Origin of the sequence: Pseudomonas sp. B21-015 (genome assembly GCF_024749285.1) — a bacterium.
Classification (GTDB): domain Bacteria; phylum Pseudomonadota; class Gammaproteobacteria; order Pseudomonadales; family Pseudomonadaceae; genus Aquipseudomonas.
On record NZ_CP087196.1, the window covers coordinates 6068396 to 6126066 of the forward strand.

Consider the following 57671-nt stretch of genomic DNA (forward strand, 5'->3'; position numbering starts at 1 on the left):
AAGCCAATGGGCCGAGGTTACCCAGGCCCAGAATCGCGGTGCCATCGGAAATGACTGCAACCAGGTTGCCTTTGCCGGTGTATTTGTAGGCCAGTTCAGGATCGCGGGCGATTTCGCGTACTGGTTCGGCTACGCCGGGGCTGTAGGCCAGCGACAGGTCGCGGGCGGTAGCGGTGGCCTTGGTGAGCTCGACACTCAGCTTCCCTGGACGGGGATGGGCGTGATATTCGAGAGCGGCAGTTTTCAGATCAGACATATGGGCATTCCGCTTTTTACTGTTGGACAGACGGACCGCCGAGGATACTCGCCTCGCAAAGTCCTCACAAGACTGACCAGTCACCCCTGTCAAGCGCCCGGCCCTACGACTTTGGGCCAAGAGCCACGAAACACAAGGGATAGACTGTTCACAATCAACAGAAAAAATGTCTACAATTTTTTCTTACGGCATCGCCTGCAACATCGCCGGATCGGTCAGCGGCAGAAGCCAGCGCGCCTGCCCCGGCTTCAGGCCGCCACGGCGGGAACGATCCACCACCCAGCCACGAGCCTCGATCTGCCTGCCTTTGAGCTGTTCAAGCGACGCGCCATCGAATTGCTCCAGCATATTGGGTGCAACCCGCAATACAACCGATTCCTGCAACTCGATCCAAACCCCGCCGCGATTGCGCTGAACCTTGCTCACACGGCCACTGAGCACGGCGAAGCCGGACGCGCTGATCTGCTCCGCTTTCAGTACAGGTGATTGTCGCCATAGCCCGAGGCCGGCCTGACGAGCACTGCGTTCCGCCGCTTGCTGACAACCGGCCAAATCGACGTTCGGTGCCACCGCCACCTGAAAACCGAGGCCTTCAGCGAGCATCTGCGCTTCAAGGTTGGCGCCATCGACGCTGTAGACATGGGCCAGGGTACGGCCGTAATGGTCCTTGCTTTCTTTACCCGGCAGCAAACCGACCCGCCCGTCGCTGGCGGCCACCAGGGCTTCCAGGCGTTTGCGCGCAGCCACGGCAAACGGCTCGTCGGAACGGCCCTGCTTGCCCAGCTCTGGCGTGTTCAAACCGATCATGCGCACACTGCGGCCATCGCGCAGGCGCAAGGTGTCGCCATCCACCACCCGCTGCACCACAACCGGCGTCAGCCCGCTCGGCACCGGGCAGAAAGCCTGGGCACCGGAAAGCCAAATCGCAGACACAAAAAAGGCGCCCGCAAGGGACGCCTTTTTCATCAGTCTGGAGAAGCCGAAACGACTTTCCAAAATGATCGGCCTTAGGCCTTTTTCGGGCCAAAAGCACCGAAACGATCGGCGAACTTCTGAACACGGCCGCCGGTATCCAGAGTCTTCTGCTTACCGGTGTAGAACGGGTGGCATTCGTTGCAAACGTCGATCGACAGAGGCTTGGCGAAAGTCGAACGGGTTTCGAACTTGTTGCCGCAGCTGCAAGTTACGGCAACTGCTGGGTATTCTGGATGGATATCGGCTTTCATGGTGTTTTCCTCAGGCTAGCGTGCCGCCACCCAACACTATTGTTGAATACCGCACGTAATTAGGCCGCGGATTCTACCAGACCTTTGCAAACACGCAAGCTGTCACTGAGTCCGACCGTCTGCTAGGCTCCCGACCCAAGTCGCCGTCCCACAGGGTATGCGCCAGCCTTTCATTCATTGCCCGCCCAAAGAGATCCCCCCGCGTGCCCGACGCCATTCTGCGCCTCGCCCTGCCTTCGCCCCTGCGCCGCCTGTTCGACTACCGCGCTCCGGCCGGAGTCCTGCGCGCCCAGCTACACCCGGGCATGCGTTTGCGGGTGCCGTTCGGGCGGCGGGAGATGATCGGCATTCTGGTGGAGGTCACCGATCACAGCGAAGTCCCGGCGGAAAAGCTCAAACCGGCCCTGGCCCTGCTCGATGCCGTGCCGCCGCTGCCGCCCGCGCTGTTCAAGCTGTGCCTGTGGACTTCCCAGTATTACCAGCACAGCCTCGGCGACACGTTGAGCTGGGCGCTGCCGGTGTTGCTGCGTCAGGGCGAACTCGCCGAAGCACGCCAGGAGCGTTTCTGGTCCGCCGCGCCCGGCGCCAGCCTCGATGATCCGCGCATCGCCCGCGCACCGCGACAGCGTGAAGCCCTGGCGACCCTGGCCCAGCACCCACACGGCGTCGCCCATCAGTTGCTGAGCAAACTGATGCTGAGCAAAGACAGCCTCGACCTGTTGCTGGCCAAAGATCTGGTTCAGGTAGACATCCGCAAACACGCCCCCGGCGCTCGCCACGAGCATTGGCTGGCGCAACCGGAATTGCCGCTCAACCCCGAGCAGCGCGCCGCTTATGAAGCGATTCGCGCCGGGTTCGACAGTTATCACGCGTTTTTGCTGGCCGGCGTCACCGGCAGCGGCAAGACCGAAGTCTATTTGCAGCTGATCCGCGAAACCCTCGAGGCCGGCAAGCAAGCCCTGGTGCTGATCCCGGAGATCAACCTCGGCCCGCAAACCCTGGCGCGCTTCGAACAACGCTTCAATGCGCGCATCGCGCTGATCCACTCGGCGGTCAACGACCGCGAGCGCCTGGACGCCTGGCTGGCGGCACGGGATGGCGAGGCCGACATTATTATTGGCACCCGTTCGGCGCTGTTCACGCCGATGAAGAACCCCGGCCTGATCATCATCGATGAAGAGCACGATGGTTCCTATAAGCAGCAGGAAGGCCTGCGCTACCACGCCCGCGACCTGGCACTGGTTCGCGCCCGGCAGGAAAACATCCCGATTGTCCTCGGTTCCGCCACGCCTTCGCTGGAAAGCCTGCAAAATGCCTACACCGGTCGTTACGGCCTCTTACGCCTGAATGAGCGGGCCGGTGGCGCCAAACAGCCACGCTTCCTGCGTCTGGACGTGAAAAGTCGCCCACTGGACAGCGGCATTTCCGGGCCGATGCAGCAAGCCATCGGTCAGACCCTCGCCGCCGGCCAGCAGGTTCTGGTGTTCCTCAACCGCCGAGGATTCGCCCCGACGCTGCTCTGCCACGACTGTGGCTGGATGTCCGAATGCCAGCGCTGCGACGCGCGCATGACCGTGCACCAGCGCTCGGGCGAACTGCGCTGCCACCATTGTGGCTATGTCGAACGAGTGCCTCGGCATTGCCCGAAGTGCGGCAAGGTCGATTTGCGACCGGTGGGCGCCGGTACCGAGCGCGCCGAGGAACGCCTGGGGATTCTGTTCCCGGATGTCCCGGTGCTGCGGGTCGACCGCGACAGCACCTCGCGCAAAGACGCGATGAATCAGTTGTTCGCGACCATCCAGAAAGGCCAGCCGTGCATTCTGGTCGGCACACAGATGCTTGCCAAAGGGCACCACTTTCCTCGAGTGACCCTGGTGTCGATTCTCGATGCCGACGGCGGCCTGTTCTCCGGCGACTTCCGCGCCAGCGAGCGCATGGCGCAGTTGATCGTTCAGGTCGCCGGGCGCGCGGGGCGGGCCGAAGAGCCGGGCAAAGTGATCATCCAGACGCACCTGGCGGACCACCCGCTGCTGGTGCAGTTGACCGAACAGGGCTATTTCGCCTTTGCCGAACAGGCGTTGAGTGAACGCCGCTCCGCCGGGCTGCCGCCGTTTGCGCATCTTGCGTTGCTGCGGGCCGAAGCACACAAACCGGGGCAGGCCGAAGGCTTCCTCGATGAGGCGTGTAGCGAGGCCGAGCGCCTGTTAGCGGAGCAAAACCTGACCGGTATCGAATTGCTGGGGCCGGTGCCGGCGCCGATGGAACGCCGGGCCGGGCGTTATCGCGCGCAGTTGTTGCTGCAAGCCACGGCCCGGGCGCCGTTGCATCGATTGCTGAGCAGTTGGTTGCTGGCTTTGGAGCAGATGCCGAGCGGGCGGGCGGTGCGCTGGTCTCTGGATGTCGACCCGGTCGATTTGTATTGATTTCAAAATCGCCATCGCGAGCAGGCTCGCTCCCACGATGGGTCTGTGGTGTTCATTGGTTTTGTGATCAACGCCTATCCCCTGTGGGAGCGAGCCTGCTCGCGATGGGTGCCGAATAGTCACCACATATCCATAACCTGCCCGCTATAGTTGGCAAGCTCGTCTTCGCAACGGATAATGCCCAGTTTTTCCACCAGCGCATTGAAGCGCCGCCGCGCTTGCGGTCGAAAGAGAAGACCATGAAAGACACCATTCGCCAGCTGATCCAACAAGCCATCACCCAACTCGTCAACGAAGGTGTGTTGCCTGAAGGCCTGTCGCCGGCGATCCAGGTGGAAAACTCCCGTGACAAGACTCACGGCGACTTCGCCAGCAACATTGCGATGATGCTGGCCAAGCCGGCCGGCATGAAACCCCGCGACCTGGCCGAGAAAATCATCGCGGCGCTGCCGGCTGACGAGAACGTCACCAAAACCGAAATCGCCGGCCCTGGCTTCCTGAACTTCTTCCAGAACACCCAAGCCCTGGCGACCCGTCTGGACGCGGCCCTGGCCGACGACCACATCGGCGTGCGCAAGGCCGGTCCGGCGCAGCGCACCGTCGTCGACCTGTCGGCGCCGAACCTGGCCAAAGAGATGCACGTCGGCCACTTGCGCTCGACCATCATCGGCGACGGCGTGGCCAGGGTTCTGGAATTCCTCGGTGACGCTGTGATCCGTCAGAACCACGTCGGCGACTGGGGCACCCAGTTCGGCATGCTGATGGCTTATCTGCAGGAAAACCCGATCACCAGCGACGAGCTGTCGGATCTGGAAAACTTCTACCGCGCCGCCAAACAGCGTTTCGACGAATCCGCAGAGTTCGCTGATCGCGCCCGCGGTCTGGTGGTCAAGCTGCAAGCCGGCGATCCAGACTGCCTGGCGCTGTGGACCAAGTTCAAAGACATCTCGCTGTCGCACTGCCAGAAAATCTACGAACTGCTGAACGTCAAACTGACCATGGCCGACGTGATGGGCGAAAGCGCCTACAACGACGACCTGATCAACGTGGTCAACGACCTCAAGGCCGCTGGCCTGCTGGTCGAGAGCAACGGCGCCCAGTGCGTGTTCCTCGATGAATTCAAGAACGCCGACGGCGACCCGCTGCCGGTGATCATCGTCAAGGCCGATGGCGGTTACCTCTACGCCACCACCGACCTGGCGGCCGTGCGCTACCGCAGCGGCGTGCTCAAGGCTGATCGCGCACTGTATTTCGTCGACCAGCGCCAGGCCCTGCACTTCCAGCAAGTGTTCCAGGTCGCGCGCCTGGCCGGCTTCGTGACGCACCCGATGGAAATGGAACACATGGGCTTCGGCACCATGAACGGCGCCGATGGTCGTCCGTTCAAGACACGTGACGGCGGCACCGTGAAGCTGATCGACCTGCTGATCGAAGCCCAGGAGCGCGCCTACACGCTGGTGAAGGAGAAGAACCCGGAGCTGGCCGAAGACGAGTTGCGCAATATCGCCAAGGTCGTGGGCATTGGCGCGGTGAAATACGCCGACCTGTCCAAGCACCGCACCAGCGACTACAGCTTCAACTTCGACCTGATGCTGAACTTCGAAGGCAATACCGCGCCATACCTGCTGTACGCCTACACCCGTGTGGCTGGCGTGTTCCGCAAACTCGGCAAGGACTTCAGCGAAGTCGAAGGGCAGATCGTCCTCGAAGCGCCGCACGAGCATGAGCTGGCAGCGAAACTGGCGCAGTTCGGCGAAATTCTGAATAACGTGTCCGACAAAGGCACGCCGCACATCCTCTGCACTTACCTGTACGATGTGGCCGGCCTGTTCTCCAGCTTCTACGAGAACTGCCCGATACTCGGCGCCGACACCCCGGCGCAAATGCAGAGTCGTCTGCGCCTCGCCGCGCTGACCGGCCGCACTCTCAAGCAGGGCCTGGAACTCTTGGGTCTGGAAACTCTGGAGCGTATGTAAGTTGGCTGCCAAGAAAAAACCTGCACCCAAGCGTGGCGCCAGCCGTTACCAAGCTCCTGCAAAGCAACCGATCCCGGGTTGGCTGTGGATGGCCATCGGCCTGACGGTCGGTGCGTTCATTGTGTTCCTGATGAAGCTGGAGCCGGGCAAGGGCAGCGATACCGTCAAGCGTGAGAAGATCGAGCAGCAGAAAGCCACCAAGATCGCCGAGGCCAACAAGACCCCGCCGAGCCCGACGCAACCGGTGAAGCCGAAGTACGACTTCTACACCTTGCTGCCGGAATCGGAAGTGATCGTGCCGCCGGACGCGGTGCCGGAGAAAACCCTGCCGACGCCACAAGTGCCGGCCATTCCGACCACGCCGGTGACGCCTGCGGAAGCGGCGAAGATCGACACTGCCCGGGCTCAAGCGGCATTGGCCGGTATCACCCCGCCGCCAGCGCCACCGGTGGCAAAAGCTGCGCCGGTGACCAAGTTCTTCCTGCAGGCCGGTTCGTTCCGCAAGGAAGCCGATGCCGACAAGGTTCGTGCGCAGATCATCCTGCTGGGGCAAGCCGTGGCGGTTGAATCCGGCACCGTGAAGGACGAGACCTGGTACCGGGTGCTGGTCGGTCCGTTCAGCAACCGCGAACAGCTGACCACCGCCCAGAAACAACTGGCTGGCAGCGGCTTCAGCAACCTGTTGTTACAACAACGCCAGAGCCGCTGACCTTCCACTGATCGTTCCCACGCTCTGCGTGGGAATGCCTCTGGGGACGCTCCGCGTCCAGTGACGCGGAGCGTCACGGGCTGCATTCCCACGCAGAGCGTGGGAACGATCGATCAGACAACATCCCATCCCCGCCCTACACCGCTCGTCCCCCGCCGCGCCCTACAGTTGAAAAACGCTCCACCACCCCCATATGGGTTGGCATAAGGCATTTTCGCCCCGCTGCGTGGAGACTCTCCCTTGACCACCATCGTTTCAGTTCGCCGCCACGGCAAAGTCGTCATGGGCGGCGACGGCCAGGTTTCGCTCGGCAATACCGTGATGAAAGGCAACGCGAAAAAAGTTCGCCGCCTGTACCACGGCCAGGTTATCGCTGGTTTTGCCGGAGCCACCGCTGACGCCTTCACCCTCTTCGAGCGTTTCGAAGGCCAACTCGAGAAACATCAGGGCCATCTGGTGCGCGCCGCCGTCGAACTCGCCAAAGAGTGGCGCACCGACCGCTCCCTCAGCCGCCTCGAAGCCATGCTCGCGGTCGCCAACAAAGACGCCTCCCTGATCATCACCGGCAACGGCGACGTGGTCGAGCCCGAAGAAGGCCTGATCGCCATGGGTTCCGGCGGCGGCTACGCCCAGGCCGCAGCCAGCGCGCTGCTGAAAAAAACCGACCTGTCGGCCCGGGAAATCGTCGAAACCGCTTTGGGCATCGCTGGCGACATCTGCGTGTTCACCAACCACAACATCACCATCGAGGAGCAGGATCTCGCTGATTAAGCCTGTTTCGGCCTAGCGCCACGGCTCACTTTTGCTTGAGGACCGCCAATTACTATGCCCATGACCCCCCGTGAAATCGTCCACGAACTCAATCGCCATATCATCGGCCAGGACGATGCCAAACGCGCCGTCGCCATTGCCTTGCGCAACCGCTGGCGCCGGATGCAACTGCCCGAAGAGCTGCGCGTCGAAGTCACCCCCAAGAACATCCTGATGATCGGCCCGACCGGTGTCGGTAAAACCGAGATTGCCCGTCGCCTGGCCAAACTCGCCAACGCGCCGTTCATCAAAGTCGAAGCGACCAAATTCACCGAAGTGGGCTACGTCGGCCGCGACGTCGAATCGATCATTCGTGATCTGGCCGACGCCGCGATCAAGCTGCTGCGCGAACAGGAAATGACCAAGGTGCGCCACCGCGCCGAAGACGCCGCCGAAGAGCGCATCCTCGACGCTTTGCTGCCACCGGCACGCATGGGCTTCAGCAACGAGGATGCCGCACCGTCCCAGGATTCCAATACCCGTCAGCTGTTCCGCAAACGCCTGCGTGAAGGCCAGCTGGATGACAAGGAGATCGAAATCGAAGTGGCCGAAGTGACCGGCGTCGATATCTCCGCGCCACCGGGCATGGAAGAAATGACCAACCAGTTGCAGAGCCTGTTCGCCAACATGGGCAAGGGCAAGCGCAAAAACCGCAAGCTCAAGGTCAAGGAAGCGCTGAAACTGGTTCGCGACGAAGAAGCCGGTCGCCTGGTCAACGAAGAAGAATTGAAGGCCAAGGCCCTGGAAGCCGTCGAACAGCACGGCATCGTGTTCATCGATGAAATCGACAAGGTCGCCAAGCGTGGCAACTCCGGCGGCGTCGATGTTTCCCGTGAAGGCGTGCAGCGCGACTTGCTGCCGCTGATCGAAGGCTGCACCGTCAACACCAAGCTGGGCATGGTCAAGACCGACCACATCCTGTTCATCGCCTCCGGTGCGTTCCATCTGAGCAAGCCGAGCGATCTGGTGCCCGAGCTGCAAGGTCGCCTGCCGATTCGAGTCGAACTCAAGGCCCTGAGTCCGGAAGATTTCGAGCGCATCCTCAGCGAGCCGCATGCATCGCTCACCGAGCAGTATTGTGCATTGCTGAAAACCGAAGGCCTGCTCATCGAATTCCTGCCGGACGGCATCAAGCGTCTCGCCGAGATCGCCTGGCAGGTCAACGAGAAGACCGAAAACATCGGCGCCCGTCGCCTGCACACCCTGCTCGAGCGTCTGCTCGAAGAGGTGTCGTTCAGCGCCGGCGATCTGGCCAGCACCCACGAGGACAAGCCGATCCTGATCGACGCCGACTACGTCAACAGCCACCTGGGCGAATTGGCGCAGAACGAAGACCTGTCCCGTTATATCCTGTAGGTCTCAATCTGTGTGAGCGGGCTTCTGTGGCGAGGGAGCTTGCTCCCGCTGGGTCGCGAAGCCGCCCCAAAAGTCAGTGAATGCGGTCTACCAGACAGACCACATTCACCGAATTTACGGCTGCTGCGCAGCCGAGCGGGAGCAAGCTCCCTCGCCACAGGTCACCCGTCGACACAGGGCCTTCATACAGACGGAAGATCGGCCCCATGACGACCCAACTCCCCACCGACATCAAACTGCACAAAGCCTCGAAAACCCTGACGCTCAAATACGCGTCCGGCGAGGAATATCACCTGCCCGCCGAGTTCCTTCGCGTGCACTCTCCTTCCGCCGAGGTCCAGGGCCATGGCAAACCTATCCTGCAATTTGGCAAGATCGGCGTAGGCCTGAGCAAAGTTGAACCGGCGGGTCAGTACGCACTGAAATTGACCTTCGACGACGGCCACGACAGCGGCCTGTTCACTTGGGAATATCTGTACCAGCTGGCCGTGCGCCAAGAAGATCTCTGGAGTGATTATCTTGCGGAACTCAAAGCGGCTGGAAAGACCCGTGACCCGAATGAATCCATCGTCAAGCTGATGCTCTAGGTCAGGCCTCGGGGTATTTAGAGGGCATTTTCTAATTCCATCTGTTTGAATGCTTGGCTGCCGGGCCAACGATTGGCCCGCTTGCGAAAAAAATTAAACTCGGGTAACCAATGGAGCTGGCAAGTTCCGTGCATTTGTAGCTATGCGCAATTAACGGTCACCCGAGCAGTAGTACCTGGCGTTTGCTGTGTGACTACACAGCTGGGCTCAGGTACTCGCCTCAGGACAATGGAGCGTCGTAGATGAGTAACAAGCAAAACGATGACCTGAAATTCCAGGCTTCAGAAAATACCTTGGGACTGAATCCTGTTGTTGGGCTGCGTAGAAAGGATCTACTGGGTTCCGCTCGAATGGTGCTGACCCAGGCCATCAGGCAACCCATCCACAGTGCCAGACACGTCGCCCATTTCGGCATCGAACTCAAGAACGTGCTGCTCGGAAAATCCGAGCTCCGACCGCAAAGCGATGACCGTCGCTTCCTCGACCCGGCCTGGAGTCAGAACCCGCTCTACAAACGTTATTTGCAAACTTATCTGGCATGGCGCAAGGAACTTCACGCCTGGATCGATGACAGCAACCTCTCGCCCAAGGACGTCGCTCGCGGGCATTTCGTGGTCAATCTGATGACCGAAGCCATGGCCCCGACCAACACGGCGGCCAACCCGGCGGCAGTCAAACGCTTCTTCGAAACCGGTGGGAAAAGCCTGCTCGATGGCCTCTCCCACCTGGCCAAGGACCTGGTACACAACGGCGGCATGCCAAGCCAGGTCAACATGGGCGCATTCGAAGTCGGCAAGAGCCTGGGCGTGACCGAAGGCGCGGTGGTCTTTCGCAACGACGTGCTGGAGCTGATCCAGTACCGGCCGATCACCGAGCAAGTGCATGAGCGCCCACTGCTGGTGGTGCCGCCGCAGATCAACAAGTTCTATGTTTTCGACCTGAGCCCGGACAAGAGCCTGGCGCGTTTCTGCCTGCGCAACAACGTGCAGACGTTCATCGTCAGCTGGCGCAACCCGACCAAGGAGCAACGCGAGTGGGGTCTGTCGACCTACATCGAAGCGCTCAAGGAAGCAGTCGACGTGGTCACTGCGATCACCGGCAGTAAAGATGTGAACATGCTCGGTGCATGCTCCGGCGGCATCACCTGCACCGCCCTGCTGGGTCACTACGCAGCGATCGGCGAGAAGAAGGTCAACGCCCTGACGCTGCTGGTCAGCGTGCTCGACACCACCCTCGACAGCGACGTGGCCCTGTTCGTCGACGAGCAAACCCTCGAAGCCGCCAAGCGCCATTCCTACCAGGCCGGTGTGCTGGAAGGTCGCGACATGGCGAGAGTCTTCGCCTGGATGCGCCCCAACGACCTGATCTGGAACTACTGGGTCAACAACTACCTGTTGGGCAACGAGCCACCGGTTTTCGACATTCTGTTCTGGAACAACGACACCACCCGGTTGCCGGCGGCGTTCCACGGCGACCTGATCGAGATGTTCAAAAACAACCCATTGATCCGCCCCGATGCACTGGAAGTGTGCGGCACACCGATCGACCTCAAGCAGGTGACTGCCGACATCTTTTCCCTGGCCGGCACCAACGATCACATCACCCCGTGGAAGTCCTGCTACAAATCCGCGCAGCTGTTCGGTGGCAAGGTAGAGTTCGTGCTGTCCAGCAGCGGGCATATCCAGAGCATCCTGAACCCGCCGGGCAATCCGAAAGCGCGCTACATGACCAGCACCGAGATGCCGGTCAAGGCCGAGGACTGGATGGAAAACTCCACCAAGCACACCGACTCCTGGTGGTTGCATTGGCAGGCGTGGCAGGCCGAGCGTTCGGGCAAACTGAAGAAATCCCCCGCCAGCCTTGGCAACAAGGCCTATCCCGCAGGTGAGGCGTCGCCGGGCACTTACGTGCATGAACGTTGAGCTTCCAATAACTCGCAGTCCGCGGCACTGGGAGGTGCCGCGATCTCAATCAATCACCCTTGAGGCCAGCCTCGAATATTCTGCGACGGCCCGGGACGGCTGGATCAGCGTTTAAAACCTACAGGGCTTCGTGCATGCCGCAACCGTTCATATTTCGTACCGTCAACCTGGATGGCCAGACCCTCCGCACCGCGGTACGCCCCGGCAAGCCTCACTTGACGCCCTTGCTGATTTTCAACGGCATCGGTGCCAACCTGGAGCTGATATTTCCGTTCGTCCAGGCGCTGGATCCGGACCTGGAAGTCATCGCCTTCGACGTACCCGGTGTCGGCGGCTCATCGACTCCCAACCGCCCGTATCGATTCTCGGGTCTGGCGAAACTCACGGCGCGAATGCTCGACTATCTCGATTACGGGCAGGTCAATGTCATCGGCGTGTCGTGGGGTGGCGCTCTGGCGCAGCAATTTGCCCATGACTATCCCGAGCGCTGCAAGAAGCTGGTGCTGGCGGCCACGGCTGCCGGCGCCGTGATGGTTCCGGGCAAGCCGAAAGTGCTGTGGATGATGGCCAGCCCACGGCGCTACGTCCAGCCATCCCATGTGATCCGCATCGCACCGATGATCTATGGCGGCTCGTTCCGTCGCGATCCGACCCTGGCTGCCAGTCATGCCGCCAGGGTCCGTTCGGCAGGCAAACTCGGCTACTACTGGCAGCTGTTCGCCGGCCTCGGTTGGACCAGCATTCACTGGCTGCACAAGATCCACCAACCCACTCTGGTGCTGGCCGGCGACGACGACCCACTGATCCCGCTGATCAATATGCGCATGCTGGCCTGGCGAATTCCCAACGCCCAACTGCACATCATCGACGACGGGCATCTGTTTCTGATTACCCGGGCCGAAGCGGTGGCACCGATCATCATGAAATTTCTCGAGGAGGAACGTCAGCGCGCAGTGATGCATCCGCACCCTGCGCCATCGGGTGGTTAACCGACTCCGGCTTTTATTTATGAAAAGGGGTCGGCAGGAGGCCAGGCCGCGCAACATCCCGCAACAGCGTCTATGGTGTTTTGTTCGGCGTGTCTGTTTTTGGCCTGATGACGAAGGAGTGTTGACTCATGCGCGACAAACCAGCGAAGGGCTCTTTGCCCACTCCCGCTGCATTCATCAACGCACAGAGTGCGGTTACCGGTCTGCGCGGCCGGGACTTGCTTTCGACCATGCGCAGCCTCGCCACCCACGGCCTGCGCAACCCGGTGTATACGGCCCGGCATGCCTTGAAGCTGGGCGGCCAACTGGGCCGCGTGCTGCTGGGTGAAACCCTGCACCCGATCAACCCGCAGGACAATCGCTTTGCCGATCCGGCGTGGAGCCTCAATCCTTTTTATCGCCGCAGCTTGCAGGCTTATCTGAGCTGGCAGAAAGAGGTCAAGAACTGGATCGACGAAAGCAACCTGAGCCCGGACGATCGCGCCCGCGCCCACTTTGCCTTTACCTTGATCAACGACGCCGTGGCACCGTCCAACACCTTGCTCAATCCGCTGGCGATCAAGGAGATATTCAACTCTGGCGGCCACAGTCTGGTGCGGGGTGTCGGCCATCTTCTCGACGACCTCCTGCACAACCACGGCCTGCCCAGGCAAGTCACCAAACAAGCATTCGAGGTGGGCAAAACGGTCGCCACCACCACCGGTTCCGTGGTGTTTCGCAATGAGCTGCTGGAGCTGATCCAGTACAAGCCAATGAGCGAAAAACAGTATGCCAAGCCGTTGCTGATCGTGCCGCCACAGATCAACAAGTTCTACATTTTCGACTTGAGCCCCAACAACAGCTTCGTCCAGTTCGCCCTTAAGAACGGCTTGCAGACGTTCATTATCAGCTGGCGCAATCCCGATGTGCGTCATCGCGAATGGGGGCTGTCGTCTTACGTCGAAGCCGCCGAAGAAGCGATGAATGTGTGCCGGGCGATCACCGGCGCTCGCGAGGTCAACCTGATGGGGGCCTGCGCCGGCGGGCTGACCATCGCCGCGCTGCAAGGGCATTTGCAGGCCAAGCGGCAGCTGCGGCGGGTGTCCAGCGCGACCTACCTGGTCAGCCTGCTCGACAGTCAGATAGACAGCCCCGCAACTCTTTTCGCCGACGAGCAGACACTGGAAGCGGCCAAGCGCCGCTCGTACCAGAAGGGCGTGCTGGAAGGTCGTGACATGGCCAGGGTTTTTGCCTGGATGCGCCCCAACGATTTGATCTGGAATTACTTCGTCAATAACTACCTGCTGGGCAAGGAGCCGGCGGCGTTCGACATCCTCTACTGGAACAACGACAACACGCGCCTGCCGGCAGCGTTTCATGGTGATCTGCTGGACTTTTTCAAGCACAACCCGCTGAGTCATCCGGGCGGGCTGGAAGTGTGCGGCACACCGATTGACCTGCAGAAAGTCACCGTCGACAGTTTCAGCGTGGCCGGCATCAACGATCACATCACCCCCTGGGATGCGGTGTATCGCTCGACATTGCTGCTGGGTGGCGAACGGCGCTTCGTGCTGTCCAACAGCGGTCATGTGCAGAGCATTCTCAACCCGCCCCACAATCCGAAAGCCAACTACGTCGAGAACCCGAAAATGAGCAGCGACCCGCGAGCCTGGTATTACGATGCCAAGCGCGCCGACGGCAGTTGGTGGACGCAATGGCTGGGCTGGATTCAGGAACGCTCTGGCGCACAACGCGAAACCCTGATGACCCTCGGCAACCAGAACTACCCACCGATGGAGGCAGCACCCGGTACTTACGTGCGCGTGCGCTGACGTTCAACAAACCACGGCCGGAAATGGCCGTGGACTGACTCGACCATTAAGAAGACTGGATGAAAACCCGCGACCGGATTCTCGAATGTGCCCTGCAGTTGTTCAATCAGAAGGGTGAACCGAACGTGTCCACCATGGAAGTTGCCAACGAAATGGGCATCAGCCCGGGCAACCTCTACTACCACTTCCACGGCAAGGAACCGTTGATTCTCGGGCTATTCGAGCGCTTCCAGGCCGAACTGACGCCCTTGCTCGATCCACCGTCCGATGTGGAATTGGCACCCGATGATTACTGGCTGTTCCTGCACCTGATCATCGAACGCCTGGCCCACTACCGGTTTCTGTTCCAGGACCTGTCGAACCTTGCCGGCCGCCTGCCGAAACTGGCCAAGGGGATCCGCAACCTGCTCAATGCATTGAAGCGCACTCTGGCTTCATTGCTGGCACAGTTGAAGGCTCAGGGTCAGCTGGTCAGTGACACCCAGGCGCTGGGACAACTGGTGGAGCAAATCACCATGACGTTGCTGTTCTCGCTGGACTATCAGCGGATTCTCGACCGTGAAGGTGAAGTGCGACTGGTGGTGTATCAGATCATGATGCTGGTGGCGCCGCACTTGCTGCCACCGGTGAAAGTCGCGACCGAGCGGTTGGCGTTGCAGTACCTGGAGGAGCACGACTAACCCTGTGGGAGCGGGCTTGCTCGCTCCCACATTGGATCAGTGGTGTTCTTTAGAATGTGTGTGCAAACAAAAACGCCCGACCTTTACAGGCCGGGCGCTTTTTTGAGTCCTGAAAATCAGGACTGACTGGTTGGCGCCGGAGCCGGCGCGGCAGTCGGGGTTACAGCAAGGGTCGGCGCAGTGCCGGAGTTTGCCGTACTGACCGGGGTTGCCGGCTTGGCGGCAGCCGCTGCCGGTTTCGGTGCAGCCACTTTCGGGGCTGCCGGCTTTTTCACTGCAGGCTTCTTCGCAGCAGCGGGTTTAGCCGCTGCGGTTTTAGCTGCAGGTTTGGCCGCCGGTTTAGCAGCAGGTTTAGCGGCCGCTTTGGCTGCAGGTTTCGCCGCGGCAGTTTTGGTCGCCGGTTTAGCGGCAGCCTTGGCCAATGGTTTGGCAGCGCTTTTGGCTGCAGGTTTGGCCGCCGCGGTTTTCGCCGCAACAGGCGCAACCTTGGCACCGGTGAGTTTTTCGATTTGCTTGGTCAACGTATCGACCTTGCTGTGCAGTGCTTTGACTTCATTGCGGCTCGGTACACCCAGGCGCGAAATGGCACTGTTCAGGCGCTTGTCAAAAGCCCCTTCCAGCTCATCCCACTTGCCCAGTGCGCGATCTTTCACGCCGCTGATGCGCGACTTGGCCGACGAAGCGGAGTCCTTGGCGGCATCGACTTTCTTGCCGACAGCACTCTTGGTGAGCTTCTCGGCCTTCTCGCCGTCCTTAACCAATGCATCGAAGAGCTTGCTACCGTCAGTGTCGATCTTCGAGTACACGCCTAAACCAGCCAGCCAGATCTTGCGGGAGTAGTCTTCGACCTTCCCGATCCACGAGCTGCCTTCTTTTTCAGTATTCTTTTTGCCAGCCATCCCGTTCTCCTTAAGATTTACGCGCGACACGTTCGAGCAATGCTGTCAGCTCATCGAGCTTAGCAGAGAGTGTCTCAACGTCATGTTTAGACGGAATGCCGATACGATTCAAGGCACTTGCGATGCGCGTATCGAAAGCCTTCTCGACTTTGTCGAGTTGAAGTTCAACTTTGCCTTTGAAAGTGCTCACTTCACTCTTGGCTTCATCGATCTCGGCATTGGCCGCTTCAAGCTTCTCAGTGACGACTTTTTTGCCTTTCTTTTCAACAGCTTGACCAGCCTTGATCAACTCTTGAACGTACTCGCTACCCTCTTGACCGACCTTGGTGTAAGCACCCAGGCCTGCCAGCCAGATCTTGCGGGCATACGATTTGACGTCGCTCGGAGCGTTAGTCTCGACGTCGACTTTTTTCTTCAAAATAACTTTGGCCATGGTGCACCTCACGCGCAGAAGGGTTGAGGAACTGCCCGCAAAGAGTCGGGCTCAGGCACAAAGTAGTGAGAATAATTAGAAACGGCACCCTAACAAGTGACATAAACCTTTGGGCACACCACAAACAAATGTGGGAGCGAGCCTGCTCGCGAAGAGGCAGGCACATTCAACATTGATGTCGACTGAAAGACCGCTTTCGCGAGCAGGCTCGCTCCCACAGGGATCGCATTTCGCAGAAAGAAGTGGATCAGGTCAGTGCTTTATCGAGAGCCCTTTCGATTTCCGATTTGATGGTGCCGCTCATGGCGGACATCAACAGGCCCAGTTCAACGTCGACCCTGATCGAGTCCTCGCCCACATGCACCGCGCCTTTCACACCGGAACGTCTGAGGTTCAGGGTGTCGCCGGACCACTGTGGCTCCAGGCCATATTGATCGGACAGTTTCTGCGCCAACTTGTCGGCCTTCTCGCGGGCCGCTTCCTTACCCAGGCCGTGGGCACGCTCAACACTAATACGGGCCATCGAATGACTCCTGCTTTATGAATACTTCCTGAAGCATCTTGACCGGTGCTGCGTCAAAACGTCCCGGTGGTTGCCTATCTTACCTTCAGCCTTGCCAAGACAAAGCAGGCCACCGGGATTAGAATGTCCCGCATTCTCTTTTGGTGACAGCGATATGACTGATCAGCGCAAAGGCAGCGATGCCGAACCCACCACTCACTTCGGCTTCAAAAACGTTCCGGAAAGCCAGAAAGCGGAAAAAGTCGCTGAGGTTTTTCACTCGGTAGCCGCCAAGTACGACCTGATGAACGACCTCCTGTCGGGCGGCATGCACCGTCTGTGGAAGCGTTTCGCGATCGAACTGTCGGGCGTGCGCCAGGGTAACCGCGTACTGGACATCGCCGGTGGCACTGGTGACCTGACCAAAAAGTTCTCGCACCTCGTTGGCCCGACTGGCCAGGTCGTTCTGGCCGACATCAACGAATCCATGCTCAGGGTCGGTCGTGACCGCCTGCTGGATCTGGGTGTGTCCGGCAACGTCGAATTCGTCCAGGCCGATGCTGAAAAGCTGCCGTTCCCGGACAACCACTTCGACTGCGTGACTATCGCTTTCGGCCTGCGCAACGTGACGCATAAAGAAGACGCCCTGCGCTCGATGCTGCGCGTGCTGAAACCGGGCGGCCGTTTGCTGGTGCTGGAATTCTCCAAACCGACCAACGCGCTGATGTCCAAAGCCTACGACGCCTATTCGTTCGCCTTCATGCCGCTGATGGGCAAGCTGATCACCAATGATTCGGAAAGCTATCGCTACCTGGCCGAATCGATCCGCATGCACCCGAACCAGGAAACCCTGAAGTCGATGATGGTCGAGGCCGGTTTCGACCGCGTGACTTACCACAACATGACCGCAGGCATCGTCGCCCTGCACCGCGGCATCAAGCCCTGATGTTGCAGGCCGGCCTGCTCGCCAGCGTTGAACTCGGTTTGAACCGGGTGCTGCGTCTCGACAGCACGGCACTGCCGCGGCTGGCGCATTTGAGTGGCAAGGTGATTGCCGTCGACTGCCGCAGCCCGACGTTGCAACTGTTCATCCTGCCCAGCGATGAAGGCCTGATGCTGGCGTCCCACTGGGAAACCGGCGCCGACTGCACCTTGCGCGCACCGGCCTCAAGCCTGCTGAAGCTGGCGACGAGCAAAGACAAGACGTCGGTCCTGCATACCCCGGAAGTCGAACTCGACGGCGACAGCGGCGTGCTGCTGGAACTGGCGGCGATCCTTCAGGACCTCGAGCTGGACTGGGAGTACGAACTCTCACGCTGGCTGGGTCCGGTGGCCACGCAACTGGTCGGCGGTCATCTACGCAGTCGCGCCCGCTGGTATCAACAAGGGTTCGCCAGCCTGAACCAGAACCTGGGCGAATACCTGGCCGAAGAATCGCGCGCCCTCGTCGGTCAGCGCGAAGCCGAAGCCCGTTTCAGTGAACTGGACCAGATCAAGCTCGATCTTGAACGACTCGAGGCGCGTTTCGAGCGCCTTTCCCGATCCCTCGACCCAAGCGATAACGCATGAAGCTGCTTGCCGTCCGCCGTTTGTTGCGCATCCAGCGCGTCGTGATCCGCTACCGCCTCGATGACCTGCTGTTCGCCCTGCCGCTGCCCTGGTTTCTGCTGGCGCTGCGCTATGCCTTGCCGTGGCGCTGGTTCCCGCGCAAGCCGCTGGACCTGAGCCGTGGCTCGCGACTGCGCCTGGCCTTGCAGGACCTGGGGCCGATTTTCATCAAGTTCGGCCAGATCCTCTCGACGCGCCGCGACCTGCTGCCCGAAGACATCGCCGATGAGCTGATGATGTTGCAGGACCGCGTGCCGCCGTTCGACTCGCAAGTGTCGGTCCGGCTGATCGAAGAGCAGCTCGGCAAAAAGATCAGCGAAGTTTTCTCCCGCTTCGACGTCGAACCGCTGGCCTCGGCCTCGGTGGCGCAAGTGCATGCCGCACAGTTGAAAACCGGTGAAGAAGTCGTCGTCAAAGTGATCCGCCCGGGCCTGAAACCGATCATTGCTCAGGATCTGGCATGGCTGTTTATCCTCGCCCGAGCAGCGGAAAAGCTCTCCGCCGACGCCCGCCTGCTGCACCCGGTGGACGTGGTCAGCGACTACGAAAAAACCATCTACGATGAACTCGACCTGCTGCGCGAGGCGGCCAACGCCAGTCAGTTGAAGCGTAACTTCGACGGTTCGCCGCTGCTTTATGTGCCGCAAGTCTATTGGGACTGGTGCCGGCCGAAAGTGCTGGTGATGGAGCGCATCTACGGGATTCAGGTCACCGACCTCGCGACCCTGGCCGACCAGCGCACCGACATGAAAATGCTCGCCGAGCGTGGCGTGGAGATCTTCTTCACCCAGGTGTTCCGCGACAGTTTCTTCCACGCCGACATGCACCCCGGCAACATCTTCGTCAGCACCGTGCAGCCATGGAGCCCGCAGTACATCGCCATCGACTGCGGCATCGTCGGCAGCCTGACCCCGGAAGACCAGGACTATCTGGCACGCAACCTGTTCGCGTTCTTCAAGCGTGATTACCGTCGCGTTGCGCAGTTGCACATCGATTCGGGCTGGGTGCCGGCGGAAACCAAACTCAACGAATTCGAAGCGGCGATCCGCACGGTGTGCGAGCCGATTTTCGAAAAACCGTTAAAAGATATTTCCTTCGGTCAGGTGCTGATGCGCCTGTTCCAGACCGCCCGCCGCTTCAACATGGAAGTGCAACCGCAGTTGGTATTGCTGCAAAAAACCCTGTTGAACATTGAAGGCCTGGGTCGTCAGCTGTACCCGGACCTCGATCTGTGGAACACCGCCCAGCCGTTCCTCGAACGCTGGATGCGCGAGCGCGTCAGCCCCAAAGCCTTGATCGGCAATGTGCAGAGCCAGTTCGAGCAGATCCCGCACCTGGCCAACATGGCCCGCGACCTGCTCGAGCGCATGTCCCAACCCCACGCCAACGCCCCGCCCCCCCCTTGGCACAAGCGCAAGGACGACTGGTTCCTGCGCCTGCTCGGCACCGCTCACCTGGCGGGTGGCACGATACTCGCAGCCGGTGGCCCGTTGCACGAACTGGGGCATTGGCCCGCCGGAATCATGGTGGCGGTCGGTTTGTATCTGGTCGTTCGCCGATAGCCAGAGCCCCCCCACGCTGGCACACTGTTTCAACGCCTGGGCTTAGCTATTGAAGTAGAGCCCGCTGTCGGAGTCGAAGATGAAAAACTGGCTGGACGAGATCAAGTGGGACGCCGATGGCCTGGTGCCGGCGATTGCCCAGGATCACAAGACCGGACGCGTCCTGATGATGGCCTGGATGAACCGCGAAGCACTGCAATTGACCGCCGCCGAGAACCGTGCCATTTACTGGTCACGTTCCCGTGGCAAGCTGTGGCGCAAGGGCGAAGAGTCCGGCCATGTTCAAACCCTGCATGAGATGCGCCTGGACTGTGACGCTGACGTGATCATCCTGATGGTCGAGCAGATCGGCGACATCGCCTGCCATACCGGCCGTCAGAGCTGCTTCTACCGCGTCTTCGAGAACGGCGACTGGAAAACCGTCGACCCGGTTCTGAAAGACCCGCACGCTATCTACTCCGCAGGACATACCCATGAGTGACACCCTGACCCGTCTGGCCCAGGTGCTGGAAGAGCGCAAAGGCGCCGCCGCCGACAGCTCGTATGTTGCCAGCCTGTACCACAAAGGCTTGAACAAGATTCTGGAAAAAGTCGGCGAAGAGTCGGTCGAAACCATCATTGCCGCCAAGGATGCCGCCATCAGCGGCGACTGCAGCGATGTGATCTACGAGACCGCCGATTTGTGGTTCCACAGCATGGTCATGCTCGCCCAACTGGGGCAGCATCCACAGGCTGTGCTCGATGAACTGGACCGTCGCTTCGGTCTGTCCGGACACGCCGAGAAAGCCTCTCGCCCGTCCGCCTGAACAACTATTTAGAGAGGAACGCAACATGGGCATTTTTGACTGGAAACACTGGGTCGTCATCCTGGTTGTCGTGGTGCTGGTGTTCGGCACCAAGAAACTGAAAAACCTCGGCACTGACGTCGGCGAGTCGATCAAGGGCTTTCGTAAAGCCATGAACGACGACGAGAAACCGGCTGACCCGACAGCAACCCCGGCCCAACCGGTTCCACCTGTTCAGCCACAGACCACTCAGTCCGTGAACCCGCCGCACACCATCGACGTGCAGGCGCAAAAAGTCGAAGAGCCGATCCGCAAAGACTCGTGAGCACTGACTAATGTTTGGTATCAGCTTCTCTGAACTGCTGCTCGTCGGCCTCGTCGCCTTGCTGGTGCTGGGCCCCGAGCGTCTGCCGGGTGCTGCGCGCACCGCCGGCCTGTGGGTCGGGCGACTAAAGCGCAGCTTCAACGCGATCAAACAGGAAGTTGAACGTGAAATCGGTGCCGACGAGATCCGCCGGCAACTGCACAACGAGCACATTTTGTCGCTTGAGCAGGAGGCGCGGAAGATTTTCACGCCGACTCAGCAGGAGGCTACTGCGGTTCAACCGGTTGAGCCAGTGATGGAGCAGACGATTCATGCTCCGGTAGCTGCAGAACCTGTACCTGTTGTTGCAACGACGCCAATTGAACCTGTTGCTCCTGCCGCCGCGCCGACAACGCCGGCGCCTCACGACACCACTTTGCCGCCGCGAGCCCCATGAGCGATCTCCCTGAAAACGACCAGCACATGCCGCTGGTTTCGCACCTCACCGAGTTGCGTACCCGTCTGCTGCGCTGCGTAGCGGCGATCTTCATCATCTTCGCCGGGTTGTTCGCCTTCACCCAGCAGATCTACACCTTCGTCTCCACGCCGCTGCGCCAGTACCTGCCGGCCGGCGCGACGATGATCGCCACCGACGTGTCGTCGCCCTTCCTGACGCCGCTGAAACTGACCATGATGGTCTCGCTGTTTCTGGCGATCCCGGTGATCCTGCACCAGATCTGGGGCTTCATCGCGCCGGGCCTGTACAAGCATGAAAAGCGCATTGCGGTGCCGTTGCTGGTCTCCAGCATTTTGCTGTTTTACACCGGCATGGCCTTCGCCTATTTCCTGGTGTTCCCGCTGATCTTCAAATTCTTCGCCGCCGCCACCCCGGCCGGCGTGGAAATGATGACCGACATTACCAGCTACCTCGATTTCGTCATGACGCTGTTCTTCGCCTTCGGCGTGGCGTTCGAGATTCCGGTGGCCGTGGTGCTGCTGGTGTGGATCGGCGTGGTCAATGTCGCCTATCTGAAGAAGATCCGCCCGTATGTCGTCATCGGCTGCTTCGTGGTCGGCATGATCCTGACACCGCCGGACATCTTCTCGCAGACGCTGTTGGCCGTACCGATGTGGTTGCTGTTCGAGATCGGCATCCTGTTCGGCAGCCTGATCAGCAAGCGTGGTGAGCACCCGGACGATCAGCCGGCTGACGATCACAACGACCAGCCGCCAGCGACCCAAGCGTGAACCTGCTGCTCCTTGAAGAGGCCGACTTCATTGCGGCCGACCGGGCGATCCTGCGCGATCGACGGTTGACTCATATGCAGGAAGTCCACCGCTGCGTCGTTGGTGACAGCATGCGCGTTGGCCGTATCGGCGGGTTGATGGGGTCGGCCGAGGTGCTGCGCCTGGAGGCTACAGAAGCCGAACTGCGTGTCACCCTCGACCAGCCTCCACCAGCCAAGCTGCCACTGACTCTGATACTGGCCCTGCCACGACCGAAAATGCTCCGTCGGGTATTCCAGACCGTGGCCACCATGGGTGTGCCGCGAATCGTGCTGGTGAACAGCTACCGCGTCGAAAAAAGCTTCTGGCAAACCCCGTTCCTGGAGCCGGAAGCGATTCGCGAGCAATTGATCCTGGGGCTTGAACAAGCCCGGGACAGCGTGCTGCCAGAGGTTATTATCGAGAAGCGCTTCAAGCCCTTTGTCGAAGATCGCCTGCCAGCGATCACCGAAGGCACCCTCGGCCTGGTCGGCCATCCCGGCAACTACCCGCCCTGCCCCCGCGGCCTGAACGAACCCGTGACCCTGGCCATCGGCCCCGAAGGCGGCTGGATTCCCTACGAAATCGACCTGCTGGCCAAGGCCGGCCTGCAACCGGTTCAGCTTGGCGAGCGCATCCTGCGGGTCGAGACCGCCGTCACTGCGTTGCTCGCACGCCTCTTCTAACCCCAGACACTTACCCTGTGGCGAGGGAGCTTGCTCCCGCTCGGCTGCGAAGCAGTCGTAAACCGGTGAGTGCAGTCTTGCTGGAAAAAAGCGGTGCCCGCTTCGCGCCCAAACGGGAGCAAGCTCCCTCGCCACAAGTGTTGACTCGCCTACAGAATCTCGTCTGCCTGCCGATACAGCCCCCATAAAACCGATTAATGGTCCGAGGGAGTAGCAGCATGTACCGATGGCTGGCCGAGAAACTGGGAAACGTAAGCGTCAATCGCAAGCTGGGTGTCGGCTTTGGCCTCGTGCTGCTCATGACTCTCCTGATCACCTTCACTGGCTGGAATAGCCTGAGCAGTGTGATCAGTCGCGCAGACAAGCAGAGTCACATCGCCAGTCTCAACGACTTGAGCAAGGATTTGCGAACCGCCCGTGTCGACTACGAAATGCGCCGTGGCGAACAAGGTCCGGCAGCCGTCAGCGAACTCCTGGGCAAGCTCGATGATGGCGTACAGGTCGGCCTCAAACTGCTTGTGCTCCCCTCGAACCAGGAAATGCTCAATCAGCAACTGGTCGCCATCGGTGAGTACAAACGCGCCTTTACCGACATGACTCAAGCGACGCAGAACCGCGAATCGGCCCGTTCCAAGCTCGGCGCCACCGCCGACAACGCCGTGGCCAGGGTCGCAGAAGTCGAAAAGTCCTTGCTGCAAGGTGACAGCGTCGTTCAATTCAACAGCGTGGTCGAGCTGAGCAAACTGATCCAGCAAGCGCGCTTCCAGGTTCGCGGTTACACCTACAGCGGCAAGGTCGAAGCCGAGCAACCGGCACTGGACGCCATCGACAACGCCCTGAAAGACCTTGAAAGCCTGCCGGGCAAACTGCCGGAACAGCACATCGCCAACCTGCAACAAGCCACCGAATCGCTTAAGGGCTACCGCGCCGCTGTCAGCCAGTTCCGCGACTCGCAGGTGGCCAGCGCCACAGCCCTCAAGAAGATGGTGGATCAAGAGATCCGTTTGAATGACCTGAGCGCACAATTGATTCGCTCGCAAACCGAGAGCCGTGACCAAGAGACGGCCCAGGCGAAAAGCACGCTGATCATCGTGACCGTCCTGGCGTTAGCGTTTGGCCTGCTCGCCGCCTGGGTCATTACGCGGCAGATCGTCGTTCCACTGCAACAGACTTTAACAGCTGTCGAACGTGTCGCCTCGGGCGACCTGAGCCATAACCTGGAGGTCACTCGCCGCGACGAGCTGGGTCAATTACAAAGCACCCTGCAGCGGATGGTCGTCAGACTGCGGGAACTGATCGGCGGCATCAGCGATGGCGTGACGCAAATCGCCAGCGCCGCCGAAGAACTGTCCGCCGTCACCGAGCAAACCAGCGCCGGGGTCAACAGCCAGAAGGTCGAAACCGATCAGGTGGCCACCGCCATGCACGAAATGACCGCCACCGTGCAAGAAGTCGCGCGCAACGCCGAGGAAGCGTCCGAGGCCGCCGTCGCCGCCGACCAGCAGGCCCGCGAGGGCGACAAGGTCGTCGGCGAAGCCATCGCCCAGATCGAACGCCTGGCCCTCGAAGTTGGCAATTCCACTGCTGCCATGGCCGACCTGAAGCGCGAAAGCGACAAGATTGGCAGCGTGCTCGACGTGATCAAATCTGTGGCCCAGCAAACCAACCTGCTGGCCCTCAACGCCGCTATCGAAGCCGCCCGCGCCGGTGAGGCCGGACGCGGCTTTGCGGTGGTCGCTGACGAAGTCCGCAGCCTGGCCCAGCGTACCCAGAAGTCCACCGAAGAAATCGAAGAGTTGATCGTCGGCCTGCAAACCGGCACTCAGCAAGTCGCGACCATCATGGACAACAGCCGCACCCTGACCGACAGCAGTGTCGAGCTGACCCGCCGTGCCGGTGGCTCGCTGGAAAGCATCACCCGCACTGTGTCGGCGATCCAGGCGATGAACCAGCAGATCGCCGCCGCCGCCGAGCAACAGAGCTCGGTGGCCGGAGAAATCAACCGTAGCGTGCTGAACGTGCGTGATGTGTCCGAGCAGACCTCTGCCGCCAGTGAAGAGACCGCGGCCTCCAGCGTCGAGCTGGCGCGATTGGGGACGCATTTGCAGATGCTGGTGGGCAGGTTCAAGGTTTGAGGTGATACGAGTGCCTCGGTTCGCTTTGGACCGAGGTGATGCCATCGCGAGCAGGCTCGCTCCCACATTGATCAGCGCTGAACACAACATTTGTGTATGACGCATAACCCCTGTGGGAGCGAGCCTGCTCGCGATGGCGGTTCGACAGGCGCTGAATCTATAGAACCTGCCGCAAAAACGCCTGCGCACGCGGATCTTTCGGCGCATCGAAGAACTCGGCCGGCGAGGCGTCTTCCAGCAGTTTGCCGTGATCGAAGAACAGCACCCGATCCGCCACTTCCCGGGCGAAGCCCATTTCGTGGGTGACGCAAACCATGGTCATGCCTTCCACGGCCAGGGTCTTCATTACATCCAGCACTTCACCGACCATTTCCGGGTCGAGCGCCGAAGTCGGCTCATCGAACAGCATGACCTTCGGCTCCATGGCCAATGCCCTGGCAATGGCCACACGCTGTTGCTGACCACCGGACAGGCGCGATGGAAACTCTAGGGCCTTCTGAGCGATACCGACCTTCTCCAGCAACGCCAGGGCCTTGGCCTCGCGTTCCTTCTTGCCACGCTTGCGCACGACTTTCTGGGCCAGGCAGAGGTTCTCCAGCACGGTCATGTGCGGGAACAGATTGAAATGCTGGAACACCATGCCGACTTCACGGCGGTAGGCGTTGACGTCGGTTTTCGGGTCGGCCAGTTGCAGGCCGTCGATGCTCACCGAGCCGGAATCGAATTCTTCCAGACCATTCAGGCAACGCAGGAAGGTCGACTTGCCGGAGCCGGACGGACCGATCACCACCAGCACTTCGCCCTTGGCCACTTGGGTGGTGACGTTATCCACCGCGCGAACTACATGGCCGCGGGTGTCGAAGACTTTTATCAGATCGCGGACTTCAATCACTTTGCGCGAGCCTCCGCTCAAGCCGGCTGGCGATTTTCGACAGCGGGAGGTTGATCAACAGGTACAGCCCGGCCACGCAGAACAGGATTTCGAACGGCGAGAACGAGGTAGTGATGACTTCGCGGCCGCTTTTCAGCAGTTCGGTGATGGCAATCACCGACACCAGCGAGGTGTCCTTGACCAGACTGATGAACTGCCCGGCCAGCGGCGGCAGCACGCGCTTGAACGCTTGCGGCAGCACTACGTGGCGCATCGACTGGCCGGCACTCAGACCCAGCGAACGTGCGGCTTCGTTCTGGCCGCGTGCAATTGATTGCACGCCGGAACGGATGATCTCTGCCACGTAGGCGCCGGTGAACAGCGACAAGGCGGCGATCCCGGCGAACTCCCGGGAAAGGTTCATCACGGTACCGATGAAGAAGTAGAAAATGAAAATCTGCACCAGCAGCGGCGTGCCACGCACCAGTTCGACGTAGATCGTCGAGAGGTCGCGCAGGGTCGGGTTGTTCGACAAACGGCAAAGGCCGGTGGCCAGGCCGATCAGCAACCCGAGCACGCCAGATACCACCGACAACCACAACGTGGTCCAGAGCCCCCACATCAGCGGTCCTGCGGCCCAATGGCGGGTCACACCGATGACGTCGCCTTCAGCCACGTCATCGCCTTGGGCGACTTGCAGGCTGTTGTCGTCAACGATCACCCGCTGCTCGTCTCCGGCGTCATTGCGCAGAGTGACTTCGGCTTCATCGCCCTTGCGCACCAGTTCGCTGACGGTGGAGATGTCGGCGGCGCGCAGGGACTCTTCGGCGTGGTAGGCGAAGTACTGCGGCACGCGATTCCAGCGCCATTCGTAGGACATCAGCGAGGTGGCGTAGTACAGCGCACCGGCCAGGCCGATCAGCATCAGCACGGTTAATACGTGCCACGGCCATTGGGCTTTTTTCTGTTTCATTGGGTTTGCAGGTTCCGAGTTTTGTGTCGCCAGGAAGGCCGTCTTCGCGGGCAAGCCCGCTCCCACATTTGATCTTCAGTGAATACAGATTCTGTGTTCGACCGAGATCCAGTGTGTGCGGGCTTGCTCGCGAATGAGGCGACGCGGTCTATCTGACCGGTCGCCGTCCGTCAGCCTTATTCCATATCCTTGAGCCAGGCGGTGTCCTTGAACCACTTGTCATGGATGCGATCGTAGGTGCCGTCTTCGTGGATCTGGTGCAGGAAGTTGTTGATGAAATTGATGCTGTCGTAGTCACCCTTCTTCAGACCAAAGGCCAGCGGCTCGTAGGTGAACGGCTTGTCGAGGAACAGCAGTTTGCCGTTGCCGACCTTGTTCACCGCCACGACGTTGTACGGCGCGTCATAGATGAAGGCATCGGCCTTGCCGTTGACCACGTCGAGCACGGCTTCCTGCTCGTTGTCGTAACCGTGGTACTTGGCTTTGGAGATGAGTTTTTTGGCGACCATTTCACCGGTGGTGCCGAGCTTGGAGGTGATGCGGTAGTCGGCGGTGTTCAGGTCTTTATAGGACTTGATAGTGCCTTCCAGCTCCTTGCGGATCAGCAGTGTCTGGCCGACCACGATGAACGGTTCGCTGAAGTTCAGGCGCAGGTTGCGCTCCTGGGTCAGGGTCATGCCGCTGCCGATCATGTCGAACTTGTCGGTGAGCAGGGCCGGGATGATGCCGTCGTATCCGGTGGAAACCAGTTCCAGCTTGACGCCCATGGCCTTGGTCATGGCTTTGAGGATGTCGACTTCGAAGCCGATGATCTCGCCGCGCTTGTTGGTCATTTCGAACGGCATGTAGGTCGGGTCCATGCCGACTTTCAGCGTGCCGCGCTTGACCGCCTCATCGATGGCACCGGCCTGCGCCGCGCTGACTGCAACCAATGCCGTGACGCCGACCAGCAGCATCGCCAGATACTTCTTCATCATCAAGTCCCCAAAACCATCACGTTGTGAGGCACGCAAACCACGGGTTTCCCTCGGAAAACCGGCGGATACGAACAGAAAATTGTCCGGGCGCACCAATTCGGGGACGGATGCTAACGCACTCGGCCGTTTGCACAAGGGTTTTACAGAGGATTTTGATCAACACAAAAAAACCCCGCTTTCGCGGGGTTTTTCATTATGCCAACTGAGGCTGCGTGCTCACAGGCTTGAGCGGCAACAGCGGCGCATGGGGATCGGCATCCACCGATGTGCGCCAGGCTTGCAGCCACTCGGCGTGGCCTTCGCTCCAGACCTGCTCATGCAAGCGACCCAGTGCCACCGGATCACTCAGCAGGGCCACACGCTCGTTGTTGGTCAGCCCTGTTGGCCCGGCCTTCATCGCATGGCGAACCCGCTCGACCCGCAGCCATTCGATCGGCTCGGCCTGACGGTGACGGGACGTCGCCAGCGCGCACGCCAAGGCGTTCTGCTGTGGATCGACCACTGCCCGGATGAAGCCGTCGTTCAGCGCATGCCAACGGTTTTCGTGGGTGTACTGATCAGTTGCCAGCAACGCCTGTGGCGGATTGTATTCCTCAGGGATCAGGAACAGGCTTTCATCGCGGGACTTGAGGCCCAGACCCACACGACTGGAGATCACCGACACCGGGATCGACAGCATCAGCGAACCGACGATCGGCACCAGCCACCAAAGGAAGCTCGGGTTCAGCCAGATCACCAACAGCGCCCAGAAGAAGCCCAGCAAGGTTTGTGGACCGTGGCGCTTGACCGCTTCGCTCCACGGTGTGGAGTCGTCATCACGTTGCGGCGAGTTCCAGGTCGCGGCCCAGCCGAGGAACGCGGCGAGCACGAAACGGGTGTGGAAAATCATCCGCACCGGCGCCAGCAGCATGGAGAACAACATCTCCAGCAGCATCGACAGCGTCACCTTGAACCTGCCACCGAACTCTTTCGCGCCCTTGGCCCAGATCAGGATGATGCTCAGCAACTTCGGCAGGAACAGCAGCACGATGGTCGTCGAGAACAGCGCAATCGCCTTGTCCGGGTGCCATTGCGGCCACAGCGGATAGAGCTGACGCGGCTCCAGGAAGTATTGCGGCTCCATCAGTGTGTTGACCGCCAGCAGGGCCGTCGACAGCACGAGGAAGAAGAACCACAACGGCGCTGACAGATAAGACATCACGCCCGTCAGGAACACCGCACGGTGCACCGGGTGCATGCCTTTTACCAGGAACAGCCGGAAGTTCATCAGGTTGCCGTGGCACCAGCGACGGTCACGCTTGAGTTCGTCCAGCAAGTTCGGCGGCAGTTCTTCGTAGCTGCCCGGCAAGTCGTAGGCAATCCACACGCCCCAACCGGCACGGCGCATCAGCGCCGCTTCGACGAAGTCGTGGGACAGAATCGCACCGGCGAACGCACCTTTACCGGGCAACGGCGCCAGGGCGCAGTGCTCGATGAACGGTTTCATGCGGATGATCGCGTTGTGGCCCCAGTAGTGGGATTCACCCAACTGCCAGAAGTGCAGGCCGGCGGTGAACAACGGACCGTACACACGGGTGGCGAACTGCTGCATGCGCGCATACAAAGTGTCCATGCCCGACGCACGTGGCGCGGTCTGGATGATCCCGGCGTCCGGCGTGGCTTCCATCAGGCGCACCAGACTGCTCAGGCATTCGCCGCTCATCACGCTGTCGGCGTCGAGCACGACCATGTATTTGTAGTCACCGCCCCAACGACGGCAGAAGTCGTCGAGGTTGCCGCTTTTACGTTTCACACGGCGACGGCGGCGGCGATAGAAGATCTTGCCGAAGCCCTTGGCTTCACGGCAGACGTCCAGCCAGGCCTGCTGTTCGGCGACGCAGATATCGGCGTCGTTACTGTCGCTGAGCACGAAAAAGTCGAAGCGATCCAGGTTACCCGAGGCCGCGACCGATTCGAAGGTCGCCCGCAAACCGGCGAACACCCGCGGCACGTCTTCGTTGCAGATCGGCATCACCAATGCGGTGCGCGCGTCCTTGGCGATCGGCTCGTTGCCGGCACTGGCGCCGGAAATGCGGTATTTGTCACGACCAGTGATCAGCTCGAGAAAGCCCATCAGCGCCGTCCAGAAACCGGCCGACACCCAGCAAAACAGAATCCCGAACATAATCAGGATGGTGGTTTGCAAGGCGTAAGGCAGCACCTGGGCCGCGGTTTGCAGGAGCGGTTGGTGCAGGACTTCTTCAAGATCGACGAACGACCAGCCCTGGTACGGCATGATGCCCTTCATGTACCAGCCGGCGACGATCGTTTGACCGAGCATCAGCACCAACAGAATGTAGCGACGGATCGAACCGACGGTGCGCCAGCGAGCGGCCGGCAGCACGTTCTCATCCTTCGGCGGGGCCGGCGGGTTGGTGCGCCCGGTCAGCCGACGCCAGCCACGCACCAGAATGTTGGTGCGCCACGGCTCGGGCACGACTTTGGTCCGACGGATCGGCGGGGTTGCCTTGAGGCAAACCCGACCACTGGCGTCGAGCACCAGCATTTCCGCATCCGCCAGCTCTTCGGCGGTGTTCAGGGTCAGGCGCCGGCCGACCGAGGCTTGAGCAGCCTCGGTCGGCGCGTCGAACGTCGAGGACGACAGACGTTCGTGCAGTTCACTGAAGGACTTGCAGCCCGCGAGTTCCGCGCGCTGCTCGTCGGTCATGGGCAAATGCGCCAGGTACTCGGCAAGCGTTTGTGGCTGTACGTGTGAATTACTCATCGGCAGGCAACTGATAGCTCCAGGTCTCGGTCAGGACTTGTTCAGTCGGTGCCGATTCCGGTGTGGCTGGGGCCGCTTCGGCAGCGACAGGCTGCTTGGCGTCTTTGTTGTCCTTGTCCTTGGTGTCCTTGACTTGCTGGGCTTGTGCTTCAGCCTGCTTGGCTTCCTTGTCCTTCTTCTCTTGCTGGCGGGCGGCGATCTTGTCGGCCTTGGCAACGGAAGAACTGGACGCTGGCGCCGCGGTCTTGATCGTCTCGGCAGGCGTGATGGTCTTGACCAGCGCAGCCCGCATTTCGGTAGCCTTGCTCGGATCCTTGATCTTCATCCGCAAAGTCAGGCGCCAGCCCTTGGTTTCAGGGTTGTAACGGACGCTGTTCTCGACCAGCTCCGCGTTGTCGCCAACGCTCACCTGGCTGCGCACTTCGGCATTTTCCGACAAGTCTTGCAAGGACGGACCTTCGAAATCCACCAGGTACGCCACGCTGCCGTCCGGCTGACGAATCAGGTTCGACTGCTTCACGTCACCTGTGGAACGCAGGGTCTGTTGAACCCAGGCGCTGTCCGGCGAATGCAGGGAGGCTTCATCGATGGTCCAGTGCATGCGGTAGGCAACGTCCAGGGACTGGCCAGGCTCAGGCAGTTTTTCCGGGCTCCAGAAAGCGACAATATTGTCGTTGGTTTCATCGGCGGTAGGAATCTCTACCAGATCGACGGAGCCTTTGCCCCAATCGCCTTTCGGTTCGATCCAGGCACTTGGGCGCTTGTCGTAGCGGTCATCGAGGTCTTCGTAGTGGCTGAAGTCACGGCCACGTTGCAGCAAGCCGAAACCGCGCGGGTTCTCGATCGAGAAGTTGCTCACGGCCAAGTGTTTCGGATTGTTCAGTGGGCGCCAGATCCATTCGCCGTTGCCGGCATGGATCGACAGGCCGCTGGAATCATGCAGTTCACGACGGTAGTTCAGCACTTTCGACGGCTGGTTGGCGCCGAACAGGAACATGCTGGTCAGCGGCGCAACGCCGAGCTTGGTGACCTTGTCACGCAGATACATCTTGGCCTTGACGTCGACGACCGTGTCGCTGCCCGGACGCAGGGTCAGGCGATAGGCACCGGTGGCACGCGGCGAATCCAGCAGGGCGAAGATCACCAGATGCTTGTCGCCCGGCTTGGGCTGTTGAATCCAGAACTCGGTGAAGCGCGGGAACTCTTCGCCGGACGGCAACGCGGTATCAATGGCCATGCCGCGAGCGGACAAGCCATAGGTGTGCCCCTTGCCGATGACGCGGAAGTAACTCGCGCCGAGCATGGTCATGATTTCGTCTTGCTTGTCGGCCTTGTTGATCGGGTACAGCACACGGAAGCCGGCATAACCTAACTGTTCGGTGGCTTTAGGATCGAACTTCACGTCGCCGAAATCGAAACGACTCGGGTCGTATTTGATCTCTTCGACGGTGTTGGCCGTGATTTCGTTGATTTTCACCGGCGTATCGAAGTGCATACCCTGGTGATAGAAGGACAGCTTGAATGGGGTTTTCTGGTTCGCCCATTCGGCTTTTTCAGTGAGGAACCGGATTTTTTGATAGTCCGCGAATTTCATCTCGCGAAACTCATTCGGCAGGTTACTGCGCGGGGCTTCGTATTTTTGCCCGGCCAGCTCTTTTGCCTTGACCGATACGTCATCCAGATTGAATGCCCAAAGTTGGCCGGCGCTGAACAGGCAAAGCAGTGCAGAGCCTGCTACCAGAGCGCTTCGAAACCGTTTGGCAGACAATTTTGGTGCATTACAGGGACTAACAATCACGAGCAACCCTCGCCGAAAACAGATCAAAAAACCAACGGCCAGTTAAAGTGCCAGCACGGTGTGCGGTGGAAAAAACCGACCCTGCGAACCACTCTTGCCAAGTTGGCGAGCATTGTTCCGACTCCTATGGGGCAAAATGATTCCCCAACAGGTTCCGGACAAGTCTCTACCTAAGTCAAAATGGACCAACGAACGCTGATCCCCGTAGCGCGCGATTATCTAGTAGGCCGCGTTACAACGCATCAGGGGAAACCAAGTATTTATCGGGAAAAGCCCCTGTTTTCAGCCGAAATGCCCTTAAAAACATGTTTCAAGCACTTTCACGTCTGTAACAGGAAGGTTACCGGGCCATCATTGACCAGGTGCACCTGCATATCCGCGCCGAATCTACCTGATGCCACAGTGCCATGCACCTGTTTCGCTTTGCCCAATAAATAGTCGAAAAGCGCCTCGCCCAAGGCCGGAGGGGCCGCCGTCGAAAAACTCGGACGCAATCCGTTTTTGGTATCAGCGGCCAGGGTGAATTGCGAGACCAGCAATAACCCGCCGCCCACATCCGCCAAGGACAGATTCATCTTGCCCTCGGCGTCACTGAATACTCGATAGTTAAGCAGTTTATGCAGAAGTTTGTCGGCGCTGGCCTGCGTGTCGTCGGGTTCGACCGCCACCAGCACCAGCAACCCCTGATCTATCGCACCAACCACCTCTCCCGCGACCTCGACTCGCGCGCCACGCACGCGTTGCAGCAGGCCCTTCATGCTTCGTCAGGCGACAAGTCGAGCAGTCGACGTGCCATCTGATCAGCGGCGCGTACCAATGCATCGGTGATGCCCGGCTCGGACGCGGCATGGCCAGCGTCGCGGATCACCTGCAATTCGCTGTTCGGCCAGGCCTGATGCAGTTCCCAGGCGTTGTCCAGCGGACAGATCACGTCATAACGACCATGGACGATGACACCGGGCAAATGGGCGATCTTGCCCATGTCGCGGATCAGCTGGTTCGGCTCCAGGAAAGCGTTATTGGTGAAGTAGTGGCATTCGATACGGGCGATGGACAACGCACGTTGAGGTTCGGAGAAACGATCGACCACCAGCGGATTTGGACGCAGGGTCGCGGTACGGCCTTCCCAGATGGACCAGGCCTTGGCCGCATGCATCTGGGCGATCTGGTCGTTGCCGACCAGGCGTTTGTGGAATGCCGTGAGCAAGTCGTCGCGTTCGTCCAGCGGGATCGGCGCAATGTAGTCCTGCCAGTAATCGGGGAACAGACGACTGGCGCCACACTGGTAGAACCATTCGATTTCCTGGGGACGGCAGAGAAAAATCCCGCGCAGAATCAGACCGTGCACGCGCTCCGGATGGGTTTGCGCATAAGCCAGGGCCAGGGTCGAACCCCAGGAACCGCCGAACAGCACCCATTTGTCGATACCCAGGTGTTTGCGAATCCGCTCAAGGTCGGCGACCAGATCCCAGGTGGTGTTGTTTTCCAGGCTGGCGTGGGGCGTGGAGCGACCGCAACCGCGCTGGTCGAAAGTAACGATGCGATAAAGGTTCGGATCGAAATACCGGCGGCTCTGGGCATCACATCCGGCGCCAGGGCCGCCGTGAATGAACACCACCGGCAAACCTTCCGGCGAACCGCTTTCGTCGACATACAGCGTGTGGGTTTTATCGACAGCCAGATCGTGCCGGGCGTGGGGTTTGATCTGCGGGTACAAAGTCTGCATTGCGCGCTCCGTAAGGGGTCGAGGTCATCCCTGGGGGGACTTCTATTATTCTGCCGTCCGGCATCATAAACCCGAATTACGTCTATGAGCATGCCCCTCGCAGCGTCAGCGTTTGTCAGCCTGTCTTCTCAGCCAAATAGTCGAGCAGGGTTTCATAGAGTCGGTCGACCTCGGCGACCTGCCCCCGCGCGCGCAGACAGCCGTGAACCAGCCCCTCCCCGTAGTAAAGCGTTGCACCCACGCCGGCGGCGTTGAGTCGATCGGCGTAAAGCACGCCGTCATCGCGCAGCGGATCGAACTGCGCGACGGCGATCAACGCCGGTGGCAGACAGCTGAAATCGTCGGCGAGCAAGGGCATCGCATAGGCAGCCGGTTGTCGGGTTCCGCCTAAATACAACGCTTGATAACAATCCAGATCGCTGCTACTGAGCAATGGTGCATCGGCGCATTCGCTGCGCGACGGCAATCGGTGATCGCCGCCCAGCCCCGGATAGATCAGAACTTGCGCGCATGGCATTGGTTCGCCGGCATCGCGCAAGGCGAGGCACAACGCAGCGGCGAGGTTGCCGCCAGCGCTGTCCCCTGCCACCAGCGTCCGCGCCGGATCGAGCTGAAACGGTCCTGTGCGCAGCGCACGCCAGACACTCAGGCAGTCCTTGAACGCCGCCGGAAACGGGTGCTCCGGTGCCAGTCGATAATCAATGGCGATCACCAGCGAGCCAAGCACCGACGCCAGTTCGGCGCAGATAAAGGCGTGGGAATCCAGATCCCCCACCACCCAACCGCCGCCATGCAGATACACAATGCATGGCCAACCGTTGGTCGGCGGCGGAACCGAGGGTTGCCAGGCGCGCACCGCCACGCCCGCCAACTTGAGATCGATCACTTCAAGCCCTGCGGGACATGGCGGGGTAAACGCCCGGCACATCTCGCTGTAGGCCTGACGCAAACCGGGGAGGCTGCTGTCAGTGCTGTTGAAGCTGAGGGTTTTCTCGACGAAAGCCGCCATGTGTTCGGAAATCGAGTAAGGAGCCATGAGCCTGGAGCCAGTCAGTCAACGGTTTGGGATTGGAACTCAGTCCTGTGGCGAGGGAGCTTGCTCCCGCTGGGCTGCGTAGCAGCCCCAAAACCACTCACGACCAGCCGGGTTCACGACGGCTTCGCCGCCGAACGGGAGCAAGCTCCCTCGCCACAGACAGCATACTTTGCGAAGAAATGGTGATCAGTTTTTCAAACTGGCCTGAACGGTTGCCACACCCTCCTTGCCATCAACACTGCTGACACCCGCCAACCAGCGCTGAAGATCTTCGGGATGATCGCGCAGCCACTGTTTGGCAACGTCCTGCGGCGTCTTGCGCTCCATGATCGGCACCATCAACTGGCTTTCCTGAGCGGCGGTAAAGGTCAGGTTTTCCAGCAGGCGGTTCACGTTCGGGCAACGCTCGGCATAGTCCGATGCGGTCACGGTGGAAACGGTCGCCGCGCCTTCGTTCGGGCCATAGACGTCTTCGCTGCCGGTCAGGTAGGCGATGTTCATGTTGATGTTCATCGGATGCGGGGTCCAGCCGACGAACACCACGAACTCCTTGCGATTGACCGCCCGTTGCACGGCGGCGAGCATCCCGGCCTCACCGGACTCGATCAGTTTGAAATCCTTCAAGCCAAAGCGGTTGGTCTCGATCATGGTCTTGATGGTGGTGTTGGCGCCGCTGCCCGGCTCGATACCGTAGATCTTGCCGCCGAGCTGGTCCTTGAATCTGGCGATATCGGCGAAGGTTTTCAGGCCGGCGGCAGCCACGTAGTCAGGTACGGCGAGCGTTGCCTGGGCGTCGGCCAGGCTCGGTTTGTCCATGACCTTCACTTGATTGGCGGCCACGAACGGAGCGATGTTCTTGTCCATCGCCGGTTTCCAGTAACCGAGGAAGATATCCAGACGTTTGTCGCGGATGCCGGCGAAGACGATTTGCTGCACGGCACTGGTTTGCTTGCTTTCGTAGCCGAGGCCGTTGAGCAATACGTCAGCCATGCCGCTGGTGGCGATGACGTCGGTCCAGTTGACCACGCCCATACGCACAGTCTTGCAGGAAGCGGGGTCGTTGGCGAAAACGCTGGTGCTCAGAAGAGCATTGCCACAGAGGATTGAGAGACAGCAGGTGCACAGTCTTTTCATCGGGAGAGTCTCGTGCGGCAGATTATTGTGGGGTTCGGTGTCTTCGTGCACCGTGCCCAGAACATTACGCAGCGTCGAGCGGGTAAAAGCGAACTGTAGCGACCGAGATTTGCACGGTGGCGACTGTCTCAACCGATCGTTCCCATGCTCTGCGTGGGAATGCAGCCCGTGACGCTCCGCGTCACTGGACGCGGAGCGTCCCTAGAGGCATTCCCACGCGGAGCGTGGGAACGATCAGTCAGCCGTAGTGCTTTGCGCCCCACGCCAACAGCCCTTGCAACAACTCCTTGAGCACCACTTGCGTCGGCTCAGCCAAATCCTGGCGGTAACGGAACGGCTCGAACTCTTCCATGTACGTGCACTGCCCCAACTCCAGCTGCACGGCATGAATGTTTTCGGCCGGGTTGCCGTAATGCCGGGTGATGTGCCCGCCCTTGAAGCGACCGTTCAGCACATGGCTGTAATCGAGGTGCTTCGCGCAGATCGCTTCCAGTTGAGTGGCCAACTGTGGATCGCAACTGGCGCCATTGAAGGTGCCGAGGTTGAAGTCCGGCAGCTTGCCGTCGAACAGGTGCGGGATTATCGAGCGGATCGAGTGCGCATCGAACAGCAGCGCGTAGCCGAACTCGGCTTTCAGCCGCGTCAGTTCTTCCTGCAAGGTGCGGTGGTACGGCGTCCAGATCTGCTCCAGATACGTCGCCCGCTCTGCTGCCGACGGCTCCTGCCCTTCGCGGAACAACGGCACGCCATCGAACAGCGTCGCCGGATACAGACCGGTGGTGGCGCCGACATATAAGGGCTTGTCGTCGGACGGCCGGTTCAGGTCGATGACAAACCGCGAGTACTCGGCCGCCAGGGTGCTGGCGCCCAGTTCGGCAGCGAACTCATAAAGCCGTGGAATGTGCCAGTCAGTGTCCGGCAGGCTTTTCGCGTCGGGGATCAACCCCGCTTCCACCGTCGGGGTCAGGCGCAGGCCGGCGTGGGGCATGCTGATCAGCAGCGGCACACGGCCTTGTTTGAAGCTCAGAACCTTATCCACAACCGCTCTCCTACAGATTTGATTCAACGCCGTGACGCACGACGCGTTTTTCCAGGTCGCCGCCCAGCCAGTACGACAGGTCGGCCGGACGATCGATTTGCCAGGCGACGAAGTCTGCAACCTTGCCGGCTTCCAGCGAACCGTGGGTTTGGCCCATGCCCAACGCGGTGGCGGCATGAATAGTCGCGCCCGCCAGCGCCTCTTCCGGGGTCATACGGAAACAGGTGCAGGCCATGTTCAGCATCAAGCGCAACGACAACGCCGGCGAAGTGCCCGGGTTGAGGTCGCTGGCGATGGCGATTTTCACGCCGTGTTTGCGCAGGGCTTCCATCGGTGGCAATTGGGTTTCCCGCAGGAAGTAAAACGCGCCGGGCAGTAATACCGCGACGGTGCCGGACTTGGCCATGGCGATGGCGTCGTCTTCGGTCATGAATTCCAGATGATCGGCGGACAGTGCGTGGTACCGCGCCGCCAGGCTCGAACCGTGCAGCGACGACAATTGCTCGGCATGCAGCTTCACCGGCAGGCCGAGGTTTTGCGCAGCGACGAACACCCGTTCGACCTGCTGCGGCGAAAACGCCAGGTATTCGCAGAACGCATCCACCGCATCCACCAGCCCTTCGGCCGTCAGGGCCGGGAGCATTTCGCTGCAGATGTGATCGATGTAGTCGTCGGCCCGATCCGCGTATTCCGGTGGCAAGGCATGAGCGGCCAGGCAGGTGCTGCGCACGCTGACTGGCAGCTCGGCGCCGAGACGGCGGATCACTCGCAGGATTTTGCGCTCGCTGGCCAGATCCAGGCCGTAACCGGACTTCATCTCGACCGTGGTCACGCCGTCGCGCATCAGGCTCTTCAGGCGCTTGGCGGCGCTGGCGAACAACTCGTCTTCGGATGATGCGCGAGTGGCGCGCACGGTGCTGGCAATGCCACCGCCGGCGGCGGCGATTTCCGCATAGCTGACGCCTTGCAGGCGTTGCTCGAATTCACCGCTGCGGTTGCCGCCGAACACCGTGTGGGTGTGGCAGTCGATCAGGCCCGGAGTCACCCAGGCCCCTTTAAGATCATTGACTGCCGGGTACTCGCCTGACGGCAGTTCGCCGCGCCGACCAATCCACTCAATGTGCGCACCTGACGTCACGATGGCCGCGTCCTCGATGATCGAGTAGACGCCTTGCGCCATGGTTGCGACGTGGCAATGTTGCCAGAGCGTTTTCATCCTTGGTCTCCATTAGGTTATCGATGAGAAAAAACAGGATCGCGCGCTACCAAGGCTGCCTGGCCTGCCGCCGGTTTCACCCATATCAGGTAGGCCAGTACCAGCAGCACGATCCAGACTATGCCGACGATCAGCGCCGCTTGGGTATTCGGGAAATAGCCCAGCACGCCGAAAATGAACAGCATGAAGGCAATCGCCGCCATCGGCGCGTAAGGCCAGAACGGCACCGGGAATTTCAGTTGGGTGACCTGCTCGGCATTCATGGAGCGACGCATGGCCACCTGGGTGCACAGAATCATCAGCCAGACCCACACCGTGGCAAAGGTCGCGACAGAGGCGATCAACAGAAACACGTTTTCCGGAATCAGGTAGTTCAGCAACACGCCCAGCAGCAGCGCGGCACTCATGACCGCCACGGTCATCCATGGCACGCCAGTGTGCGACAAGCGGGCAAAGCCTTTGGGTGCGTGTCCTTGCTGGGCCAGTCCGTACATCATCCGGCCAGCGCCGAAGATGTCACTGTTGATGGCCGACACCGCCGCCGAGATCACCACGATATTGAGAATGGTCGCCGCCGAGCTGATCCCCAGATTGTCGAAAATCTGCACAAACGGACTGCCCTGACTGCCAATCTGCTGCCATGGAAAAATCGACATCAGCACGAACATCGTCAACACGTAGAACAGCAGAATACGCAACGGTACGGCATTGATCGCCCGCGGCAGCACGCGCTGCGGGTCTTTGGCTTCACCAGCCGTTACGCCGATGATTTCAATGCCGCCAAAAGCAAACATCACCACCGCAAACGAAGCGATCAGGCCGCCCACGCCATTGGGCATGAAGCCGCCATGGCTCCAGAGATTGCTGATGTCGGTCGCCTGGGCGCCAGGCGCATTGCTGATGCCGAACAGCATGATGCCGAAACCGCCCAAGATCATCGCGACGATGGCTGCCACCTTGAGCAGCGACAGCCAGAACTCCATTTCACCGAATACTTTCACGTTGCACAGGTTCAAGCCGCCGACCACCGAAACGATACCCAGCACCCAGATCCAGCGGGAGACTTCCGGAAACCAGAAACCCATGTAAATACCGAACGCGGTCACGTCGGCCATGCCGACGATGACCATTTCGAACGCATAGGTCCAACCGAGGATGAAGCCCGCCATCGGCCCCAGATAAGTGCTGGCGTACTGGCCGAATGAGCCGGCCACCGGGTTATGCACCGCCATCTCGCCGAGGGCGCGCATGACCATGAACACCGCCGCGCCACCGATCAGGTAAGCGAGCAATACCGCAGGCCCGGCCATTTGTATGGCCGAGGCAGAACCGTAAAAAAGCCCGGTGCCGATAGCCGACCCCAGCGCCATGAAGCGAATATGTCGGGCAGAGAGCCCGCGTTTCAAACCTTTTGCTGGCTGTTGCATTTCTCGTCCTTAATTATTTTTATTGGCGACTGATCGTTCCCACGCTCCGCGTGGGAATGCCTCTGGGGACGCTCCGCGTCCAGTGACGCGGAGCGTCACGGGGCTGCGTTCCCACGCAGAGCGTGGGAACGATCATCAGAGAAGAAGCCGTTACAGGCTCGGCAGCAACTTCGCCGAGACCAGTTCGCTCAGGCAACGGGTCGCCAACAACTCGCTCGCTGCGTTGATATCAGGAGCGAAGAACCGGTCCTTCTCATAGAACGGCACTTCGGCACGCAGGATGGCGCGGGCCTTTTCCAGTTTTGGCGAAGTCTTCAGACCATCGCGCAGATCCAGACCTTGGACCGCAGCCAACCATTCCACCGCGAGAACGCCGCGAGTGTTTTCTGCCATTTCCCACAGACGCTTGCCTGCCGCCGGAGCCATGGACACGTGGTCTTCCTGGTTTGCCGATGTCGGCAAACTGTCCACTGAGTGCGGATGAGACAGCGCCTTGTTCTCGCTGGCCAATGCCGCCGCGGTCACCTGGGCGATCATGAAGCCGGAGTTCACGCCGCCATTGGCCACCAGGAACGGCGGCAGTTGCGACATGTGCTTGTCCATCATCAGCGAGATGCGGCGTTCGCTCAGGGAACCGATTTCGGCAATGGCCAGGGCCATGTTGTCGGCGGCCATGGCCACCGGCTCGGCGTGGAAGTTACCGCCGGAGATCACGTCGCCTTCAGCGGCGAACACCAATGGGTTGTCCGATACGGCGTTGGCTTCGATGGCGAGCACTTCGGCAGCCTGACGGAATTGAGTCAGGCAGGCGCCCATGACTTGCGGCTGGCAGCGCAGGGAGTACGGGTCCTGGACCTTTTCGCAGTTCTGGTGCGAGTCGGATACTTCGCTGCGCTCGCCCAGCAGATCGCGGTAAGCGGCAGCGGCGTCGATCTGGCCTTTCTGGCCGCGAGCAGCATGAATGCGCGCGTCGAATGGCGAGCGCGAGCCCAGTACCGCTTCGACCGTCAGGCCGCCAAGGGCCAGGGCGCCGGCAAACAGATCTTCGCCTTCGAACAGGCCACGCAGGGCGTAGGCGGTGGAAACCTGTGTGCCGTTAAGCAGCGCCAGGCCTTCTTTCGCCGCCAGAGTCAGCGGCGTCAAACCGGCGACTTTCAGCGCTTCGGTGGCGGGCAGCCATTCGCCTTTGTAGCGCGCCTTGCCTTCGCCCAGCAGCACCAGCGACATGTGCGCCAACGGCGCCAAATCGCCGGATGCACCGACCGAACCTTTCAAAGGAATGTGCGGGTAAACCTCGGCGTTGATCAGCGCGATCAGTGCGTCGATCACCTGGCGACGAATGCCGGAAAAACCACGGCTCAGGCTATTGACCTTGAGCACCATGACCAGCCGCACCAGGGCGTCGCTGATCGGCTCACCGACGCCAGCGGCGTGGGACAGCACCAGCGAGCGCTGCAGGTTTTCCAGGTCTTCGCTGGCGATACGGGTCGAAGCCAGCAGGCCGAAACCGGTGTTGATGCCGTAAGCCGTGCGGTTCTCGGCGAGGATCTGTTCCACGCAGGCAACGCTGGCTTCGATCTGGCTCGAGGCGCTGTTGTCGAGGGTGATTTTGACCGGTTGCTGATAAACATCACGCAGTTGGGCAAGGCTCAGTTGGCCAGGAATCAGGTTAAGTGCAGTCATTTTGTGCTCCTTTTGAGAGTTTGTTATTTAACTCACCAGACGCTCCGGAGATGTCCGTTGTCCGTCGCGTCTGCCTTTTGGGGAGCCGCGCCTTGGCACGCTGGTGTTGTGGAAATCAGTTCAGTTCTGGAAAAGCCTTGTGCAACAAAATCGGGTCTTTCAAAACACTGGCAGCGGCAGCAATGTCCGGTGCCAGCCAGCGGTCCTGGTCGTAGGCCGGGACTCGCTCACGCAGCAGACGCCACGCGGTATCGGTGCCAGCGCCAAAACGTTGCTCTTTGAGGAACTCAAACGCCTGGGATGCCAGCAAATATTCAATGGCGAGGATCTGCGTGCAGTTTTCCAATGCGCGATGCAGCTTCAGCGCCGCGTTGGTGCCCATGCTCAAGTGGTCTTCCTGCAAGCCCGAAGTGACGTAGTTATCGAGCACCGCCGGTTGCGCCAACTGGCGGTTTTCCGCACACAGGGAAGCGGCAACGTATTGCACGATCATCATCCCGGAGTTCACTCCCGGATTGGCCACCAGAAACGCCGGCAGACCGCTGACATGCGGGTTGATCAAACGGTCCAGGCGACGTTCGGCGATGGAGCCGATTTCCGCCATGGCGATGGCGAGCAAATCAGCAGCCAGCGCAACGGATTGGCCGTGCGGGTTGGCCTGGGACACGACGCGGTAGTTGTCCGGCGTGCCCAGCAGCATCGGGTTGTCGGTGACAGCGTTGAGTTCGGTTTCGATCTGCTTTTTCGCGTGCTCAAGCTGATCGCGAGCCGCACCGTGAACTTGCGGGATCGAGCGGATGCTCAACGCATCCTGAGTGCGAATACCCTTGCTGCTGGCGATCACTTCGCTGCCATCGAGCAAGGCGCGAAGGTTGATTCCCACCTGCTGCATGCCCGGATGGGGTTTAAGCGCGATGATCTCGGCATCGAATGCCGCGATCTGGCCGCGCTGGGCTTCGAAGCTCATGGCACCGACCACGTCGGCCCACTGCACGAGTCGGGTAGCATCTGCGAGTGCCAGGCAGCTGAGGCCGGTCATGCATGGCGTGCCGTTGACCAGGCACAAGCCATCTTTAGCGCCCAGTTGCACCGGTTGCAGCCCCTCTTCGGCCAAGGCTTGCTGCGCAGAAACGATCTGCCCTCGATAGCTGACATTGCCGACACCCAGCAGCGTGATTCCGATATGGGCCATGTGGGTCAGGTAACCGACCGACCCCTGAGACGGCACTTGCGGAGTGATGCCGCGATTGAGCAGTGCCAGCAGGGCTTCGACCACGCGGCGATGAATGCCGGATTTGCCATGGCTATAGTTGCGAATAGCGGCGCAGATGATTGCGCGGGTCTGTTCGTCGGCCAGTGGTGCGCCAACGCCACAGGCGTGACTGAGCAAGGTGTTGCGCGACAATTGGCTGAGTTGTTCACCTTTGAGCGAGACGTTGCACAAGGCGCCCAGGCCGGTGTTGACGCCGTAGGCGCGCTCGCCGCTGGTGACGATGCGCTGGACGATCGCCTGGGCATTCTCGATCCGCGCCCAGATCTGGGGCGACAGCTCGAGCTGTGCGCCGTGACGAGCGACTGCGACCACATCCTGCCAACGCAATGGAGCGTCGGCGATAACGATTTTTTCAGCCTGGGACATCATTAACCTCTTGAACTTGATCGTTCCCACGCTCTGCGTGGGAATGCCGCCTGGGACGCTCCGCGTCCCGTTGTCAGCGCAAGGCTCTAGCCCTGCGCATGTGTGACGCGGAGCGTCACGGGATGCATTCCCACGCAGAGCGTGGGAACGATCGGCCTTTAAACCACCGCCGCCCGCCGCTGTACGAACCGGTCTACATACTCATCCGCCGGCGAATGCAGGATCTCTCGTGGCGTACCGACCTGAATCAGCCGGCCATCCTTGAGGATCGCGATGCGATTGCCGATGCGCACGGCCTCGTCGAGGTCGTGGGTGATGAACACGATGGTCTTGTGCAGGGTCTTTTGCAGTTCCAGCAACTGGTCCTGCATTTCGGCGCGGATCAACGGGTCGAGGGCGCTGAAGGCTTCGTCCATCAGGATGATGTCGGTATCCGCCGCCAGTGCGCGAGCCAGGCCCACACGCTGGCGCATGCCGCCCGAGAGCTGGTGCGGGTATTTGTTTTCGTAGCCCTTCAGGCCCACGGTGTTGATCCAGTGCAGCGCACGCTCGGCGCACATCTGCTTGCTCTCGCCACGCACTTTCAGGCCGTAGGCGACGTTATCCAGCACGGTCTTGTGGGGCAGCAGGCCGAAGCTCTGGAACACCATGCTGATCTTGTGCCGACGAAATTCGCGCAGGGCTTCCATGTCGTATTGCAGGATGTCCACGCCGTCCACCAGGATCGCGCCGCTGGTGGGGTCGATCAGGCGATTGAAGTGGCGCACCAAAGTCGACTTGCCAGAACCGGACAGACCCATGATCACGAAGATCTCGCCGGTGCTGATGCTCAGCGACAGGTCGTTCACACCGACCACGCAGCCGGTTTCAGCCAGCACCTGGTCTTTGGTTTTGCCCTGGCCAATCATGCCCAGCGCTTCCTTGGAGCGGTTGCCGAAAATCTTGAAGACGTTTTTGACTTCGATCTTGCTGATGGCTGCGTTGCTCATTTGCTCACCTCATGCCGTGCACGACCGTACGCCTGTGTAATGCGGTCGATCACCACTGCCAGAATCACGATCGCCAGACCGGCTTCAAGGCCACGTCCGACGTTGAGGGTCTGAATCCCCACCAACACGTCTTCACCCAAGCCACGGGCACCGATCATCGAGGCGATTACCACCATCGACAGGGCCATCATGGTGGTCTGGTTGATCCCGGCCATGATGCTCGGCAGGGCCAGCGGCAGTTGCACGCCGAACAGTTGCTGCCAGCGGTTGGCACCGAAGGCGTTGATCGCTTCCATCACTTCACCGTCGACCTGACGAATGCCCAGATCGGTCAGGCGGATCAGCGGCGGCGCGGCGTAGATCACCGTGGCAAAAATCGCCGGGACCTTGCCCAGACCGAACAGCATCAGCACCGGAATCAGGTACACGAAGCTCGGCATGGTCTGCATGATGTCCAGCAGCGGCATCAGCACCGAACGCAGGCGATTGCTGCGCGCCGAGAGAATGCCCAGCGGAATGCCGATCAGCACCGAGATGACCGTCGCCACCATCATCAGCGCCAGGGTCTGCATCAGCTTGTCCCAGAGACCGACCGCGCCCACCAGGAACAGCAAGCCGACGATAACCGCCGTGGTCACGACTTTGCGGGTCGCGTGCCAGGCCACGCCCGCCACGATCGCCAACATCAGCCACCAGGGCGCCGCGCGCAGCAGCCCTTCTAGATTGACGATGGCCCACAACAGGGTGTCGGAGATGCTGCGGAACACGTCGCCGTAGTTGGTGACCAGCGAATCGACCCAACCGTTGACCCAGTCGGCGATGGAAAAGGTAAAGCTTTCGGGAAACATAAGAGGCTCTCAATCAAGGGGTTGCGATCAAGCATCCGACTGCCGTCGCCGACAGTCGGAGAGGCTCAACCTACAAGGCCGCGTCGATTTTCTTGGCTGCGTCGTCGCTCACCCATGCGTGCCAGACTTCAGGATGTTCCTTCAAGAAGATCTTGGCCAGTTTTGGCGACTCGATCCGCTCCTTGGCCATACGCCCCAGGTTCTGGTTCAGCAGGTCGATTGGCAGGTTGACCTTTTCCAGCACGGCCACCAGTTCCGGGGCTTGCTCGTGGAAGGTCTTGGACAGGCCGACCTTGATGGTCACGCGCTTGTCCACGCCCGGTTTTTCTTCCAGTTTGACCACGTCGATCTGGCCCATCAGCGGGGTTGGCGACCAGTAGTAGAACAGGATCGGCTCGCCACGCTTGTAGCTCGACAGTACCGCCGCATCCAGCGCCGGGCCGGTACCTGGACGGAAGTTGGTGTAGCTGTTTTCCAGGCCGTAGCTTTTCAGCATTTCGCTGTTATCCAGCTCGCAAGTCCAGCCGGCCGGGCAGTTGTAGAAGCGGCCCTTGGAGGGTTCTTCCGCATCCTTGAACACAGCGGAATATTTGGCCAGATCGGCAATGTTTTTCAGGTCCGGTGCTTTGGCTTCCAGCTTACGCTTGGCGTCGCCTTCAACCACATAGCGCGGCACATACCAGCCTTCGACGGCACCCACCACCGGCGCACCGACACCGACGACTTTGCCGGCCTTCTCGGCCTTGTTCCAGACTTCGCTGCGGCCGACCCACTCTTCGGCGAACACTTGGATGTCGTTGCTGCTCAGGGCGTTTTCCATGGTGATGGAGTTACCCGGCAGGCTGTCGGTCTTGCAGTCGTAGCCTTTCTCCAGCACGACTTGCAGCACGTCGGTCAGCAGCATGGCGCTTTCCCAGTTCAGGCCGGCGAATTTCACCGGTTTGCCCGATTCGCACCAGCCTGCCGCCTGAGTGGCGCCGGCACTGGCCAACAGGCCCATGGAAAGCAATGTGGTCAGCAGGGTCTTGTTCGATTTCATTGTGTGACGCTCCTAATCATGAATTGGCTTACGGCAGTCAAGAGGCATCCGGCCCTGTCCACGTCCAATCAGGTCTGCGCAACCGCGCGACCCGCCCTGCTTGTTGTTGGGTCTGCAACATCGTCCTGCTCGACCGGCAAGATCAAACACTCGGGTACTGCGCTATGGTTCAATCAGGAATTCGCTGTGAAACCGTTTTCCATGGAACTGCTTTTTTTGTGAGAGCGGGCTTGCTCGCGAAAGCGGCGTATCAGCCAGCACAGATGTTGAATGTGGCGGCCTCTTCGCGAGCAAGCCCGCTCCCACATAAAGCAGTTTCCACAGGTTCGTTTTATTTGCCGGTAATCATCGGCAGGTTCAGCCCCTGCTCCTTGGCGCAATCGATCGCGATCTGGTAACCGGCATCGGCGTGACGCATAACGCCAGTCGCCGGGTCGTTGTGCAGCACGCGAGCGATACGCTCGGCCGCTTCATCCGTACCGTCGCAGACAATCACCATGCCCGAGTGCTGGGAGAAGCCCATGCCGACGCCGCCGCCGTGGTGCAGGGAAACCCAGGTCGCGCCGCTCGCGGTGTTGAGCAAGGCGTTGAGCAGTGGCCAGTCGGACACGGCGTCGGAACCGTCCTGCATCGATTCGGTTTCGCGGTTCGGGCTGGCAACAGAGCCGGAGTCCAGGTGATCGCGACCGATCACGATTGGCGCGGACAATTCACCGCTGCGCACCATTTCGTTGAACGCCAGACCCAGCTTGGCGCGCAGGCCCAGGCCAACCCAGCAGATACGTGCCGGCAGACCCTGGAAGCTGATGCGCTCGCGGGCCATGTCCAGCCAGTTGTGCAGGTGGGCGTCGTCCGGGATCAGTTCTTTGACCTTGGCGTCGGTCTTGTAGATGTCCTGCGGGTCGCCCGACAGTGCAGCCCAACGGAATGGGCCGATGCCACGGCAGAACAGCGGACGGATGTAAGCCGGTACGAAGCCTGGGAAGTCGAATGCGTTTTCCACGCCCTCTTCCTGGGCCATCTGACGGATGTTGTTGCCGTAGTCGAAAGTCGGTACCCCCATTTTCTGGAAGTCCAACATCGCCTTGACGTGCACAGCCATCGATTGCTTGGCAGCTTTGATCACAGCGGCGGGTTCGGTCTTGGCGCGAGCACGGTACTGGTCCCAGGTCCAGCCGGCCGGCAGGTAGCCGTTGAGTGGGTCGTGGGCGCTGGTCTGGTCGGTGACCATGTCCGGGCGCACACCGCGCTTGACCAGTTCCGGCAGGATTTCTGCCGCGTTGCCCAGCAGGGCAATGGAAATCGCTTTGCCTTCCTTGGTGTATTTGGCGATGCGGGCCAGCGCGTCGTCGAGGTCGGTGGCTTGCTCGTCGACATAGCGGCTTTTCAGGCGGAAATCGATGCTCACTTGCTGGCATTCGATGTTCAGCGAGCAAGCGCCGGCCAGGGTTGCGGCCAGAGGCTGGGCGCCGCCCATGCCGCCGAGGCCTGCGGTCAGGACCCAACGACCTTTAAGGTCATCGTTGTAGTGTTGGCGACCGGCTTCGACGAAGGTTTCGTAGGTGCCCTGGACGATGCCCTGGCTGCCGATGTAGATCCAGCTGCCGGCGGTCATCTGGCCGTACATGGCCAGGCCTTTGGCGTCCAGTTCGTTGAAGTGTTCCCAACTGGCCCAGTGTGGTACCAGGTTGGAGTTGGCGATCAGTACGCGCGGGGCGTTGCTGTGGGTCTTGAATACGCCGACCGGCTTGCCGGATTGCACCAGCAGGGTCTCGTCGTCGTTCAGGTTGGTCAGGCTTTCGACGATCTTGTCGTAGCATTCCCAGTTACGTGCCGCACGACCGATACCACCGTAAACCACCAGCTCTTTAGGGTTCTCGGCGACTTCCGGGTCGAGGTTGTTCATCAGCATGCGCAGCGGCGCTTCAGTCAGCCAGCTCTTGGCGGTCAGCTTGTTACCGCGAGCAGCGCGGATTTCGACATTGCGGTATTTAGTAGGTTTCTGGGTGTTGTCAGTCACGAAAAAGACTCCTCAGCGATCAAATCCAAACCAACCCTGGCGGTGGGCGAGCCAGCCTGTGCGCATCGTTGCGCCACAAGCGAATCAGTGGACGTTACGAGGAGTCTCGATCGACTCATACGCATACGTCTTTACTTGTACATACAAGCATATGCAATCAAGCGGCCAACTTGCCGGATAAACATTCAATAAAAATTCTGAAAGGGCAGGAAAGCGCCTGGATCAAGGGCTCTGGCGCAGATGAAATTTTTCGAGGGGATTTGGCGGAAGGGGCGAAGGCTGTTACTTGAGCGGGGTTTTGCGCCACGCTGGGGCGTTCGGTAACAAAGTGGTGCGCGATGGGAAACGAGGTTCAGGCCCTGAAAAGCATCGCGGGCAAGCCCGCTCCCACAAGTACGATGATGTCCCTGTGGGAGCGGGCTTGCCCGCGATAGAGGCGACTCGGTGCTGGATCAGCGCGCAATCAGCTCGATCACACAGCACTGACCCTTGATAGAGATATCCAGCAGCCCGGCGTTACCATCCAGTTGCAGGCAATCATGGCGACCGAGTTGCGATGCGCTGTTACCGACCTTCACTTCAAGCGCTTCACTGACACTGAATACCAGCAGAGTCCCGGCCTCACTAAAAAACCGCTGCTTACCTTCCAGCCACTGCAACCGCGCGCGGTAACGATCCGGCGCATAAATCAGGTTGAAATCGCGAATCGGTCCGCCGAGCAATGCGCAGAACACGTGACTCTCGCCACTGAAAGCAAACGGGTCCAGCGGTAACAACGCCCGCGTGTCCTGACCATCGACGCGCAAGGTCATGCCCTCGCCTTGCAGCACGGTGATCACCCGCTCATAACCGGCAAAAGTGGAAAACCCGCCCGACTCGCCGATGTCGGCAATCGACAGGCGCCAGCCAAAACCATCAAGGCCCACACCGGTATCGCGGGTGATTTCTTCGGTGCTGCCGCCGCCGTTTTTCCACGGCATGCGCGGGTAATCTTCAGCGCGTAAAACCTTCAACTGACCCATTTATATCTCTTTGTTATTGATGGCTCTTTATTTATGAAACCGTCCTTCCAGACGATGACGGGAACCGGGGTGGATCAAACGGGCGGCGGTCACTGGCTGACGGCCGGACCAGGTGCGGCGACGAATCAGCAGGCACGGCTCGCCCTTTTCAATCTGCAGCAACTTGCACTCGGACGGCTCAGCCAGAATCGCTTCGACCACGTGCTCGCCTTCGGTCAACGGCGCAACCTGATTCAGATAGGCGTAAGGCGTTTGCAGGGTAAAGTCTTGCTTGAGGTAGTCCGGTGCCACCAGCGCGTTGACGAAACGGTCTTCGATTTGCACCGGAATATCGTTTTCGAAATGCACGATCAGCGAGTGGAACACTTTCTGGCCTTCGCGCATGTCCAGGGCCAGGGCCCGCTCGGAACCGGCGGCCTCTTCTTCGAGGGTGATCACCTTGCAAGTGTGACGATGGCCACGGGAGGCGATCTCGTCGGCGATGTTGTGCACTTCAAACAAGGCAGACTGACTTTTCGGCTCGGCGACGAACGTACCGACACCCTGCATACGCACCAGCAAGCCATCGGCAGTCATCTCGCGCAGGGCGCGGTTGATGGTCATGCGGCTGAAACCCAACTGGCTGACCAACTCGCTTTCCGACGGAACGCGGTAGTGCGGTGGCCAGTTTCCACTGTCGATTTGCTGGGTGATCATTTGTTTTACGCGGGCGTACAAGGGCGCCGGACTGTCGCCCAGATTGGCGCTCAGATTGGCATTCGGCGGCAATGTGGCAGAGGGAGTCGGCACGGTTAATCCTTGTTCGTTTAGTAAAGGTTGCTAGCTTGCCGGAGTTTACCGAGCAGGCAAACGTCTGTATATGTATATACAAATAACACACGATGGGGTGCTGAACCATGTCCGCCTTCTTTGCCGAACGCGCGCTGCTGCCTAGTGGATGGGCCAACAATGTACGTCTTGAGGTCAGCGCCGATGGCGTACTGACCCATGTCCAGGCCGATTCCCACGCAGATGGCGCCGAACGGTTGAGCGGCCCGCTGCTGCCGGGGATGCCGAATTTACACTCCCACGCCTTCCAGCGGGCCATGGCCGGGCTGGCGGAAGTGGCGGGAAATCCGAACGACAGTTTCTGGACCTGGCGTGATTTGATGTACCGTCTGGTCGGAAAAATCAGCCCGGACCAACTCGGCGTCATCGCCCGTCAGCTGTACATCGAAATGCTCAAGGCCGGCTACACCTCGGTCGCGGAGTTTCATTACGTACATCACGACAATAACGGCCAGCCTTATGCAGACCCGGCCGAACTGGCGCTGCGCATCAGCCAGGCGGCCAGCTCTGCCGGTATCGGGTTGACCCTTTTGCCCGTGCTCTACAGCCACTCCGGTTTCGGTGGCCAGGCCCCGAATGAAGGCCAGCGCCGCTTTATCAACAGCACCGAAAACTACCTGAAACTTCAGTCGCGCTTGCAGCCGATCCTGGCGCAGCAACCGGCGCAGTCGCTCGGCCTGTGTTTCCACTCGTTACGCGCGGTCACACCGCAGCAGATCAGCGAAGTGCTGGCGGCCAGCGACAAGCAGTGCCCGGTACACATTCACATTGCCGAACAGCAGAAAGAAGTCGACGACTGCCTGAGCTGGAGCGGTCGTCGTCCGCTGCAATGGCTGTACGAAAACACCGAAGTCGATCAGCGCTGGTGCCTGGTCCACGCCACTCACGCCAACCCGGAAGAAGTCACGCTCATGGCCAAAAGCCGCGCCATCGCCGGCCTGTGCCTGACCACCGAAGCCAACCTCGGTGACGGGATTTTCCCGGCGGTGGACTTCCTGGCTCAGGGTGGGCGCATGGGCATCGGTTCCGACAGCCATGTGTCGTTGAGCGTGGTGGAAGAGTTGCGCTGGCTGGAATATGGCCAGCGTCTGCGCGATCAGCGGCGTAATCGGTTGTATGGCGCGGATCAGCCGATGGTCGGCCGCACGCTGTACGACGCGGCGCTGGATGGCGGTGCCCAGGCATTGGGCCAACCGATTGGTGGCCTGGAAGTCGGCAAACGTGCCGACTGGCTGGTGCTGGACGGCAACGATCCGTACCTGGCGACAGCCAGTGGCGACGGAATTCTCAATCGGTGGTTGTTTGCCGGCGGCGATCGCCAGGTGCGGGATGTGCTGGTCAACGGCCAATGGGTCGTGCGTGACGGGCGACATGCCGGTGAAGAAGAAAGCAACCGCGCATTCACCCAAGTCCTGCGCGACCTCTTGGGCTGACGCAAAAAAATGTGGGAGCGAGCCTGCTCGCGATAGGGCCGTCAAATTCAACAGATATGTTGACTGACATTCCGCTATCGCGAGCAGGCTCGCTCCCACCATTTTTGATCTTCAGCGGCAGCCTAATTCGAAGTCTTCGCCATCTTGGTATCCGACGTGCGCCAGATCAGTCGCGTCGTGTCATACCCCTGCTGACGCGCCTTGCTCAGCAGTTCTTCGCGCACCACGCCATTGACCGTCGGGGTCCGTGACAGCAGCCAGAGGTGACGCCGGCCCGGGTCGCCGACAATTGCGGTCTTGTAATCATCGCTGACGTACAACACCCAGTATTCTCCCTTCGCCACACCGGGTATCAGTCGCGAGAACCAGGTATCGAATTCGACCCAGAGCTTGTCAGCCTTGCCGGGCACCTGTGGATAAGCCGTGCCTTTGGCCTCTTCCCATTGCCAGTCCGACGTCAGGCAGCGATTCAGCACTGCCATGTCGCCATCAGGCTTGAGGGTGTAATGGGCCTCGGATTGTGCACAGTTACGCTGGAAATACACCGGCAGACGCGCCAACTCGTACCAGGTTCCCTGGTAGCGCTTGAGGTTGACCGTGTTGACGGTCTTGGGTGCCAACGGATCTACGCCAGAAGTGGCGCAGCCGGCCAATACCAGGCCGGCAAAAAGAACGATCAGTAACCGCTTCATTATTTTTTTCTCCCGTGGGCGCGTAGCCCCGGTTTATTTCAGGCCTTGGCCAGAGAACATCAGCACTTTGTCACCGGCGTACTGCACGCTGATAAAGCTGTTTTTGTCACCCCAGGTGCAGCTGGACATGCCGAGCGCGCCCGAGCAGTCGGTGGGTTTGCCCAGCAAGGTTTCAACCTCGGCCTTGGGCATGCCGGTCGACAGCTTCGAGTAGTTTTCCTGATTGATCTTGCCGCACGCGGCCAACAACACGCAGAACGAGAGCAAGGCGATAGATCGCAGCGACATGGTGTAACTCCTGGTGCGAAGGGAATGGCATGGCTGCCAAGCTGAAGCTTAGAAGAGAAAACCCCTGTCTGGTTCCCTGACCCTCCGGCTATTTGTTCGGCCGCCCGTCAGGCTTTTGCCGATAAATCAGCCACTTTCTCGTGTCGTTGAGTATTTCGTCGGTTTTCGTCAAACCCGCCTAATCTTTGGCGCTGGCCAGTCGACATAAAAGCAGCGCCAAGCCTTCTACTGTGGCAAATTGACGCCTCTTTGCTGACCAGCCCCTGCGCGGTAGATCATTTAATGACCAGAAATATGAAATTCAGCCACAAAATCTTGCTGGCAGCCGCTCTCGTGGTGGCCGTCGCATTTGCCTGTTTCATCCTGTTCAACGATTACCGCCAGCGGCAGACCCTGCGCAGCAGTACCGAATCCTCGATGCAGGAACTCGGCAGCCTGACCACCAGCAACATCCAGACCTGGCTGGAAAGCCGCATCCAATTGCTGCAATCGCTGTCCCAGCAGATCGCGGTGGACGGCAGCGCCCAAGCCAACCTCAAGCGCGCCATCGACCTGCCGGCCTACACCAGCAACTTCCAGCTGAGCTACTTCGGCGGCACCGATGGCGTAATGTTCTCGGTCCCGGCCGGCAATCGCGCCGCGGACTACGACCCGCGTGCCCGTGGCTGGTACAAAGCGGCCAATAGCGCACAACAGACCATCGTCACCGAACCCTATATCGCGGCCTCGTCGGGCAAACTGGTGATCACCGTGGCCACGCCGGTGAAGCACCAGAGCCAGATGATTGGCGTCGCCGGCGCGGATATTGACCTGTCCAGCGTCAGCGCGATCATCAACTCGCTGAATTTCGGCGGTCATGGCCATGCGTTCATTGTCAGCGCCGACGGCAAAATCCTGATCCACCCCGACAGCAAACTGGTGCTCAAGAACCTGGCCGACGCCTACCCCAACGGCGCGCCAAAAATCAGCCCGGAGCTGAAAGAAGTCGAAGTGGACGGCAAAGCCCAGTTCATCTCCTTCACCCACATTAACGGTGTGCCTTCGGCGGACTGGTACGTAGCACTGGTGCTGGATCAGGAAACCGCCTTCTCGATGCTCAGCGAATTCCGTACTTCGGCGATTATTGCCATGGTCATCGCCGTGGTGATCATCATCGCGCTGCTGGGCATGTTGATCCGCGTACTGATGCAACCGCTGCTGATCATGGGCCGCGCCATGCATGACATCGCCGAGGGCGAAGGTGACCTGACCAAACGCCTGACCATCCACGGCCAGGACGAATTCGGTGCACTGGGCACCTCGTTCAACCGTTTCGTCGAGCGTATCCATACCTCGATCCGGGAAGTGTCCTCGGCCACCGGCCAGGTCAACGAAGTGGCCTTGCGGGTGGTGGCGGCCTCCAACTCGTCGATGTTCAACTCCGACCAGCAAGCTTCGCGCACCAGCAGTGTGGCAGCGGCGATCAACGAACTGGGCGCCGCCGCCCAGGAAATCGCCCAGAACGCCGCCCTCGCCTCCCAGCACTCCAGCGACGCGCGGGCCCTGGCCGAAGACGGTCAGCAAGTAGTGGATAAAACCATCGCCGCCATGCAGCAACTGTCAGCGAAGATCAGCGATTCGTGCGGCAACATCGAAACGCTCAACAGCAACACGGTGAACATCGGTCAGATTCTGGAAGTGATCACCAGCATCTCGCAACAGACCAACCTGCTGGCGCTCAATGCGGCCATCGAGGCGGCCCGTGCCGGTGAAGCCGGCCGTGGTTTTGCCGTGGTCGCCGATGAGGTGCGCAACCTCGCCCACCGCACTCAGGATTCGGCGCAGCAAGTGCAGAAGATGATCGAGGAGCTGCAAGTCGGCGCCCGAGAAGCGGTCAGCACCATGACCGACAGCCAGCACCAGAGCGAAAGCAGCGTCGGCATCGCCAACCAGGCCGGCGAACGCTTGGGCAGCGTGACGCAGCGCATCGGTGAGATTGACGGGATGAACCAGTCGGTGGCCACCGCGACCGAAGAGCAGACGGCCGTGGTTGAGTCGATCAACGTCGACATCACCGAAATCAATACGCTGAATCAGGAAGGTGTGGAGAACTTGCAGTCGACCTTGCGTGCGTGTGCCGACCTTGAGCAGCAGGCGGCGCGATTGAAGCAGTTGGTGGGTAGCTTCAGGATCTAAGGCGCTCTTGATGACCTCATCGCGAGCAGGCTCGCTCCCACAGTGGATCTCCAGAGCGACAAAGATCCATGTGGGAGCGAGCCTGCTCGCGATGGCGGTATCAGCAACAACGAAAAGCTAGAAGCGGGATCCGGGACCTGAAAGAAACTCCAGCTCCTCAGCCGTAGACTCACGCCCCAACACCACATTGCGATGGGGAAACCGCCCAAACCGCGCAATGATCTTCTGATGCCGCTCGGCATAATCCAGGTTATCGGCAAACACCGCCCGATCCGCCTCCGGTTGCTGTTCAACCAGATCAAGAAACCGCGAAACCGCTTCGTTCTGCACGGCCAGATTTTCGCAATGCTCGAACACCAGGTAGATAAACACCTGCTGGATCGGTCGCAGTTGCCGATCGAAATCCGCGGCAGTGCCCTGCGCTACCAGTGCCTGAGCCCTGAGATCGCCGGAAAAGGATTTGGGGGTATCGCGAAAGATCATACGCGGCAGTTGATCGAGTAACAGCACCAGAGCCAGCCAACCTTCGGGGCGTTGCGCCCACTCGGTCAATCCACCGGCCAGTGCCTGCTCGACCAGGTCCCCGAAACGCATCCGCGCTTCGAGGTCCTGACTGTCACGCTTGCCGAACCATAACTTGCCCTTGTCAGCCGCTATTTCGTTGGGTGATTCGAAAGATCCGAACCACCATTCGAGTAACGGCTGCCAAGGCGCGGTCATGGTTTACTCCTTGTGGTAAGCCGTGACGCGGGCAACTTCTTCTTTCGAACCGAGGAACACCGCAACACGCTGGTGCAGGCCTTCCGGCTGGATGTCGAGGATGCGCTGGTGGCCGTCGGTGGAGGCGCCGCCGGCTTGCTCCACCAGGAACGACATCGGGTTGGCTTCGTACATCAGACGCAGTTTGCCCGGCTTGGACGGCTCGCGGCTGTCGCGTGGGTACATGAACAGGCCACCACGGTTCAGGATGCGGTGCACGTCGGCGACCATCGCGGCAACCCAGCGCATGTTGTAGTTCTTTTTCAGCGGGCCTTCGTCGCCTGCCAGCAATTCGCCGACGTAGCGCTGTACCGGTGCCTCCCAGTGACGCTGGTTGGACGCGTTGATGGCAAATTCCTGGGTGGTTTCAGGAATGGTGATGTTTTCGTGGGTCAATACGAAGCTGCCCATTTCACGGTCCAGGGTGAAGCCTTTCACGCCGTCACCCAAAGTCAGGATCAGCATGGTCTGCGGACCGTAGATCGCATAACCGGCGGCCACTTGCTGGGTACCTGGCTGCAGGAAGGCCTTTTCATTCAAGGGTTCGTTCTGGGTCAGGTATTCGTTCGGGCAACGCAGTACCGAGAAGATGGTGCCGACCGGGGCGTTGATGTCGATGTTCGACGAACCGTCCAGCGGGTCGAATACCAGCAGGTACGCGCCTTTCGGGTATTTGCCCGGGATCTGGTAGGCATTGTCCATTTCTTCGGACGCCATGCCGGCCAGGTGACCGCCCCATTCGTTGGCTTCGAGCAGGATCTCGTTGGAGATTACGTCGAGCTTCTTCTGCACTTCGCCCTGGACGTTTTCAGTGCCCATGCTGCCCAGAACGCCACCCAGGGCGCCTTTGGACACGGCGTGGTTGATCTCCTTGCAGGCACGCGCCACCACTTCGATCAGGAAGCGCAGATCGGCAGGAGTGTTGTTGCTGCGGGTCTGCTCAATCAAATAGCGACTCAGGGTAACGCGGGACATGGAAGGCTCCGGAGGAATGGGGGGGCTAAAAACCCGTGCAGTTTAACGCGAGTCAGGGCGCATTTCCTCCTATCAGACGTGATACACCCAATAGAGTTCATGCGCGGGGTTGAGCGTAGTTCGAAAAGGGGCCGATGTGGCTTGTGGATCAGCGGCGGATTGAGGTTTTTTTATGGCTGACAGACCGCTTTCGCGGGCAAGCCCGCTCCCACATTTGATTGCAGTCGTTCACAAATAGTGTGCCCACTGAAGATCCAATGTGGGAGCCGGCTTGCTCGCGAATGGCGTGCAGCGCCAGCCATCCTCAGGGTTTAGCAGCAGGCTTGCGCAGCAAACTGAACGCCATGCCCCCCAGAAACAGCACACTGAGCAACAACACCGCCCACAGCCCGAACTTCTTCCAGTTCATGCCCACCAGCGCGGGCGCTGTCGCCACCGGGATCACCACTGCGGCTCCATCCACCGTCGCCTTGCCCAACGTCGCCAGCTTCGCCGCGCTGTAATCCGGAATCAGCGTCGACAACGGCAAGCTCGCCGCCTTCACCGTCGCACTCCCCAGCGCCAGCGTATAAGGCCCGGCCCCGCGCGCCAGGAACACCAGTTGCGTGGAGCGCACGGCAAACCGCACGGTTGGCGCTTCAGCGCCCAGGCCACCGCCGCGCTCATCCACCGTCAGCTTCAATTGCTGCACAGTCTGGCCCGACAACTGCAATTCGTTCTGCACCACGTCCTGGCCATTCTGGGTCAGGCGATACAGCAAACCGCTGGTCAGCGGTTGCCACGGCAGGCTGGTCTCCCGCCGCCCCGACAACGTCACCGGGGCCAGGCTGTTGGGCTGACTCAGCTCGATCTGCAGCCGCTGGACGTTCAATCCCATCGGCAATTGCCAGATGTACTCACCAGCCTTCACGCTGGTGCCGGCCAACGGTTGCGACCAGACCAACGGCAGCGGCAAGGTGCGTGGGCTGGCGCTTTCCAGTTGCGCCGACGTCAGCATCGGCGCCGACTGAGGCGAATTCCATAGCAAGCGCAAATAGCGCGCCGATTGCCCCGGCAGGCCGACTTCATGTTGCTCGACCCGTTCGTCGGCAAACGTCAGACGCGCCACCTGCCCTTCACCCCACGACTGCCAATGCTGCAAATCGTCGCTGGCTTCGATGCTGAAACGCTGGAAACCGTCGCGCTCGCTGGTCCAGTCGAGAATCAATTGCTGCAACGGCGCCTTGATGCTGCTGGCATCGAGCAACCAGCCGCGCAGCTCTTCTTCGCCCGCCTCCAACTGGCTGGACGGCTGCACTTCGATCAACGTGCCGTTGGTGTTCGATTGCACGCGCACACTCGGCGCATGTTCGGTGGCATCCGCCGAGTTATACAACGGAAACCACTTCACGTCGG

Annotated in this window: 53 protein-coding genes and 2 pseudogenes (2 of these 55 running past the window's edge); 24 read left to right on the forward strand and 31 right to left on the reverse strand. The window is 60.3% G+C overall.

Annotated elements, in window-relative coordinates; genetic code table 11:
• The 3 genes from LOY38_RS27620 to rpmE form a co-directional block, all read right to left on the reverse strand.
• Positions 1-256, reverse strand: partial view of a malic enzyme-like NAD(P)-binding protein gene (locus tag LOY38_RS27620; protein WP_258697937.1) — the 5' portion only. Its footprint begins 1013 nt before the window's first position; the window shows 256 of its 1269 coding nt (coding positions 1-256); the start codon lies at positions 254-256; its stop codon lies off the left edge, out of view.
• Between the two features lie 183 nt (positions 257-439).
• Positions 440-1222: a thermonuclease family protein gene (locus LOY38_RS27625; protein ID WP_258700802.1), complete on the reverse strand. Its 783-nt coding sequence runs from the start codon at positions 1220-1222 to the stop codon at positions 440-442.
• A 41-nt stretch (positions 1223-1263) separates the two neighbouring features.
• Positions 1264-1482: a 50S ribosomal protein L31 gene (gene rpmE, locus LOY38_RS27630; protein ID WP_258697938.1), complete on the reverse strand. Its 219-nt coding sequence runs from the start codon at positions 1480-1482 to the stop codon at positions 1264-1266.
• A gap of 203 nt (positions 1483-1685) precedes the next feature.
• Between rpmE and LOY38_RS27635 the strand changes: the two genes are divergently transcribed.
• The 10 genes from LOY38_RS27635 (at position 1686) to LOY38_RS27680 (ending at position 14745) form a co-directional block, all read left to right on the forward strand.
• Positions 1686-3905, forward strand: a complete 2220-nt coding sequence (locus LOY38_RS27635) for a primosomal protein N' (RefSeq protein WP_258697939.1) — start codon at positions 1686-1688, stop codon at positions 3903-3905.
• 239 nt (positions 3906-4144) lie between these two features.
• Positions 4145-5881 (forward strand): arginine--tRNA ligase, encoded by a 1737-nt coding sequence (gene argS / locus LOY38_RS27640; RefSeq protein ID WP_258697940.1) that lies wholly within the window; start codon positions 4145-4147, stop codon positions 5879-5881.
• A gap of 1 nt (position 5882) precedes the next feature.
• A complete protein-coding gene (locus LOY38_RS27645; protein ID WP_030129222.1) occupies positions 5883-6590 on the forward strand; it encodes an SPOR domain-containing protein in 708 nt (235 codons plus the stop codon).
• Positions 6591-6830: 240 nt separating this feature from the next.
• Positions 6831-7361 carry an ATP-dependent protease subunit HslV gene (gene hslV / locus LOY38_RS27650; RefSeq protein ID WP_258697941.1) on the forward strand — a complete coding sequence of 177 codons (531 nt, stop codon included), beginning with the start codon at positions 6831-6833 and terminating at the stop codon, positions 7359-7361.
• Between the two features lie 54 nt (positions 7362-7415).
• Positions 7416-8756 (forward strand): ATP-dependent protease ATPase subunit HslU, encoded by a 1341-nt coding sequence (gene hslU / locus LOY38_RS27655; RefSeq protein WP_258697942.1) that lies wholly within the window; start codon positions 7416-7418, stop codon positions 8754-8756.
• Between the two features lie 206 nt (positions 8757-8962).
• A complete protein-coding gene (locus LOY38_RS27660; RefSeq protein ID WP_258697943.1) occupies positions 8963-9343 on the forward strand; it encodes a DUF971 domain-containing protein in 381 nt (126 codons plus the stop codon).
• A 242-nt stretch (positions 9344-9585) separates the two neighbouring features.
• Entirely contained in the window at positions 9586-11265 is a 1680-nt protein-coding gene (phaC, locus tag LOY38_RS27665) for a class II poly(R)-hydroxyalkanoic acid synthase (protein WP_258697944.1), read from the forward strand.
• Between the two features lie 134 nt (positions 11266-11399).
• The gene (gene phaZ, locus LOY38_RS27670) at positions 11400-12254 is read left to right on the forward strand and encodes a poly(3-hydroxyalkanoate) depolymerase (protein WP_258697945.1); all 855 of its coding nucleotides are present in this window, start codon (positions 11400-11402) and stop codon (positions 12252-12254) included.
• A gap of 128 nt (positions 12255-12382) precedes the next feature.
• Positions 12383-14065: a class II poly(R)-hydroxyalkanoic acid synthase gene (gene phaC, locus LOY38_RS27675; protein WP_258697946.1), complete on the forward strand. Its 1683-nt coding sequence runs from the start codon at positions 12383-12385 to the stop codon at positions 14063-14065.
• Positions 14066-14124: 59 nt separating this feature from the next.
• Positions 14125-14745, forward strand: a complete 621-nt coding sequence (locus LOY38_RS27680) for a TetR/AcrR family transcriptional regulator (protein ID WP_258697947.1) — start codon at positions 14125-14127, stop codon at positions 14743-14745.
• 116 nt (positions 14746-14861) lie between these two features.
• On the opposite strand, the gene LOY38_RS27685 is transcribed toward LOY38_RS27680, so the two are convergent.
• The 3 genes from LOY38_RS27685 to LOY38_RS27695 form a co-directional block, all read right to left on the reverse strand.
• Positions 14862-15644 (reverse strand): phasin family protein, encoded by a 783-nt coding sequence (locus LOY38_RS27685; protein WP_258697948.1) that lies wholly within the window; start codon positions 15642-15644, stop codon positions 14862-14864.
• Positions 15645-15654: 10 nt separating this feature from the next.
• A complete protein-coding gene (locus tag LOY38_RS27690; protein ID WP_258697949.1) occupies positions 15655-16077 on the reverse strand; it encodes a phasin family protein in 423 nt (140 codons plus the stop codon).
• Between the two features lie 247 nt (positions 16078-16324).
• Complete coding sequence (locus tag LOY38_RS27695; protein WP_258697950.1) at positions 16325-16600, reverse strand: polyhydroxyalkanoic acid system family protein; 276 nt, start codon at positions 16598-16600, stop codon at positions 16325-16327.
• A gap of 154 nt (positions 16601-16754) precedes the next feature.
• On the opposite strand from LOY38_RS27695, the gene ubiE reads away from it, so the two are divergent.
• From ubiE to LOY38_RS30470, 11 genes and pseudogenes are all read left to right on the forward strand, one after another.
• Positions 16755-17525, forward strand: a complete 771-nt coding sequence (gene ubiE / locus LOY38_RS27700) for a bifunctional demethylmenaquinone methyltransferase/2-methoxy-6-polyprenyl-1,4-benzoquinol methylase UbiE (protein ID WP_258697951.1) — start codon at positions 16755-16757, stop codon at positions 17523-17525.
• Positions 17525-18148: an SCP2 domain-containing protein gene (locus tag LOY38_RS27705; RefSeq protein WP_258697952.1), complete on the forward strand. Its 624-nt coding sequence runs from the start codon at positions 17525-17527 to the stop codon at positions 18146-18148. The genes ubiE and LOY38_RS27705 overlap by 1 nt, the downstream gene beginning before the upstream one ends.
• Positions 18145-19749 (forward strand): ubiquinone biosynthesis regulatory protein kinase UbiB, encoded by a 1605-nt coding sequence (gene ubiB / locus LOY38_RS27710; protein ID WP_258697953.1) that lies wholly within the window; start codon positions 18145-18147, stop codon positions 19747-19749. The genes LOY38_RS27705 and ubiB overlap by 4 nt, the downstream gene beginning before the upstream one ends.
• Positions 19750-19828: 79 nt before the next feature.
• Positions 19829-20230 carry a phosphoribosyl-AMP cyclohydrolase gene (gene hisI, locus LOY38_RS27715; protein WP_007936797.1) on the forward strand — a complete coding sequence of 134 codons (402 nt, stop codon included), beginning with the start codon at positions 19829-19831 and terminating at the stop codon, positions 20228-20230.
• Positions 20223-20555, forward strand: a complete 333-nt coding sequence (locus LOY38_RS27720) for a phosphoribosyl-ATP diphosphatase (RefSeq protein WP_007899279.1) — start codon at positions 20223-20225, stop codon at positions 20553-20555. The genes hisI and LOY38_RS27720 overlap by 8 nt, the downstream gene beginning before the upstream one ends.
• 25 nt (positions 20556-20580) lie before the next feature.
• A complete protein-coding gene (locus LOY38_RS27725) occupies positions 20581-20859 on the forward strand; it encodes a twin-arginine translocase TatA/TatE family subunit (RefSeq protein ID WP_123721592.1) in 279 nt (92 codons plus the stop codon).
• A gap of 10 nt (positions 20860-20869) precedes the next feature.
• Positions 20870-21295, forward strand: coding sequence for a Sec-independent protein translocase protein TatB (tatB, locus tag LOY38_RS27730; protein ID WP_258697954.1), 426 nt, complete (start codon positions 20870-20872; stop codon positions 21293-21295).
• Complete coding sequence (tatC, locus tag LOY38_RS27735) at positions 21292-22086, forward strand: twin-arginine translocase subunit TatC (protein ID WP_258697955.1); 795 nt, start codon at positions 21292-21294, stop codon at positions 22084-22086. Before tatB ends, tatC begins: the two co-directional genes overlap by 4 nt.
• Positions 22083-22790 (forward strand): 16S rRNA (uracil(1498)-N(3))-methyltransferase, encoded by a 708-nt coding sequence (locus LOY38_RS27740; RefSeq protein WP_258697956.1) that lies wholly within the window; start codon positions 22083-22085, stop codon positions 22788-22790. The genes tatC and LOY38_RS27740 overlap by 4 nt, the downstream gene beginning before the upstream one ends.
• Positions 22791-23089: 299 nt before the next feature.
• Positions 23090-24070, forward strand: a pseudogene (locus tag LOY38_RS30465) (methyl-accepting chemotaxis protein); the annotation flags it as partial.
• Entirely contained in the window at positions 24062-24925 is an 864-nt protein-coding gene (locus tag LOY38_RS30470) for a methyl-accepting chemotaxis protein (RefSeq protein WP_408980648.1), read from the forward strand. The pseudogene LOY38_RS30465 and the gene LOY38_RS30470, both read left to right, overlap by 9 nt.
• A 157-nt stretch (positions 24926-25082) precedes the next feature.
• Here the strand turns inward: LOY38_RS30470 and LOY38_RS27750 are convergent, their stop codons facing one another.
• The 20 genes from LOY38_RS27750 to hutC form a co-directional block, all read right to left on the reverse strand.
• Positions 25083-25817, reverse strand: coding sequence for an amino acid ABC transporter ATP-binding protein (locus tag LOY38_RS27750; protein ID WP_258697958.1), 735 nt, complete (start codon positions 25815-25817; stop codon positions 25083-25085).
• Positions 25810-26769 carry an amino acid ABC transporter permease gene (locus LOY38_RS27755; protein WP_258697959.1) on the reverse strand — a complete coding sequence of 320 codons (960 nt, stop codon included), beginning with the start codon at positions 26767-26769 and terminating at the stop codon, positions 25810-25812. The genes LOY38_RS27750 and LOY38_RS27755 overlap by 8 nt, the downstream gene beginning before the upstream one ends.
• 176 nt (positions 26770-26945) lie before the next feature.
• Entirely contained in the window at positions 26946-27743 is a 798-nt protein-coding gene (locus LOY38_RS27760; RefSeq protein ID WP_258700803.1) for a transporter substrate-binding domain-containing protein, read from the reverse strand.
• 196 nt (positions 27744-27939) lie between these two features.
• Positions 27940-30510, reverse strand: coding sequence for a glucans biosynthesis glucosyltransferase MdoH (gene mdoH, locus LOY38_RS27765; RefSeq protein WP_258697960.1), 2571 nt, complete (start codon positions 30508-30510; stop codon positions 27940-27942).
• Positions 30503-32308, reverse strand: coding sequence for a glucan biosynthesis protein G (locus LOY38_RS27770; protein ID WP_258697961.1), 1806 nt, complete (start codon positions 32306-32308; stop codon positions 30503-30505). The genes mdoH and LOY38_RS27770 overlap by 8 nt, the downstream gene beginning before the upstream one ends.
• Before the next feature lie 320 nt (positions 32309-32628).
• The gene (gene dtd / locus LOY38_RS27775; RefSeq protein ID WP_253417173.1) at positions 32629-33066 is read right to left on the reverse strand and encodes a D-aminoacyl-tRNA deacylase; all 438 of its coding nucleotides are present in this window, start codon (positions 33064-33066) and stop codon (positions 32629-32631) included.
• Positions 33063-34034, reverse strand: coding sequence for a prolyl aminopeptidase (gene pip, locus LOY38_RS27780; RefSeq protein WP_018929173.1), 972 nt, complete (start codon positions 34032-34034; stop codon positions 33063-33065). Before pip ends, dtd begins: the two co-directional genes overlap by 4 nt.
• 115 nt (positions 34035-34149) lie before the next feature.
• Positions 34150-35070: an alpha/beta hydrolase gene (locus LOY38_RS27785; RefSeq protein ID WP_258697962.1), complete on the reverse strand. Its 921-nt coding sequence runs from the start codon at positions 35068-35070 to the stop codon at positions 34150-34152.
• A gap of 186 nt (positions 35071-35256) precedes the next feature.
• Positions 35257-36204, reverse strand: coding sequence for a choline ABC transporter substrate-binding protein (locus LOY38_RS27790; RefSeq protein ID WP_258697963.1), 948 nt, complete (start codon positions 36202-36204; stop codon positions 35257-35259).
• Between the two features lie 238 nt (positions 36205-36442).
• Positions 36443-37243, reverse strand: coding sequence for an N-formylglutamate deformylase (gene hutG / locus LOY38_RS27795; RefSeq protein WP_258697964.1), 801 nt, complete (start codon positions 37241-37243; stop codon positions 36443-36445).
• Positions 37244-37253: 10 nt separating this feature from the next.
• Positions 37254-38459, reverse strand: coding sequence for an imidazolonepropionase (gene hutI / locus LOY38_RS27800; RefSeq protein WP_258697965.1), 1206 nt, complete (start codon positions 38457-38459; stop codon positions 37254-37256).
• Between the two features lie 17 nt (positions 38460-38476).
• Positions 38477-39886 (reverse strand): amino acid permease, encoded by a 1410-nt coding sequence (locus LOY38_RS27805; protein ID WP_258697966.1) that lies wholly within the window; start codon positions 39884-39886, stop codon positions 38477-38479.
• 150 nt (positions 39887-40036) lie between these two features.
• Positions 40037-41569 (reverse strand): histidine ammonia-lyase, encoded by a 1533-nt coding sequence (hutH, locus tag LOY38_RS27810; RefSeq protein WP_258697967.1) that lies wholly within the window; start codon positions 41567-41569, stop codon positions 40037-40039.
• A gap of 115 nt (positions 41570-41684) precedes the next feature.
• Positions 41685-43208: a histidine ammonia-lyase gene (hutH, locus tag LOY38_RS27815; protein WP_258697968.1), complete on the reverse strand. Its 1524-nt coding sequence runs from the start codon at positions 43206-43208 to the stop codon at positions 41685-41687.
• A gap of 158 nt (positions 43209-43366) precedes the next feature.
• A complete protein-coding gene (locus LOY38_RS27820; RefSeq protein ID WP_258697969.1) occupies positions 43367-44197 on the reverse strand; it encodes a glycine betaine/L-proline ABC transporter ATP-binding protein in 831 nt (276 codons plus the stop codon).
• The gene (locus tag LOY38_RS27825; RefSeq protein WP_008058061.1) at positions 44194-45045 is read right to left on the reverse strand and encodes a proline/glycine betaine ABC transporter permease; all 852 of its coding nucleotides are present in this window, start codon (positions 45043-45045) and stop codon (positions 44194-44196) included. The genes LOY38_RS27820 and LOY38_RS27825 overlap by 4 nt, the downstream gene beginning before the upstream one ends.
• Positions 45046-45115: 70 nt before the next feature.
• Positions 45116-46084: an ABC transporter substrate-binding protein gene (locus LOY38_RS27830; protein WP_258697970.1), complete on the reverse strand. Its 969-nt coding sequence runs from the start codon at positions 46082-46084 to the stop codon at positions 45116-45118.
• Positions 46085-46415: 331 nt separating this feature from the next.
• Positions 46416-48104: a urocanate hydratase gene (gene hutU / locus LOY38_RS27835; RefSeq protein ID WP_258697971.1), complete on the reverse strand. Its 1689-nt coding sequence runs from the start codon at positions 48102-48104 to the stop codon at positions 46416-46418.
• Between the two features lie 452 nt (positions 48105-48556).
• The gene (locus LOY38_RS27840; protein WP_258697972.1) at positions 48557-49126 is read right to left on the reverse strand and encodes a HutD family protein; all 570 of its coding nucleotides are present in this window, start codon (positions 49124-49126) and stop codon (positions 48557-48559) included.
• A 27-nt stretch (positions 49127-49153) separates the two neighbouring features.
• Complete coding sequence (gene hutC / locus LOY38_RS27845; protein WP_244858324.1) at positions 49154-49822, reverse strand: histidine utilization repressor; 669 nt, start codon at positions 49820-49822, stop codon at positions 49154-49156.
• A gap of 200 nt (positions 49823-50022) precedes the next feature.
• Between hutC and LOY38_RS27850 the strand changes: the two genes are divergently transcribed.
• Positions 50023-51387: a formimidoylglutamate deiminase gene (locus LOY38_RS27850; RefSeq protein ID WP_258697973.1), complete on the forward strand. Its 1365-nt coding sequence runs from the start codon at positions 50023-50025 to the stop codon at positions 51385-51387.
• Between the two features lie 122 nt (positions 51388-51509).
• Here the strand turns inward: LOY38_RS27850 and LOY38_RS27855 are convergent, their stop codons facing one another.
• Together LOY38_RS27855 and LOY38_RS27860 are read right to left on the reverse strand one after the other, a co-directional pair.
• Entirely contained in the window at positions 51510-52079 is a 570-nt protein-coding gene (locus LOY38_RS27855) for a lipocalin family protein (protein WP_258697974.1), read from the reverse strand.
• Between the two features lie 33 nt (positions 52080-52112).
• A complete protein-coding gene (locus tag LOY38_RS27860; protein ID WP_007907841.1) occupies positions 52113-52367 on the reverse strand; it encodes a hypothetical protein in 255 nt (84 codons plus the stop codon).
• Positions 52368-52661: 294 nt separating this feature from the next.
• On the opposite strand from LOY38_RS27860, the pseudogene LOY38_RS30475 reads away from it, so the two are divergent.
• Both LOY38_RS30475 and LOY38_RS30480 read left to right on the forward strand, forming a co-directional pair.
• Positions 52662-53684, forward strand: a pseudogene (locus LOY38_RS30475) (cache domain-containing protein); the annotation flags it as partial.
• A gap of 93 nt (positions 53685-53777) precedes the next feature.
• A complete protein-coding gene (locus LOY38_RS30480) occupies positions 53778-54542 on the forward strand; it encodes a methyl-accepting chemotaxis protein (RefSeq protein ID WP_408980649.1) in 765 nt (254 codons plus the stop codon).
• A gap of 117 nt (positions 54543-54659) precedes the next feature.
• Here LOY38_RS30480 and LOY38_RS27870 read toward each other — a convergent pair whose 3' ends face one another.
• From LOY38_RS27870 to LOY38_RS27880, 3 genes are all read right to left on the reverse strand, one after another.
• Positions 54660-55262: a DUF924 family protein gene (locus tag LOY38_RS27870; protein WP_258697976.1), complete on the reverse strand. Its 603-nt coding sequence runs from the start codon at positions 55260-55262 to the stop codon at positions 54660-54662.
• Positions 55263-55265: 3 nt separating this feature from the next.
• Positions 55266-56276 (reverse strand): class 1 fructose-bisphosphatase, encoded by a 1011-nt coding sequence (locus LOY38_RS27875; protein ID WP_038978569.1) that lies wholly within the window; start codon positions 56274-56276, stop codon positions 55266-55268.
• Positions 56277-56580: 304 nt separating this feature from the next.
• On the reverse strand, positions 56581-57671 hold the 3' portion of the coding sequence (locus LOY38_RS27880) for a DUF3999 domain-containing protein (RefSeq protein ID WP_258697977.1). 277 nt of this gene lie beyond the right edge of the window; the window shows 1091 of its 1368 coding nt (coding positions 278-1368); its start codon lies off the right edge, out of view — the gene reads right to left on this strand; it ends in the stop codon at positions 56581-56583.

Excerpts from the sequence above, each read along its gene's own strand:
- LOY38_RS27625 (WP_258700802.1), bottom strand. The coding sequence starts at position 1,222 with ATGAAAAAGGCGTCCCTTGCGGGCGCCTTTTTTGTGTCTGCGATTTGG.
- rpmE (WP_258697938.1), bottom strand. The coding sequence starts at position 1,482 with ATGAAAGCCGATATCCATCCAGAATACCCAGCAGTTGCCGTAACTTGC.
- argS (WP_258697940.1), top strand. The coding sequence starts at position 4,145 with ATGAAAGACACCATTCGCCAGCTGATCCAACAAGCCATCACCCAACTC.
- hslU (WP_258697942.1), top strand. The coding sequence starts at position 7,416 with ATGCCCATGACCCCCCGTGAAATCGTCCACGAACTCAATCGCCATATC.
- LOY38_RS27660 (WP_258697943.1), top strand. The coding sequence starts at position 8,963 with ATGACGACCCAACTCCCCACCGACATCAAACTGCACAAAGCCTCGAAA.
- phaC (WP_258697944.1), top strand. The coding sequence starts at position 9,586 with ATGAGTAACAAGCAAAACGATGACCTGAAATTCCAGGCTTCAGAAAAT.
- phaZ (WP_258697945.1), top strand. The coding sequence starts at position 11,400 with ATGCCGCAACCGTTCATATTTCGTACCGTCAACCTGGATGGCCAGACC.
- phaC (WP_258697946.1), top strand. The coding sequence starts at position 12,383 with ATGCGCGACAAACCAGCGAAGGGCTCTTTGCCCACTCCCGCTGCATTC.
- LOY38_RS27680 (WP_258697947.1), top strand. The coding sequence starts at position 14,125 with ATGAAAACCCGCGACCGGATTCTCGAATGTGCCCTGCAGTTGTTCAAT.
- LOY38_RS27685 (WP_258697948.1), bottom strand. The coding sequence starts at position 15,644 with ATGGCTGGCAAAAAGAATACTGAAAAAGAAGGCAGCTCGTGGATCGGG.
- LOY38_RS27690 (WP_258697949.1), bottom strand. The coding sequence starts at position 16,077 with ATGGCCAAAGTTATTTTGAAGAAAAAAGTCGACGTCGAGACTAACGCT.
- LOY38_RS27695 (WP_258697950.1), bottom strand. The coding sequence starts at position 16,600 with ATGGCCCGTATTAGTGTTGAGCGTGCCCACGGCCTGGGTAAGGAAGCG.
- ubiE (WP_258697951.1), top strand. The coding sequence starts at position 16,755 with ATGACTGATCAGCGCAAAGGCAGCGATGCCGAACCCACCACTCACTTC.
- LOY38_RS27705 (WP_258697952.1), top strand. The coding sequence starts at position 17,525 with ATGTTGCAGGCCGGCCTGCTCGCCAGCGTTGAACTCGGTTTGAACCGG.
- ubiB (WP_258697953.1), top strand. The coding sequence starts at position 18,145 with ATGAAGCTGCTTGCCGTCCGCCGTTTGTTGCGCATCCAGCGCGTCGTG.
- hisI (WP_007936797.1), top strand. The coding sequence starts at position 19,829 with ATGAAAAACTGGCTGGACGAGATCAAGTGGGACGCCGATGGCCTGGTG.
- LOY38_RS27720 (WP_007899279.1), top strand. The coding sequence starts at position 20,223 with ATGAGTGACACCCTGACCCGTCTGGCCCAGGTGCTGGAAGAGCGCAAA.
- LOY38_RS27725 (WP_123721592.1), top strand. The coding sequence starts at position 20,581 with ATGGGCATTTTTGACTGGAAACACTGGGTCGTCATCCTGGTTGTCGTG.
- tatB (WP_258697954.1), top strand. The coding sequence starts at position 20,870 with ATGTTTGGTATCAGCTTCTCTGAACTGCTGCTCGTCGGCCTCGTCGCC.
- tatC (WP_258697955.1), top strand. The coding sequence starts at position 21,292 with ATGAGCGATCTCCCTGAAAACGACCAGCACATGCCGCTGGTTTCGCAC.
- LOY38_RS30470 (WP_408980648.1), top strand. The coding sequence starts at position 24,062 with ATGGTCGTCAGACTGCGGGAACTGATCGGCGGCATCAGCGATGGCGTG.
- LOY38_RS27755 (WP_258697959.1), bottom strand. The coding sequence starts at position 26,769 with ATGAAACAGAAAAAAGCCCAATGGCCGTGGCACGTATTAACCGTGCTG.
- LOY38_RS27760 (WP_258700803.1), bottom strand. The coding sequence starts at position 27,743 with ATGAAGAAGTATCTGGCGATGCTGCTGGTCGGCGTCACGGCATTGGTT.
- mdoH (WP_258697960.1), bottom strand. The coding sequence starts at position 30,510 with ATGAGTAATTCACACGTACAGCCACAAACGCTTGCCGAGTACCTGGCG.
- dtd (WP_253417173.1), bottom strand. The coding sequence starts at position 33,066 with ATGAAGGGCCTGCTGCAACGCGTGCGTGGCGCGCGAGTCGAGGTCGCG.
- pip (WP_018929173.1), bottom strand. The coding sequence starts at position 34,034 with ATGCAGACTTTGTACCCGCAGATCAAACCCCACGCCCGGCACGATCTG.
- LOY38_RS27785 (WP_258697962.1), bottom strand. The coding sequence starts at position 35,070 with ATGGCTCCTTACTCGATTTCCGAACACATGGCGGCTTTCGTCGAGAAA.
- LOY38_RS27790 (WP_258697963.1), bottom strand. The coding sequence starts at position 36,204 with ATGAAAAGACTGTGCACCTGCTGTCTCTCAATCCTCTGTGGCAATGCT.
- hutI (WP_258697965.1), bottom strand. The coding sequence starts at position 38,459 with ATGAAAACGCTCTGGCAACATTGCCACGTCGCAACCATGGCGCAAGGC.
- LOY38_RS27805 (WP_258697966.1), bottom strand. The coding sequence starts at position 39,886 with ATGCAACAGCCAGCAAAAGGTTTGAAACGCGGGCTCTCTGCCCGACAT.
- hutH (WP_258697967.1), bottom strand. The coding sequence starts at position 41,569 with ATGACTGCACTTAACCTGATTCCTGGCCAACTGAGCCTTGCCCAACTG.
- hutH (WP_258697968.1), bottom strand. The coding sequence starts at position 43,208 with ATGTCCCAGGCTGAAAAAATCGTTATCGCCGACGCTCCATTGCGTTGG.
- LOY38_RS27820 (WP_258697969.1), bottom strand. The coding sequence starts at position 44,197 with ATGAGCAACGCAGCCATCAGCAAGATCGAAGTCAAAAACGTCTTCAAG.
- LOY38_RS27825 (WP_008058061.1), bottom strand. The coding sequence starts at position 45,045 with ATGTTTCCCGAAAGCTTTACCTTTTCCATCGCCGACTGGGTCAACGGT.
- LOY38_RS27830 (WP_258697970.1), bottom strand. The coding sequence starts at position 46,084 with ATGAAATCGAACAAGACCCTGCTGACCACATTGCTTTCCATGGGCCTG.
- LOY38_RS27840 (WP_258697972.1), bottom strand. The coding sequence starts at position 49,126 with ATGGGTCAGTTGAAGGTTTTACGCGCTGAAGATTACCCGCGCATGCCG.
- hutC (WP_244858324.1), bottom strand. The coding sequence starts at position 49,822 with ATGATCACCCAGCAAATCGACAGTGGAAACTGGCCACCGCACTACCGC.
- LOY38_RS27850 (WP_258697973.1), top strand. The coding sequence starts at position 50,023 with ATGTCCGCCTTCTTTGCCGAACGCGCGCTGCTGCCTAGTGGATGGGCC.
- LOY38_RS27855 (WP_258697974.1), bottom strand. The coding sequence starts at position 52,079 with ATGAAGCGGTTACTGATCGTTCTTTTTGCCGGCCTGGTATTGGCCGGC.
- LOY38_RS27860 (WP_007907841.1), bottom strand. The coding sequence starts at position 52,367 with ATGTCGCTGCGATCTATCGCCTTGCTCTCGTTCTGCGTGTTGTTGGCC.
- LOY38_RS30480 (WP_408980649.1), top strand. The coding sequence starts at position 53,778 with ATGTTCAACTCCGACCAGCAAGCTTCGCGCACCAGCAGTGTGGCAGCG.
- LOY38_RS27870 (WP_258697976.1), bottom strand. The coding sequence starts at position 55,262 with ATGACCGCGCCTTGGCAGCCGTTACTCGAATGGTGGTTCGGATCTTTC.
- LOY38_RS27875 (WP_038978569.1), bottom strand. The coding sequence starts at position 56,276 with ATGTCCCGCGTTACCCTGAGTCGCTATTTGATTGAGCAGACCCGCAGC.